This window comes from Photorhabdus namnaonensis, from assembly GCF_001684335.1.
GTDB classification, from domain to species: Bacteria; Pseudomonadota; Gammaproteobacteria; order Enterobacterales; family Enterobacteriaceae; genus Photorhabdus; species Photorhabdus namnaonensis.
Map to the genome: position 1 here is coordinate 1 of NZ_LOIC01000093.1, position 57,671 is coordinate 57,671.

Here is a 57,671-nt window from a genome sequence, read left to right on the forward strand (position 1 = left end):
CGCTTTTTCTCTGCCTGACCTCACAATGTTTATCAGCGTTGTGTCGGTCAGTGGTGGCGCATTATAGGGAGTTCTTTGACGCTGGCAAGTATTTATTTGAAAAAAATTTTTATTTGCAGATTTTTTCAACATAATGTTGATGTAAAGAACAAAAAGCCTATTTTTTGATGCCTTTAATTACTTTAGGTAAGTCTGCAAGACTATTTATTATCAAATCAGCTGCTTGTTCAGCTTCAGTGGTAACAGGTTTACCTGTGCGAACCAATACCTTAGTGCCAATTTTTGCCAGAGTCGCAGCTTGCATATCTTCGAGTTTGTCACCAATCATAAAAGAAGCCGTCATATCAATACCAAGTTCCCTCTGCGCGTCCAGCAACATACCCGGCTGTGGTTTGCGGCAGTCACAACTCTTCTTATATTGCCCTTCAGTTGCATCTGGATGATGAGGACAATAATAGATGCCATCCAAATCTACACCACGATCTGCTAGCGACCAATCCATCCATTCCGTCAGTTGCAAAAACTGCTCTTCATCGAAAATGCCACGGGCAATACCTGACTGGTTTGTAACTAATACCAGTGCATACCCCATCTTTTTCAATTCAATCATGGCTTCAATAACGCCATCGATAAATTGAAAATCATCTATTTCATGTACATAACCATGATCGATATTTATTGTTCCGTCACGATCTAAAAATACGGCAGGAATACCTTGTGTCACCCGATTGCTCCAAGAATGTAAGATGCCCTCAGTATCGCACGATTTAGCTATGAATGAGAATGCAGCAATTAATTTATTCACAGTTGACTTAGACGTCTAGACACCTTAACATCCGATTCAATAGGTGGTTTGCTTTCTCAAAAATGTTCAAGCCATCAATTTTCAAAATTTTTATAAAAACAAATAAGAATAAAAATGATAAAACTGTCTCATATCAATAAAATATTCCAGCAGGGTGCCCGTTCTATTAACGCGCTTTCAGATATCAGCCTACATGTTCCGCAAGGGCAAATTTACGGTGTCATTGGCTCATCTGGCGCAGGTAAAAGTACACTGATTCGCTGTGTAAATATGCTTGAGCGTCCAACTTCCGGGCAAGTACTGGTCGATGGTCAGGATTTAACTATCTTATCTGATAGTGATTTAACCCGTGCACGTCGTCGTATCGGCATGATTTTCCAGCATTTTAATTTGCTGTCTTCAAGAACAGTATTTGGCAACATAGCTTTACCTTTGGAATTAGATAACATTCCAAAGGCCGAAATCAAAAAGCGGGTAGACGAGTTATTGGAGCTTGTTGGTCTTGCAGATAAGCATGATGCTTATCCAGCAAATCTCTCTGGCGGACAGAAGCAACGTGTTGCTATTGCTCGTGCTCTGGCTAATTCACCTAAAGTACTTTTATGTGATGAAGCAACCAGCGCTCTGGATCCCGCAACAACACGTTCTATTCTGGAATTATTGAAAGACATTAATCGCCGTCTGGGACTAACCATTCTGTTGATTACACATGAAATGGATGTCGTCAAACGTATTTGTGATCAGGTAGCCGTTATTAGTGGTGGGCAATTGATTGAACAAGACATTGTTAGTGAAGTGTTCTCTCATCCCAAAACACCTATCGCTCAGGCATTTATTCAGTCAACTTTGCATCTGGATATCCCTGAAGATTATGTACAAAAAATGCAAAGCCACCCAGCACCAGATCTTAGTCCATTATTGAAATTAGAGTTCACCGGTCAGTCTGTAGATGCTCCACTGATTTCAATGGCGGTACGTCGTTTTGATATTGATATGAATATATTAAGTTCTCAAATCGACTATGCCGGTGGCGTAAAATTTGGTGTGATGCTAGCGGAATTACACGGTGAAAATGGCGGCGCTGAATCAACGATTAAGTTTTTACAAGATCATCATGTGAAAGTAGAGGTTCTCGGTTATGTCTGAAGGAATGATTTTATTACTGGCTAAAGGCGTCTGGGAAACCCTAGTAATGACTTTTGTTTCTGGTTTCTTTGGCTTCATTATCGGGTTGCCGATAGGTGTATTATTATATGTCACCCGTCCCGGTCAAATTATGGAAAATAGCAAGCTCTATCGTTTTCTTTCAGCGGTAGTCAATGTTTTTCGTTCTATTCCATTTATTATTTTACTGGTGTGGATGATTCCTTTTACCAGACTAATTGTGGGAACATCGATCGGTTTACAGGCTGCCATTGTCCCATTAACCATAGGTGCTGCACCATTTATCGCTCGTATGGTGGAAAATGCTTTATTAGAAATTCCATCGGGACTAATTGAAGCCGCTCGAGCAATGGGAGCAACCCCATTCCAGATTATAAAGAAAATTCTGTTACCTGAAGCATTACCCGGTTTGCTCAATGCAGCCACAATTACCCTCATTACTTTAGTCGGTTATTCGGCAATGGGAGGTGCTGTCGGTGCAGGAGGGTTAGGCCAGATTGGCTACCAATACGGTTATATCGGTTATAATGCAACAGTAATGAATACCGTATTAGTATTACTGGTTATTTTAGTTTATTTAATTCAATTAAGTGGTGACCGTTTAGTCAAGGCCACAACACATAAATAATAAGATCATTTTAATAGCAGTACCTGTGTCGGTACTAATAAATCAGTATTCTATAGGGGTAAAGTATGTCTGTTAAATTAAGAACAATCGCAACTATCAGCGCTCTTTTAGGTTCATTAATTTTGGCGGGTTGTGGGCAAGAAAAACAAGATCCAAACCATATTAAAGTCGGCGTTATCGTCGGTGCAGAGCAAGAAGTTGCTGAAATTGCGAAAAAAGTTGCTAAAGATAAATACGGTCTTGATGTAGAGTTGGTAACCTTTAATGATTTTGTATTACCAAACGAAGCGCTGAGTAAAGGTGATATTGATCTGAATGCATACCAGCACAAACCCTATATGGATCAACAAATCAAAGACCGTGGTTATAAGATGGTCATAGTTGGCAACTCTTTTGTTTATCCAATCGCGGGTTATTCCAAAAAAATTAAATCTTTGGATGAATTACAGGATGGTTCCCAAATTGCGTTACCAAACGATCCAACGAACTTAGGCCGTTCTTTATTACTGTTACAGAAACAAGGTCTAATTAAACTGAAAGATGGCATAGGTTTATTGCCAACAGTTTTAGACATTGTTGAAAACCCTAAGAATCTAAAACTAGTCGAACTGGAAGCTCCACAATTACCACGTTCACTGGATGATCAAAAAATCGCTCTGGCAATCATCAACACGACATATGCCAGCCAAATTGGCCTGACTCCAGCGAAAGATGGTTTATTCGTTGAAGATAAAGATTCTCCATATGTAAACCTACTGGTTAGTCGAGAAGATAATAAAGATGCTGAAAACGTTAAGAAATTCGTTAAGGCATATCAATCCGACGAAGTTGATGAAGCTGCCAATAAGATCTTTAATGGTGGCGCAGTGAAAGGTTGGTAATCTTTCATATTACGCTCATCGATATTAGAATAATCAGGCGGACAGATTGTCCGCCTGATTTATTATGGCATCATGTTTTCGGTATTTTTCGTTAACCTAAACTACTCGCTTAACTTTAGCAGTGAAAATTCGAGGATCTATAATGCGTAGGCTACTTGCCTCTTTGTTAGCACTGTCCATGACAGGATGTTCAATGCAACAAACAACATTTACTGACTCTTCCCAGTTATCAGATATGAGACTCACAAAACTATCAACTGGCGAAAAAAGACATTTTTCCTCATCCGTAAAGTTATATACCAAGAATGAAGAATTATTAGGTGCCTCATTTAAAGATTTAGGGATTGTTTCTGGTCAATCATGTCGCAGCTCCTTACAAGATCCACCAGCGAATATCACCGTGGCTCGCAACCAGATGATAACCAAAGCAGCTTATTTGGATGCTAACGCTGTTTTATTGCATCAATGCGAAATATTATCAGGCCAAGGATGCTACCAGATAGCGATATGTGAAGGTTCAGCCCTGCTTATCACCCAATGACCGATTTCCATTTCACGCAGATAGGGGTTATCCACTCCCCTTATAAAGAAAAATTTGCCGTTCCCCGCCAACCAGGTCTTATTGAAGATGGTGGTGGGAAATTGGTGCTTCTCCCTCCCTATAATCAACCGGATGCAGTTCGTGGTCTGGAACAATTTAGTCATCTGTGGGTTATTTTTATCTTCCATCAAACAATAGAAGGCGGTTGGAAGCCAATGGTGCGTCCTCCTCGTCTAGGCGGCAATGCAAAAATGGGCGTATTCGCAACCCGTTCGACTTTTCGACCAAACCCAATTGGTATGTCTCTGATTGAACTTAAAGGGATCGAATACAAGAAAGGTCAAGTTACTCTGGAACTGGGTAGCCTGGATTTAGTTGATGGCACGCCTGTTATTGATATTAAGCCTTATTTACCTTTTGCTGAATGTCAGCCACATGCAGTGGCAGGTTTTGCACAGCAAGCCCCTTCTACCGATATGGAAGTGATATTTTCGCCTGCCGCTGAGCAACAGCTCATTTCAGTTCAAAATATTTATCCGAACTTACGCCGTTTTATTAGTCAGGTTTTGGCTCAAGATCCTCGTCCTGCTTACCGGAGAGGAGAACAGGAAAATCGGGAATATGCAACTCATTTACTGGATTTTAATGTACGCTGGAGAATCTGTGACACATTAACCGAAGTGGTCTCCATAGATCCCCATTAAAAATCAGCATATACCCTTTTGGCATCTTAAACTCACTGGTAGACTAAAGGCTTATTTTCGTTTTCTTATTGGCTGGCAAATTTTTGCCAGTCAGAAGCAATTTGCTGCTCTAATGGAACCTAACAATGCGTACTAGCCAATATCTGCTCTCTACATTAAAAGAGACTCCTGCCGATGCGGAGGTTGTCAGCCATAAGCTGATGCTGCGTGCGGGCATGATCCGTAAACTCGCTTCAGGTCTGTATAATTGGATGCCTACAGGTATCCGTGTACTCAAAAAAGTCGAAAAAATTGTTCGAGAAGAGATGAACAATGCCGGAGCGATTGAAATATCTATGCCCGTCGTACAGCCGGCGGATCTATGGCAAGAAAGTGGCCGTTGGGAACAATATGGTCCAGAGTTACTGCGTTTTGTTGACCGAGGTGATCGTCCTTTTGTGCTAGGTCCAACTCATGAAGAGGTCATCACCGATTTGATCCGCAATGAAGTCAGCTCATATAAGCAGTTACCACTGACTTTATTCCAGATTCAGACTAAATTTCGCGATGAAGTTCGCCCTCGTTTCGGTGTGATGCGTTCCCGTGAATTCCTAATGAAAGACGCTTACTCTTTCCATGCTACCCAGGCATCATTACAAGAAACTTACGACAACATGTACGAAGCCTACAGCAAAATTTTTACTCGTATAGGTTTGGATTTTCGTGCTGTCCTAGCAGACACCGGTTCCATCGGTGGTAGTGCTTCCCATGAGTTTCAGGTTCTGGCAACCAGTGGAGAAGATGATATCGTTTTCTCAACTGAATCCAATTACGCAGCTAATATTGAATTAGCCGAAGCTGTCGCCCCAGTTCATGATCGCGCAGCACCAACAGAAGAAATGCATCTGGTAGAAACTCCAAATGCAAAAACAATTGCAGAACTGGTTGAGCAATTCAATCTGCCAATTGATAAAACCGTTAAAACCCTGATGGTTCACGCAACAAAAGACGCAGGTCATAAATTGATTGCCTTACTGGTTCGCGGCGACCACGAACTTAATGGAATCAAAGCAGAGAAATTATCTTTAGTTGCCAGCCCACTGACTTTTGCTACCGAAGAAGAGATTCGTTCAATTGTTGGTGCGGGCCCGGGTTCATTGGGACCTGTCAATCTGCCAATACCCGTTATTATCGACCGCAGTGTGGCAGTAATGAGTGACTTTGGCGCAGGCGCCAATATCGATGACAAACACTATTTCGGCATCAACTGGGAGCGTGATCTGCCGCTACCACAAATTGCTGATATCCGTAATGTTGTTGAAGGTGATGACAGCCCGGATGGTAAAGGGACATTACTCATCAAACGAGGTATTGAAGTTGGTCACATCTTCCAACTTGGCACCAAATATTCTGATGCCATGAAAGCGGCAGTTCAAGGCGAAGACGGTCACAATCAGATAGTCACTATGGGCTGTTATGGTATTGGTGTTACTCGTATTGTCGCCGCAGCGATTGAACAAAATCACGATGACCGCGGTATCATCTGGCCTGATGCAATTGCACCATTCCAAGTTGCTATTTTACCAATGAACATGCACAAGTCATACCGTGTTAAAGAAGTCGCAGAAAAACTGTATGCCGATCTACGCGCTAGCGACATTGATGTTATTTTTGATGATCGCAAGGAACGTCCAGGCGTGATGTTTGCCGATATGGAGCTTATCGGTGTACCACACACTATCGTCATTGGTGACCGTAATCTTGATAATGGCGAAGTAGAATATAAACATCGTCGCGGTGATGAAAAACAGATGCTAAAACTAGACGACGTTGTTGATTACTTGAAGCAACAACTTGGTTGTTAATTAGGATTATTGCAGTAATTTATTGAATAGTATGGTGATAATGGTCATGACGCAACAGAGCATTTTACACTTCTTAGCCCATTATCACCATTCATACTGAAGTTAGAATTATTTCTTCATATTACAAGATTTCGATTTATCGAAATGGATTTTACCTGTCTGAATCAAAGCGGAATCAAATTGCCCATCTTCCATTGAAGGACGGACGCTGTAATAACCTTCAACTTCAACATAAACCGGCGTTCCACCTTCCACACCGACTTGGTGATAGCCTTGCTCCACATCCAGACTTTCCGTTACAGCATACCGCTTACCTGTAGTACAATCTGTAAACAAAGCAGCATCAGCCATATAACTGTATTCACCCGCCAGTTTCTTCGGTTTTACCCGTTGCAGTTCATAATTGAATGATGATTCAATCTTATTGCCTTCAATATCGAGCATTACTAGGTTTTCACCTTTCGGCAGATAATAAGATTTCTGGTCGTCTGATTTTGTCAGGCGAATTTTCTCTCCATCTTTCGCCCATAGACCGGATTCAAAGAATGACTGGTCACCATCACGAGCACCAAGATAAGTTTGTTCCAGAATATAAGTACCGTCATTATCCAATAACAGTGTGGTATCAATACCAGAACAATCAGCGCAAGGAAGAGTACCATAAAAAGTTTGATCTACTGGCTGCGAACTCGTTTGCTGTGCTGAATTACCTTTACATCCCATCAAAGCAGATACGCCCACTGCAACTAACGCTGTCAAAAGTTTTTTATTCACATTTATCTCCACACAGTATGATGAGCTCTATAATTCTCATCTTATAAGTAACACAAGGAACATAGCGATTATTCAAGCCTAATAGCGTAAGTACTGTCCTTCTTAAGGATGTTACCCGATAATAGTAAAATAACGTGGGCCGATTTTAATACTTTTGTCAGGAACTTGCTGTGAAATAAGACTTTTATTTATTTACTGTTCAGAATGAATAACCAAAGTTATTCATTAATCACGATTGATTTCCTGTGCTATAGTCATTAACAGTGCTTTTGAGTTACAATTTTTAACAACCACGGGCGGCAATAACCGCCACTAACCATAGTGGTGAGCGAATATGTCTATAAATACTGAATATCAACCAATTAACTGTGACGACTACGACAATCTTGAGTCAACTTGCCAACATCAGCTCCATCTCCACATAAAGTTGCGGGGCGGGGAAGTTATTGAAGGAAAAGCCTGTGATTTGGTTTTAAGAAAAAAAGTTGAATACTTGATAATTGAAACAGAAGGTAAACCCCGTGAATTGCGGTTAGATCATATTGCCAGTTTCAGTCACCCTAAAATTGGCACTATTACTATTGAACACTCTGAATCTTGATAGAAAACAGCCGCCTTTGGCGGCTTAACGTTTTATTTTAACAGCGTTTTATGCCAGTTAATTGTTAACATCTCTCTTCCTTCTGCCGCTTCACTTCCCTTGGTAACAAAAACACCTAACGCCGCTATCAATTGTTCGTTGTAATAAAGCAATGGAATTCGTTCTCTAAACCACGGAGCGACCCCAAGCTCTTGCCACAATTTTTTACTATGCCGGGAGTGTTGACGCCCCACAATACTTATCATTCCCTGGACACCAAAGCGAATAGTCACTCGTTCATTATCAGCCGGGACCCTTACTTGAATACCACAATCAGAAATATTCAATTCTCCTAAGCGATCCGGTAATACCAAAGTATTGCAAATATCCCACTCAAGAATAGTCTCTCTCAACGATTGACACTGAGGAACCAGCCAGAGTTTTTGCTTATAACGGCGTACATCATATTTACCAAATTGTAACCGAGGCTCAGCATCAGTACGAGCAAGAGCCACCTCATGCCAAAGCCGGCTAAGCTGTTCTCGTGAAGGCATTTTCATCTCATGGTAACCAAACCAACGGCGTAACAAAGCATTTCGTTTGGCTTCTGAACATACAACCAAAGACGAAATACCCAAAGCACCATCTTGGGTTATCAGCTCTTTCAAAGACTCATTCAGTAATTCATCTAGAAGCTGTTCTTGTTCACCACATAAACTTGCACTACGAGCAGCCGACTGAGGGAAATGCGGCCAACGTTGATTCAGTAACGGCATGATATGTAAACGCAGAAAATTTCTGTCATAACGATCATCTTGATTACTGTCGTCTTCAATCCAATTCAGACGATGTTTACTGGCATACATTTCCAATTCATTCCGACTATAATCAAGTAACGGACGTAACAATAATGTATCAGCAAATACAGCGATTGAAGGCATAGAAGCAAGACCTGCCGGACCACTACCTCGCTTTAATGCCAGTAAAAAAGTCTCCGCCTGATCATCAAGATGTTGAGCTGTTACCAAAATTTCGTCTTTTTGTAATTCGCGCTTGAATACCTGATATCGAGCCTCGCGAGCCGCAGCCTCTATCCCTTTTTGACGAGCATCTATTGTGACTCTTGCAAAATGAAACGCCACTTGCCAGTCATCACAGATCTGCTGGCAATGCTCAACCCATTGATCTGCTTTTAGGTTTAAACCGTGGTGAATATGCATTGCTCTTAGTTGAATTTCCTGATTATGTTGATTACGCCAATTAACCAGCAAATGAAGCAAAACAGAGGAATCTAATCCACCACTGAATCCAACCAAGATTTTCTTATATTCACCAAGCTGTTTAGCCAAAGTGACAAATAGTCGCTCATTAATGTTTGTCATTACAAATTCAAACGTTCTCTAATGTGCAGTAATATGAATTCGCTATCGCCTATTTTATTCAGTTTAAGATCACTGCCCGTTAATAACGCTTTCCGTCACTTTCATTAAAAATACAAAATAAAGCAGAAACAGTAAAGGATGGAAATAGCTGAAATTTATCAGTTACAATCATTTCCACCCCTCATGCAAACAATGAGTTCAGATATCAACAATAACCATATTGCATTAAACGCTGATATCGGCGGTCGATTAACTCTTCAGATGTCAGATGATCAAGCTCTGCCAGATCAACCAACAACTGAGCTTTCAACGACGCGGATATTGCTTCATAGTCACGATGGGCGCCACCTAATGGCTCTGAGATCACTGTATCGATCAATTCCAATTCTTTCAAACGAGATGCGATAATCCCCATCGCTTCTGCCGCCAAAGGTGCTTTTTCCGCACTTTTCCACAAAATTGAAGCACAACCTTCTGGGGAGATAACAGAATAAGTGCTGTATTGCAGCATATTCACTTTATCACCAACACCAATCGCCAATGCGCCACCAGAGCCGCCTTCACCAATCACAGTACAAATAACAGGCACAGACAGGCGGGACATTTCACGCAAGTTGCGAGCAATCGCCTCAGATTGACCGCGCTCTTCTGCACCAACCCCTGGATATGCGCCAGGAGTATCAATGAAAGTAATAATTGGCAGTTTAAAGCGCTCGGCCATTTCCATCAGGCGCAAAGCCTTACGATACCCTTCTGGCGCCGGCATACCGAAATTACGGCGAATTTTTTCTTTGGTTTCACGGCCTTTTTGGTGACCAATAACCATCACTGGACGCCCATCAAGACGAGCCAGACCACCCACAATCGCTTTGTCATCAGCATAAGCACGATCACCAGCAAGCTCTTCAAAATCAGTAAAAATATGCTGAATATAGTCCAACGTATAAGGACGACGTGGGTGCCTGGCAAGTTGAGCAATTTGCCAGGCACCTAAATCTGAAAAGATTTTACGAGTCAATTCCAGACTTTTTTCCCGCAAACGTTGTACTTCTTCATCCAGATTTATATCTAATTTTTCACCTTGACGGCTAACTGCGGTTAGCGAATCAATTTTCGCTTCCAGCTCGGCAATCGGCTGTTCAAATTCAAGAAAATTCAGACTCATAACATTCCTATTTTAGTCAAATTCTAATTCTACCTGCTCATTACCCAGCAGAGTTCGCAAATCTGTCAGAAGGTTATCCGTTGGCGTTACCCTCCACGTCGCACCAAATCTTAAACGGGCACGGGCGTCTTCCCTCTGGTAATAAAGATGAACTGGTATCGTTCCCGAACGATGTGGTTCCAACACACTCCGAAGACGGTTCAACAATTGATCATCAATTTGCCTGTCTGACAGCGAGATAGCAAGCCCACGCGCATATTTTTCACGCGCTTCACTAATATCCATTAATTCACGAGCTGTCATTTTAAGACCGCCATTGAAGTCATCAAAGCTGACCTGCCCTGTAGCAATTAATATCCGGTCTTGTTCTAACAAATGCCGGTATTTCTCCAAGGCATCGGAAAATAACATAACTTCTAGACGTCCTGAACGGTCATCTAAGGTACAAATACCAATCCGGTTACCCCGTTTGGTTATAATCACTTTGGACGCTAACACCAACCCTATCACAGTCGTTACCTGACCGCGTGGTGTTGGATTCACATCTTTTAACCTCAATCCATTAGTATAGCGCTCAATTTCTTTTAAATAACGGGTAATAGGATGCCCAGTTAAATAGAGACCCAACGTTTCCCGTTCACCGTCAAGAACTATCTGTTCCGGCCATTGAGGAATATTGGCATAAGAACGTTCCACTTCTTCTGGCTCTTCTGCTAATACGCCAAACATATCAGTCTGACCAGTAGCTTCTGCTTTAGCATGTTGATCTGCCGCTTTTAGGGCATCTTCCAGCGTAGACATCAGAGCTGCACGGTGCGGCCCCAAACGGTCAAATGCCCCTGACATGATCAGCTTTTCCATCACTCGGCGACTTAACTTCTTGATGTCAACACGGGCACATAAATCAAACAATTCTCTAAAATAACCACCGTTCTGGCGAGCTTCGATGATCGCTTCAATCGGCCCTTCACCTACCCCTTTAATTGCACCGATACCATATACGATCTCCCCGTCATCATTAACGTGGAAATGATACAAGCCACTATTGATATCAGGTGGTAAGATTTTCAGCCCCATGCGCCAACATTCATCAATCAAACCAACAACTTTTTCTGTATTATCCATATCAGCAGTCATTACCGCAGCCATGAATTCAGCCGGGTAATGTGCTTTCAACCATAAGGTCTGATAAGAAACCAAAGCATACGCAGCAGAGTGAGATTTGTTAAATCCGTAACCAGCAAACTTCTCTACCAAGTCAAAGATTTTCATTGCCAGTTGGCCATCAATCCCCAGTTTTTTTGCGCCCTCTTCAAAGACAGAACGCTGTTTAGCCATCTCCTCCGGCTTTTTCTTGCCCATCGCTCGTCGGAGCATATCTGCACCACCGAGCGTATATCCCGCCAATACTTGGGCAATCTGCATCACTTGTTCTTGATAAAGGATAATGCCGTAAGTTGGCTCTAACACTGGCTGTAAAGATTCGTGCTGCCACTGTATATCCGGGTATGAGATCTCTTCCCGACCGTGTTTGCGGTCAATGAAGTTATCCACCATGCCTGATTGCAAAGGACCTGGACGGAATAAAGCAACAAGCGCGATCATATCTTCGAAGCAGTCGGGACGCAGACGTTTAATCAGATCCTTCATACCACGGGATTCAAGCTGAAATACCGCTGTTGTTTCAGCGCGTTGCAACATATCAAAGCTTTTAGCGTCACTCAGCGGAATCGCTGTAATATCAATCGGCTCTAGACCTTTCTTCGCTCTCCGCGCGTTGATCATCTCTAATGCCCAGTTGATAATGGTCAGTGTCCTCAGTCCGAGGAAATCAAATTTCACCAACCCTGCATATTCCACATCGTTCTTATCAAACTGAGTAACCGGGTTCAAACCTTCCGGGTCACAATAGAGAGGCGAAAAATCGGTGATCTTAGTTGGGGCGATAACCACCCCGCCCGCGTGTTTCCCGGCATTACGAGTGACACCTTCCAATTTACGCGCCATATCTATCAGCGCCTTAACTTCCTCATCCGCCTCATAGATTTCAGGAAGTTGAGGCTCCGCGGCAAATGCTTTCTCCAACGTCATACCTGGATCAAGCGGTATCAATTTGGAAATCCTATCAACAAATCCGTATGGATGCCCTAGCACTCGGCCAACATCCCGGATTACCGCTTTCGCTGCCATTGTACCGAATGTGATGATCTGAGATACGGCGTCACGGCCATATATATCAGCCACATGATCAATCACCAGATCGCGTTTTTCCATACAGAAATCGACGTCAAAATCGGGCATCGAAACACGTTCAGGGTTTAGGAATCGTTCAAATAGCAGGTCAAATTCCAAAGGATCGAGATCAGTTATTTTTAGGGCATAAGCCACCAAAGAACCTGCCCCCGAACCACGTCCAGGACCTACAGGAACACCGTTGTCTTTCGACCACTGAATGAATTCCATCACGATCAGGAAGTAGCCAGGAAATCCCATCTGGTTGATAACCCGAAGTTCAACATCGAGTCTCTCATCATATTCAAGACGTTTTTCTGCACGTACTTTAGGATCTGGATAGAGAAATGCCAAGCGTTCTTCCAACCCTTGTTTAGATCTATCTATCAGATAATCTTCGGTACTCATTTCTCCCGTAGGGAATTGCGGCAGGAAATATTCACCAAGGCGAATAGTGACATTACAGCGCTTAGCAATTTCTACACTGTTCTCCAGCGCTTCAGGAATATCAGCGAATAGTTCACACATTTCCTGTTCACTACGCAGATATTGCTGAGGACTGTAATTTTTCGGGCGTTTGGGGTCGGCCAAAGTATAGCCATCATGAATCGCTACGCGAATCTCATGTGCATCAAAATCTTCGCTATCAATGAAACAAACATCATTAGTTGCAACGACTGGCAGGTTTTTTTCCGTTGCCAGTGCAACCGCGGCATGAAGATAACTTTCTTCATCTGCACGCCCAGTGCGGCTCAACTCCAAATAATAACAGCCGGGAAAATGCTCCTGATAAAACTCAAGGCATTGGTCCACCATGACCTGATTACCACGTAGCAGGAATTTACCCACATCCCCCATACGGCCACCAGAGAGTAAGATTAGACCTTCTTTATGGTTTATCAGCCATGCTAGTTTAATTGTCGGACCAATCGCACCATATCCCTTCTGATAAGCCTCTGATATCAGCAACGTCAGGTTATGATAACCGGTATTATTGCGCGCAAGAATGGTGAGGCTAGCGTACTCATCACCAAGCAGTTCACTTTCTACATAGAAATCAGCACCAATAATCGGTTTTACTCCTGCTCCATGAGCACTGCCGTAAAATCTCACCAACCCACACAAATTAGTAAAATCAGTGATCGCAAAAGCCGGCATACCTAACTGCGCAACCTTTTTCACTAAAGGGCTAGTTTTGGCTAAGCCATCAATCATTGAATAGTCGCTGTGAACACGTAAGTGCACAAAACGGGGTTCGGCCATATATTTATCCAGATGATATCAATTTGAAGAATAGCGGTATTCAGTCAACCAGTTTACTTAAAAGCCAATTGCTCTCTTAACCGGCGCAAAGCTTTTACGATGATGTTCTGTCGCTCCCAACTGAGACAACTTTTCCAAATGAAATGCGGTCGGGTAGCCTTTATGCTTAGCAAATCCATATTCAGGAAACAGTTGATCCAGTTCAGCCATTTCCCGATCTCTGGTAACTTTCGCCACAATAGAAGCGGCACTGATTTCAGCAACCAGTCCATCGCCTTTTATCACCGCTTGTGCCGGCATGGGTAATTTAGGGCAACGGTTACCATCAATCAGCACATATTCAGGAGAAATAAGCAAATTAGCCACAGCCCTCTGCATCGCAAGCATAGTTGCATGCAGGATATTCAATTGATCAATTTCCGCCGGTTCTGCACGCCCTAAACTCCAGCACAACGCTTTTTCTGTGATCTCCAGGTACAGTGCCTCACGGCGTTTTTCACTAAGTTTTTTAGAATCAGCCAAACCAACTATCGGCCGTAACGGATCTAAAATCACAGCGGCAGTCACAACCGCCCCCACTAATGGACCTCGACCAACTTCATCAACCCCAGCAATCAGACTCGCCTGAGGATATATAAATTCCATCATTTTCCTGCCAATTCCAGCACGGCTTGTGCTGCTTGTTCGTCAGCATTACAACGAATGCTTTCATGCAAATGTAAAAATGTCTGTTTCAATACTTCAACTTTTTCATTGCCTTGTAGTAACGGCAACAACTTATCTGCAAGCTTTTGCGGCTGACATTCTTCCTGCAATAATTCTTTAACTAACTCTTCACCGGATAATAAGTTAGGCAATGAAACATAAGGCGTTTTTACCAGACGTTTTGCCAACCAGAAAGTCAATGACTTCATTCGGTAACCAACTACCATTGGACATTTTGCCAACATACATTCCAAGGCTGCGGTACCAGAGGCCAAAAGTGCGGCATCACTTGCGATCATGATTTCCCGCGCTTTGCCATCCACAAGATGAACATTCAGCTCTGGCGCAACTTCTTGCTTAATGCGCTCAAATTGTTCACGCCGTTTAGCATTCACCAACGGCACAAATACATGCAGATCAGGTATGCTTTGCTGCAATAACTGAGCTGTTTTAAGAAAATCCGCGCTCAGCATCTCAACCTCAGAATGACGACTCCCCGGCAATAAAGCCAAGCAAACAGCCTCTGGCGGAATACCTAATAGTTCACGCGCCGCTGCTTTATTTGGTTGCAATGGCATGGCATCCGCCATCGTATGTCCAATAAACCGGCACGGAACATTAAACTTATCGTAAAACGCTTTTTCAAAAGGTAAGAAAGCGAGAACCATATCTGTAGCTTTACCAATTTTGAAAACACGTTTTTGCCGCCAAGCCCATACCGACGGACTAACATAATGAATAGTGCGAATGCCTCGCTGTTTTAACCGACCTTCCAAGGTGATATTGAAATCCGGCGCATCAATACCCACAAATACATCAGGTTTCAATTCAGTGAAACGGGTTGTCAGATCCTTACGTATTTTCAGCAAACGAGGCAAACGTTCGAGAACTTCAACAACCCCCATTACTGCTAGCTCTTCCATCTCATACCAAGCCTCACAACCTTCAGCCTGCATAAGAGGACCCGCCACACCGACAAAACGGGCATTAGGTACTTTTGCTTTTAAAGCACGAATTAAACCTGCACCAAGGATATCACCGGAGGTTTCTCCGGCGATTAATCCAATAGTCAGCGGACGCAGACTATTAATAGAAGAAATGGTAGCCAAAGGAGTATCCTTCATCTACTTAACGGATAATGCCGCGAGTAGAATTTGCCAAAAAATCACTGAAAATTTTTACATGCTGATTATTTTCAGCCAGCTCAGCAATTTCTTGTTGTGCTTCTTCTAACGTTTTTCCGTTACGATACAAAATTTTGTACGCATTTCTAATTGCATGCAATGAATCTTTATCAAAACCACGGCGTTTCAGACCTTCGACGTTGGTGCCAAAAGGTGTTGCGTGATTCCCCTGAGCAATAACATATGGTGGAATATCCTGTACCACGCCGGAACACCCTCCCACCATAGCATGAGAGCCTATCTGACAGAACTGATGAATCGCACTCATACCACCAATGATGACATAATCCCCCAGGATAACATGCCCCCCTAAAGTACCATTATTCGCAATGACACAACGATCACCGACAATACAGTCATGAGCGATATGAGCATTAATCATCAACAAATTATCATTGCCGATTTTCGTTACACCACCACCCTGCACGGTACCACGATGAATGGTGACACTTTCGCGGATACGGTTACGATCACCAATTTCAACTCGAGTTGGTTCGCCGTGATATTTCAGGTCCTGATTCATTTCGCCAATAGAAGCAAACTGAAAAATCTGGTTATCACGGCCGATTTTGGTTATTCCATTGACAACAACATGGGACTTTAGCTCTGTACCTTCGCCAATTTCAACCTGAGAACCAATACAACAAAACGGTCCAATACGAACATTAGCACCGATAACCGCACCATCTTCTACAATAGCGCTAGGATGTATATAAGCGGTTTCATCAATCATAGACTAAACCTCACGACGGCGAGCACACATCATTTCTGCTTCGCAAGCTACTTCTCCATCGACTTTCGCTACGCCTCTACAACGCGCAACCCCTCGACGCTCCTTAATAAATTCTACTTCTAATATCATTTGATCCCCAGGCACTACCGGACGTTTAAAACGGGCGCCATCGATAGCAGCAAAATAATAGAGCTCATTTGGCTCTAGTTTACCCACACTCTTAAATGCCAGAATTCCGGTAGCCTGTGCCATAGCTTCAAGGATCAGAACGCCAGGGAAAATAGGTTTGCCGGGGAAATGTCCCTGAAAGAAGGGTTCGTTAAAAGATACATTTTTTACTGCACGTAAGAATTTACCTTCCTCAAAATCAAGAACGCGATCCACCAATAAAAACGGATAACGATGTGGAAGTAGATCTAAAATTTCTTCAATGTGCAGAGTATGATTATCACTCATCTAAATACTCTTCCTGTCAAAAAGGACTAATTGTATTAACGACACGGCCCGCTTAAACCCCAAATCCAGAGTTCCCAGGCAGGCCGCAAAATAAAACACAACCAAAAATAAAAATATAGTGCAATTAAATCTAGTACAATTAAATATAGTGCAATTACTCGTTTTCGCCTTCCAATTTACTCTCCATTGACTTAAGACGTTTATTCATTTCATTGATATTCATGACTAAAGCTGCCGTCTTACGCCAAACTTTATTTGGTTGCGCCGGAATGCCAGAGGAGTATACACCAGGTTCAGTGATAGGACGCATCACCATACTCATTCCCGTGACTGTTACCTTATCACAGATTTCCATATGTCCATTAATTACACTGGCGCCGCCAATCATACAGTAACAACCAATTTTCAGACTACCGGCCATGATCACACCGCCAGCAATCGCCGTATTGTCACCAATGATAACATTATGAGCAATCTGACACTGGTTATCGATAATGACGCCATTGCCAATAATAGTATTATCCAAAGCTCCCCGATCAATCGTCGTACAAGCGCCAATCTCAACCCTGTCACCAATAATGACTGACCCTAATTGAGGGATTTTAACCCATTTACCACGATCATTCGCATAGCCAAAACCATCAGACCCAATCACTGCTCCCGACTGAATCAAACACTGCTCACCCATTTCAACATTATGATAAACAGAAACATTCGCCCAAAGACGGCTTCCCGCGCCAATACGCGTATTTTTACCAATAAAGCAGCCTGCACCGATAACCACATTGTCATCAAGAACAACGCCAGATTCGATAACAGCATTAGCTCCAACAGCGACATTCTTACCCAAAGTTGCCAGAGGTGAAATCACCGCAGAAGGGTGAATATCCTGTGCGGGAACCGGTGTTGCATCCATAATCTGAGCCATATAGGCATATGCCAGATAAGGATTGTCGACAACCAACGCGGGAATATTGCAATAAGGAAGATCTGACGCCTGGAGAACGACAGCGGCAGCCTGACATTCAGCTAAACGCTCACGGTAACGACTGTCAGATAAAAAAGTGATCTGCTCGCTATTGGCAGAATGCATTGGTGCAATACTGGTGATAACAATATCGCCATCACCATGTAATTGTGCATTCAACTGCTGAGCTAAATCAGCCAATCGAATTGAAGACATCTATTATTTAACCTGTTTCAACACACTTGCAGTAATATTTTTGCCAGATACTGAATAAGCAACAGCATTCGCATCAATAACAACATCATAGCCTTCTTTGCCAGCAACTACTTTGATTGCGTCCTGAATACGACTTAGAATTTTGTTGCGCTCTTCCATCTCGCGACGACGGTGATCTTGTTCAAAAGCTTGAGCTTTTTTGGCAAATTCTTCACGCTTAGCCATCACATCTTTTTCCAGATTAGTACGCTCACTGGATTTCATAGTGGAACCATCACGCTGTAATTTCTGGATCTTGGATTGCAAGTCAGTTTCCATCCGTTGCAATTCAGATGCGCGGTTTTTAAACTCATTTTCCAACTGCCTGGCAACAGCTTCGCGGGCTGGCAACTGCTGGAAAATCTCGCCAACATTTACAACGGCAATTTTGTCTGCTGCCTGAACGCCAGCAGAGAAAGCTAATGCAATACCAAAGCTTGCTGCACACAACCATTTTTTCACTATAAACTCCTTAAACCACGCTATCTGTAACCTATTGGAAAACTTAGTCAATGCTCTGAAACCTACGATTTCAGAGCTTGCTCTATCAATAATAAGATAAAAACGCATTATCACCAGGTTTTGCCAATATTAAATTGGAATTGCTCTGATCTATCACCTTCGTAGTCTTTGATCGGCTTGGCATAAGAGAATACCAGCGGACCTAAAGGAGACATCCATTGCAATGCAATACCCGCCGAAACACGGATATTACCTGGTTTACTGTAATCAGGTATGCCTCTGCTCTTCATAGCAGCAGAATCATTCCAATAGGTATCCCAAACCGTACCTGAATCAATAAAGAATGAAGTTCGGACAGAGTTCGAATACTTACTATCAAGGAACGGCGTTGGAGTAATCAGCTCAAGGCTAGCTACCGCCATTGCATTCCCCCCCACAGCATCGCGAGATGGACTATCTTTCTTAGGATCATCTTTTCCATTCAGATAAATCGCTTTAGGCCCAATATTGTTAGAACGGAAACCGCGAACCGTACTGGAGCCACCTGCATAAAAGTTTTCATAGAATGGCAACTCTTTACCGCCTAATCCATCCCCATAACCTAAACGACCACGCCCCAAAATCACCCAAGTATGATCGTCATTAATCGGATAATACGCAGAAGTATCAAGAGTCACTTTATAGAATTCGTTATCCGAACCAGGAATAGTCACTTTACCATTCAGAGTCGATTTCACACCGGATGTTGGGAAGAAACCACGGTCAAGGTTGTTATATGTCCAACCTATATTCAAAGCAAAGTCATCCGCTTTGAACTCAGCTTTACTTTTATAATCTGGTTTCTCACCCATAGAATTCAGATAGCGCCACATAGCTGCCTGAGGAAGCATATCAGACAGTGAGTTATGCACATAATTTAACCCAAAACGCAGGGAGTTATTTTCATTAACCGGGAAACCGAGGAAACCATCTATACCATAACTTTGGTTGGTATAGCCGGATAATTCAGCATCATCGGCTCTGAAATCGTTGTAGAATACCCGGCCACCAAGACTCACTCCATTAACTGTGAAGTATGGATCAGTGAAGGAGAGCTCTGCATAGGTTGAATAATCGTTCTTACTAGCATTAATCCCCACAGCATTACCTGTACCTAACCAGTTATCTTGCTGAGCGCCAACCTGGAAGCTAACGCCGCTTTCTGTACCAAAACCAACACCAAAGTTCAAAGAGCCGGTATTACGTTCTTTCACTTTATAAACGACATCTACCTGATCAGGGCTACCTGGTACACGCTGAGTTTCAACATCTACCGTTTCGAAATACCCCAAACGGTTAAGACGCTCTTTACCCAATTCAACCAGATCACTCCCTAACCATGCACTCTCCATCTGACGCATTTCACGGCGCAGAACAGAATCTTTAGTGGTGTCATTACCAGAGAAACGAATTTTACGAACATAGAAACGGTTACCCGCATCAATATTGACATGCAGCTTTACTGTTTTATCCTGATCATTGATTTCAGGTTGCGTCATCACTCGTGGATAAGCATAACCATAGCGACCAAGCAAGTTCTTAATGTCATTTTCCATTTTAGTCACCTGAGTCCCGTTATACAGAGATCCAGGCTCAATGGCAGCCAACTTAGTAATTTCTGACTGATAACCCGCCATATTACCGTTTAAGTCAATACCTGATATTTTGTATTGATCCCCTTCAGTCATATTTATCGTGACATAAATACCTTTTTTATCTGGCGTCAAACTGACCTGAGTCGAATCAATGTTGAAACGGGCATAACCGCGATCAAGGTAAAAACTGCGCAATGCTTCAAGGTCACCAGTCAGTTTTTGTTTCTGATATTTCTGATCAGCAGTCAGATTCCACCACGGCACATCATCTCTAAGTTGGAAACGATTCAATAGCTCATCAGAAGAAAATGATTTATTACCGACAATGTTAATTTGCTGGATTTTTGCCGAAACACCCTCAGCGAAAACCAGTTTTAAATCGACACGGTTACGTGGAAGTGGCGTAACAACCGCTTTTACACTAGCGTTGTATTTCCCCACACTGTAATAGAAATCCTCTAATCCTCTTTCGATATTGGACAGCATCGTGCGGTCAAGGGCTTCTCCGACCCGAACATGAGATGCCTCAAGGTTTTGTTTCAACATGTCATCTTTCACCGATTTATTGCCGGAGAAAGTGATGCTGGCAATAGTCGGCCGTTCTTTTACCTGAACAATAAGTGTATTGCCATCACGCAGGACACGAACGTCTTCAAAGTTACCAGTAGCAAATAGTGCATGAATGGTACGACCGATATCTTCATCGCTGACCGTATCACCTACGCGAACTGGCATATTCAATAATGCTGCACCTACGGCGACGCGTTGAAGACCTTCAAAGTGAATGTCCTGAACTACGAATCCGTCTGCACCGTATGCAGTGGCGCTGCCGAACAGCAGCGACGCTATGAGTAACTTTTTCATCGCCATCGTTGTAATGCGTCTTCCTAACCAGTCTTCCGCTTTAAAAGCGGGAGAAATCATTGAAAAGTGCAAGCCCCATCAATAACACCAGTATCATGGCACCGATGCGATAGCTGAAGTCTTGTACACGCTCGGAAATCGGCCCACCCTTTATCTTTTCGATAAACAAGAAGAGCAGATGTCCACCATCTAACACAGGTAATGGGATTAGGTTAATAATCCCAAGATTGACGCTTATCAACGCCAAAAACATCAAATAATACACCAAGCCGGAATCAGCCGACACCCCCGCCCCTTTGGCGATAGAGATAGGCCCACTCAGGTTGTTAATTTTCACATCACCAACGATCAGCTTACCAATCATACTGACAGTTAATCGCATCAGTTGCCAAGTCTTATCTCCAGCCTGATACATGGCAGAGAAAGGCCCATATTGCTGAACGATTCTATATTCATCGGCTAATGGCACAACTCGCAGTTCCACACCGGCAAAACCAACTTTCCTGCCACCGGATTGTTGTTTTACTTCCGGCGTCATAGAGAGAGAAATAATATGACCAGCCCGATCCACGGAAAGTTCCAGCGGGGCATTCGGATTATTACTGACAAAAGATGTAAAAGTATGCCAAGCATCTATTTCCTGATCACCGACTTTAACTATCCTATCCCCCTTTTGCAAACCCGCCTTTTCCGCTGCGGAGCCAAGGATAACTTTTTCCACCAGAGAATCCAAATGAGGAGCGACAGGCATAATCCCTAGAGACAATACAGGGTCCTGCTTATCAGGATCAAAGCTCCATTGCCGCAAATCCAGAATTTTCTCTACCGGATATGATGAACCAGGAGAGATAACCTGAACGGTCATATTATCGTCACCTATCTTGCCCACCAGAGCAAAACGAACTGAATTCCAATCAGGCGTTTCGATACCATCTACGGATTTTAGTTCCATTCCCGATGAAATATTTGCTTGCGCAGCGATAGAATCTGGTTTGATATCCGCAACAACAGGACGTATTGCCGGCACACCAATAATAAAAACTAACCAATAAACCACAGCCGCCAATAAAAAGTTAGCAATTGGCCCGGCACTGACAACCGCAGCACGTTGACCAAGTGTTTTATTATTGAATGCCATATGACGGTGTTCAGGAGAAACAGGTGAAACACGCTCATCAAGCATTTTCACATATCCCCCCAGTGGAATAAGGGCTATAACATACTCCGTTCCCTGGCGATCCATACGCCGCCATAGCGCTTTACCAAAACCAATGGAGAAACGTTCAACGTGAATACCACACTTTCTGGCTACCCAAAAATGACCGAACTCATGCACAGTGATCAATATGCCTAGCGCAATAATAAAAGCCGCTAGATTCCAGAGAATTCCCATCATATTTTTTAAACGCCGTCAAACAGAGAGATCAAAACACCAGCAATATCATGCCGGCAAAGACAGGGATCGCAGCAGTCAGACTATCAATACGATCCATAATACCGCCATGCCCCGGAATTAGCTGGCTGCTATCCTTAATACCTGATTCACGTTTGAACATACTCTCAGTTAAATCACCAAATACAGAAGCGATAACAACAATAGCAGAACACAACATAAGTTTTTCAGGCATTGCAGGTACTGGAGCATATTTTCCAAACAACCATGAAATAATGGCCGCGGTCATTAATCCCCCGATTAATCCTTCCAGCGTTTTTCCTGGAGAAACTTTCGGCGCCATTTTACGTTTACCTAAAGTACGCCCAAAGAGATAAGCGCCAGAATCCGCCCCCCATACCAGCAACATGACATACAGTAACCACCATGCGCCATAATATGAATTATCACCATATCCCTGAGTTCGTAAGACCATCATTCCACAGTAAAACGGCACTAATGTCAGGATACCAAACAAAAGGCGCAATAAAATGGATTTCTTCCAAATTGCAGCGGAAGAAGGATAGGTAACAACCAGAAGCGTCGCGACAATCCACCAAATCATCCCCCCCCATAGGGCAAAAGTGATTTGCGGCTGTCCAATCAAATCAGTGAAATCTGGCAGAGTATACTGTAGAGCTAATAAACCAATAGCAAACAGAGCCGCCAGAATAGCTCGTTTCGTTTGGCTAAATAAGCCAGCGAATTGCCCCCATTCCCATGCGGCAAGGGCTGAAACAGCGATAATGACCAGCCCAAATGCTACTGGCGGCAGCAAAAACAGAGCGGCAATCACAAGAGGGATTAATATTACAGCCGTTATAAGGCGGTACTTCAGCAAGAGTTCCTCCTATGATCCCACATCGGCATCGTCTGATATTGTTCCGCCAAACCGGCGTTCTCTTTTAGCAAAGGCATTAATCGCACCTTCAAAAACGGTTTCATCAAAATCAGGCCAGAGTATATCGGTAAAATAGAATTCTGCATAAGCTATCTGCCATAATAGAAAATTACTGATACGATGCTCACCTCCAGTTCTGATGACTAAATCAACCTGAGGCTGCTGGCTTAGATTCATATAATTATTAACTAATTCTTCAGTAATATCCTGTGGCTCAAGGGAGTTATCTTTAATCTGCTGAGCAATTTTCTGAACATTTTGAACAATATCCCAACGACCACCATAATTTGCAGCAATATTAAGTCGCAGCCCCGTATTATTAGCAGTCAACTTAACTGAGCGACAGATACGATCCTGTAAACGCTCACTGAACCGGCTGATATCACCAATAACAGATAATCTAATATTATGCTTATGTAAACTTTTAACTTCGCTATCTAGTGCAAAAATAAATAGTTCCATTAAAGAACTGACTTCTTGCTCCGGTCGATTCCAGTTTTCACTACTGAAAGCGTATAGCGTCAGTGACTCTATTTTATGTTTAGCCGAGAAACTCACCGCACTCCGTACCGCTTTAATCCCCGCACGATGACCAAAGGCTCTTAATTTCCCTCGCTTCTTTGCCCAACGGCCGTTACCATCCATAATAATGGCAACATGTTTAGGTAATAATGACGATAAATCGTTCTGATGATGATTGCTGGATAATATCACTCAATTAATCCTTTACTGGTCAGGGTAATTCTCTTACAAGTTCAGGCATCCAAACATAAAAAAGCCGTGTCTGGTATCCACGGCCTGGGTAAAAGCCTAATTATCTGGAAGAGAACTTCCAAAATCTGGACCGTTAATTATATCAACCAACAGTTATACGCAAACTATACCATCAGGTAAAAATGCGGACAAATACCCATTTGCCAATCCAAGACTATCTGATAAATGAACGAATAGTCTTCATAGCCAAATCTCTTGCGAGATTATCAATCTGTAAGACCTCCTCAATGCTCTGAGGTTCCGGCAAATTTAATTTTTCTACAACCTGACGGTTTATAATTGCAATATCTGTGAAAGAGATTCCATTTTGTAAAAAAACCCTAACGATCTCTTCATTCGCTGCATTCAAGGCTGTCGTTGCGGCCTGACCTGCGTGACAAGCTTCAATAGCCAGTTTCAAACATGGATACCGTTCATAATCTGGTTTCGAGAACGTCAGTGCACCTAAAGAATAAAAATCAAGAGGTTCAACACCAGAAGCAATACGATTTGGGTACGCCATTGCATAGGCAATCGGTGTACACATATCCGGCGTTCCTAATTGAGCAATAACGCTGCCATCTTGATAACGGACCATAGAGTGAATAACCGATTGAGGATGGATGACCACTTCCATTTCCGCAGCAGATGCATTGAACAAGCAACACGCCTCAATATATTCCAACCCCTTATTCATCATTGTCGCAGAATCTACCGAAATCTTACGCCCCATCGACCAATTCGGATGAGCACAAGCCTGGTCCGGTGTAACAAAAGCCAATTGCTCCAGAGGAGTATGACGAAAAGGCCCGCCAGATCCTGTCAGAATGATATTAGCAATTCCGTGTTGTTTTAGATCTCCGCGTCCAAGGTTTCGCTGTATGACTTCAGGTAAGCTCTGGAAAATAGCATTATGTTCACTGTCAATGGGTAATAATTGAGCATTATGTTGCGCCACCGCATCCATAAAAAACCGACCGCTGGTAATCAGCGACTCTTTATTAGCAAGTAAAATCTGTTTACCCGCTCGGATGGCCGCCAGCGTTGGTAGTAAGCCAGCAACACCAACAATCCCAGACATCACCTGATCAACATCATTCAACGCAGCCAAATCACACGTAGCCTGTTCCCCGAAAAATACTTCGGTTTTACAGCCTTGTTCAATGAGCAACTGACGCAACTCTTTTGCGGAAACTTCGTCCGCCATTGCAGCACATTGAGGCCGAAATTCCAGACATTGTTCAGCCATAACCTGAATATTTTTTCCAGCGGCAAGCGCTGTTACTTTAAATTTATCCGGATGATTGCGAACTACAGTAAGTGTACTTTTGCCTACGGAACCTGTGGAACCAAGGATGGTCAACCTTTTCATACTGATGCTCTGAATTGTTTTATTTGGTGTGTATTGATACTTGTCTGATTTGCCTGGCTATGAGCGCTCATGACTTCAGAGAAATGCCGAATAAAAATAGCGCCACAAGATAGCAGCGCTGATGTATCTTATGAAAGAGATTAGAACTCCATCAGTTCTTCTTCTTTCTTCGTTAAAGCTTCATCAACTTTTTTGATGAAATTATCCGTCAGCTTTTGAATATCATCCTGCGCACGACGCTCATCATCTTCACTGATCTCTTTGTCTTTCAACAGCGCTTTGATTTTGTCGTTAGCATCACGACGAATATTACGCACAGAGACACGCCCCTGCTCAGCTTCGCCACGAACCACCTTAATCAAATCTTTACGGCGTTCTTCTGTCAACGGTGGCAAAGGAACGCGGATTGTTGTCCCCGCAGAAGATGGATTCAGCCCTAAATCAGAAGCCATGATTGCCTTTTCAATCGCCGGCGTTATAGTACGATCAAATACCGTGATAGCCAGGGTACGCGCATCCTCAGCAACAACGTTAGCAAGCTGACGCAAAGGCGTTGGCGCACCATAATACTCAACAGTGATACCATCCAGCAGACTAGGAGAAGCTCGGCCGGTACGAACCTTGCTAATTTGGTTTTTAAGTGCTTCGACGCTCTTTTCCATACGGTCTTGTGCGTCTTTTTTGATTTCATTAATCACGTTACAAACCCTTGGGAACTGGTTGTTTTCAAGCCATAAATCATTATGACCATGATTTGTTAAATTTGGCGTATCAGGCGACTCATCATACCGCCAAACATCTCTGGTGTCTTTGAACATTACTCATGAAAAATCAGGGTACCTTCATTTTCCCCCATCACCACACGACGTAACGCCCCCGGCTTATTCATGTTAAATACGCGAATGGGTAAGCTATGATCACGAGCCAACGTGAATGCCGCCAAATCCATAACTTTCAATTCACGCTCTAATACCTGCTGATATGAAAGCTTATCAAACAATACCGCTTCCGAATCTTTAGCCGGATCAGCCGAATAAACACCATCTACTTTAGTTGCTTTTAGCACAACATCGGCTTCAATCTCAATACCACGCAAACACGCTGCCGAATCTGTAGTAAAGAACGGATTGCCGGTACCCGCAGAGAAAATAACAACACGACCATGACGTAACAAACTAATTGCTTCTGCCCAACTATAGTTATCGCAAACGCCATTTAAAGGAATTGCAGACATTAGACGGGCGTTCACATAGGCGCGGTGTAATGCATCCCGCATTGCCAGACCATTCATTACTGTTGCCAACATGCCCATGTGGTCGCCGACTACACGGTTCATTCCTGCTTCTGCCAAGCCAGCACCACGAAACAGATTACCACCGCCAATGACGACACCGACCTGTACGCCTAACTCAACCAGTTCTTTAATCTCCTGAGCCATACGATCTAAAACGCTGGCATCTATACCAAAACCTTCTGCACCTTGCAGGGCTTCGCCACTGAGTTTAAGCAGGATACGCTGATATACGGGTTTTGCATTGGTTGCCATGATGTTCTGTCCTAAGCAGAAAAGTATATTGGGGATTTACATACATCCGGGTCATTCTGACCAGATGCAAAAACTCAACACCTACTGGAATAGGCGGTTTAGATTAGATAAAACAGAACCGCCATTTGGCGGCCCTGTTTGTAAAAATTAAGACTATTTACTCATTGCAGCAACTTCTGCTGCGAAATCAGTCTCAACTTTCTCAATACCTTCACCCACTTCATAACGGATGAAGCTGGTCACTTTAGCATTGTTTTCTTTCAGCAGATCGCCGACAGTTTTGCTCGGATCCATCACGAAATTCTGACCTGTCAGAGAGATCTCGCCGGTGAATTTATTCATACGGCCAGAAACCATTTTCTCTGCGATTTCACGTGGCTTACCAGACTGCATTGCGATATCCAGTTGGATTTGGTGCTCACGCTCAACAACGTCAGCAGGTACATCGCTTGGGTTAACATATTCTGGCTTGCTTGCAGCGATGTGCATAGCCACATGCTTAATCAGCTCTTCATTAGCGCCTTCAGCCGCAACCAGAACACCGATACGCGCACCATGCAGGTAAGTACCCAGTTGTTCGCCTTCTAATACAGAAACGCGACGAATGTTAATGTTTTCACCGATTTTAGCAACCAGTGCGGTACGCTGCTCTTCGAACTTAGCTTTCAGCGTTTCAATATCAGAGACTTTATCAGCCAATACTGCCGCCATAACTTCTTTACCGAAAGCGATGAAGCCAGCATCTTTAGCAACGAAGTCAGTTTCACAGTTCAGCTCAACCAAAGCGCCGAATTTGCCATCAGCAGCCACTTCTGCCAGGATGATACCTTCAGCAGCAACACGGCCAGCTTTCTTAGCCGCTTTCGCTTGACCTGATTTACGCATGTTGTCAATCGCTAACTCGATATCGCCATTAGCTTCAACCAGCGCTTTTTTACATTCCATCATACCTGCGCCAGTACGCTCACGCAGTTCTTTTACCAAAGCAGCGGTAATTCCAGACATTTGTTTTATTCCTCGATGTATCCCGCAGGAAGAGAGTATTCCGCATGGATAGTTCTTATATTAGATACGTAAAAGGGGGGCCATAACAGGCCCCCCTAACCAATATATTTCAATACCTGGTTAATAAGGGCTCAATAATGAGCTTGCCTTATTATTCAGCTTCTACAAAGCTTTCTTCTGCCTGAACAGCCAGATCTTGAGAACGACCTTCACGAACAGCAGTAGCAACAGCACCTAGATACAGTTTTACTGCACGGATTGCGTCATCGTTACCAGGGACGATGAAATCAACGCCATCTGGATCAGAGTTAGTATCAACAACCGCAAATACTGGGATACCCAGGTTGTTTGCTTCTTTGATAGCAATGTGTTCATGTTCAGCATCGATAACAAACAGAGCGTCAGGTAAGCCGCCCATATCTTTGATACCGCCCAAGCTATTTTCTAACTTACCAAGTTCACGAGAACGAATTAACGCTTCTTTCTTGGTCAGTTTGTCAAAAGTACCGTCCTGAGACTGTGCTTCTAAATCTTTCAAACGTTTGATGGACTGACGAACGGTTTTCCAGTTAGTCAACATGCCGCCTAACCAACGGTGATTAACGAAGTATTGATCACAGCCCTGAGCTGCTTCTTTAACCGCTTCGCTCGCAGCACGCTTAGTACCAACAAACAGAATTTTGCCTTTGCGTGAAGCAATTTTGTTCAGTTCAGCTAACGCGTCATTGAACATTGGAACAGTTTTTTCCAGGTTGATGATATGCACTTTGTTGCGAGCGCCAAAGATGAATGGTTTCATTTTTGGGTTCCAGTAACGAGTCTGGTGACCGAAGTGAACGCCCGCTTGCAGCATATCGCGCATGGAAACAGTTGCCATTGTAAACCTCTGTAAAATATTAAGTTGGGGTTATGCCTCCACGAGCCCCATAACACCGACTCCTTAGCTGCATGTTCTGCATGAGAGCACCCCGGTGTATGTGCCGACCCGTGTGTGTTATTACACAATGAGTATATTTAACGTCACTCTGTTTTACCTCAGTGGCAAATACAGAGAACGCCGGCGCGCTTTATATCATAAACCCGCCTAAGACACCAACTTTTGTTGCCACTTTCCGATAGCTCAATGTGAAAAGAAAGGTAGGGTTACGGAAGGTATTCTTGATAGGTAAAAAGGTAACGAGGGAAATAGGGCTGCCAACTGTTATTGGCAGATATTCTGTAGGCTGATACCATTAGTTCAATAATTTTTTCCTTGTTGAAAAACATACAACCAGCAGATTCGCTGGCATTGAATGGACAAGTTTCATGGCAATCTCAATTAAAACCTCTGAAGATATTGAAAAAATGCGCGTCGCTGGTCGACTGGCGGCAGAAGTGTTGGAAATTATTGAACCTTACGTCAAACCCGGTGTAACAACAGGTGAATTAGATCGTATCTGTCACGATCACATTACCAATAAACAACAAGCTATCTCCGCCTGTCTTGGTTATCACGGTTTCCCAAAATCCGTTTGTATTTCTGTTAATGACGTAGTGTGTCACGGTATCCCAAGTGATGATAAGGCATTGAAAGATGGCGATATTGTTAATATCGATGTAACTGTCATCAAAGAGGGCTTCCACGGTGATACATCAAAAATGTTCATTGTCGGTAAACCAACTATTCAAGGTGAGCGCCTATGCCGCATCACTCAGGAAAGTCTCTATCTGGCCTTAAAAATGGTGAAACCCGGCATTCGTCTACGCACTCTTGGTAGAGCCATCCAACAATTTGTTGAAGCCAACGATTTTTCTGTGGTCCGTGAATATTGCGGTCACGGCATCGGCGAAGGTTTCCATGAGGAACCACAAGTACTGCACTATGACGCCGATGATGGTGGCGTTGTTCTGCAAAAAGGTATGGCTTTCACTATTGAACCAATGGTTAACACCGGTGACTACCGCATCCGTACCATGAAAGATGGCTGGACAGTCAAAACGAAGGACCGCAGCCTGTCCGCACAATATGAACATACCATTGTTGTTACTGATAACGGCTGTGAAATCATGACATTGCGTAAAGAAGAAGAGCCAGAGCTTTCCGCAGTCTTGGTAAATGAATAATTAAAATAGCAAACTACGAAGCCTTGCTGAAATCATACAAGGCTTCTCATCTCTTCTCTGCAATATCCTCTTGTTTAACCCCCTACTTTCTCAGTAATCTGGCCTTATGATTCGCCCTTCTCATAGGTTTATGCTTATGTCAGCAGATATCGCCACAATTCGGGCCCCTATCCCGCCACTTTCTCCCGCTGATTTTTCTAGCGAAGAGCTTCACTACCCTATGTTGAAACATCACCTCGAAGAATTTCAACTTTGGCTAGAGCATGCATTTAAAGCGGGGATTTCCGCAGAAGCCTTGATTTCTGCACGCAGTGATTACATAGACCAATTATTACAACAATTATGGCATGCCTATGGATTTGATAAAATTTCATCACTTTCATTGATTGCCGTCGGCGGATATGGCCGACGGGAACTGCATCCGCTATCTGATATTGACGTGCTGATACTCAGCAAACAGTCGCTCACACCGCCTCAAGCTCAGAACGTTGGACAATTTATCACTTTACTATGGGATATCCGGCTGGAAGTCGGTCACAGTGTTCGCACACTTGAAGAGTGTTTGCTGGAAGGGCTGTCAGATCTAACTATTGCGACGAATTTAATCGAATCGCGGTTAATTTGTGGCGATCCAGCGATTTTTCTTCAGTTACAGCAACATACCTTCAGTGATGGTTTTTGGCCTTCTACTGACTTCTTTGATGCCAAAATTGTTGAACAACACGAACGCCACCAGCGCTATCACAGTACAAGTTATAATCTGGAACCTGATATCAAAAGCAGCCCCGGAGGGTTACGAGACATTCATACTCTACTGTGGGTTGCCCGTCGCCATTTTGGTGCAACCTCCATAGATGAAATGGTCGACTTTAGTTTCCTAACAGCGGAAGAACGTAATGAATTAAATGAATGCCAAAGCTTCCTTTGGCGTATCCGCTTTGCTCTTCATCTGGTAGTCAACCGTTATGATAATCGCTTGTTATTTGATCGCCAGTTCAGTATTGCTCAATTATTAGGTTATCAAGGGGAACGTAATCAACCGGTAGAACGCATGATGAAAGATTTCTATCGGATGACACGTCGCGTTAGCGAACTCAACAATATGCTACTGCAACTGTTTGATGAAGCTATTCTGGCACTGGAAACCAATGAAAAATCCCGCCCACTGGACAGTGAATTCCAGTTACGGGGGCAACTTATTGATCTAATCGACGAAACCCTGTTTATCAAAGAACCTGCGGCCATTATGCGGATGTTTTATCGCATGGCAGAATATGAGGAAGTTCAAGGCATTTATTCTACTACGTTACGCCACCTCCGTTATGCACGCCGCAACCTGTCTCAGCCATTGTGTGAATTGCCGGAGGCTCGCCAAATCTTTATGGATATTCTACGTCACCCTAGGGCGGTTGAAAGCGCATTTGTGCCCATGCATCGTCACAGTGTTCTTGGCGCTTATACACCGCTTTGGGGCAATATTGTCGGTCAGATGCAGTTTGATCTGTTTCACGCCTATACTGTCGATGAACATACCATCCGCGTACTGAGAAAATTGGAAAGTTTTGCCGATGAGAATAACCGTCCAGCCCATCCACTCTGTGTTGAGCTATACCCTCGTCTGCCTCAACCGGAGCTTCTACGTCTTGCTGCGCTATTTCATGACATCGCCAAAGGGCGTACCGGCGACCATTCTGAACTTGGCGCTGACGATGCGCTAGCGTTTTCACTGCAACACGGGCTTAACTCACTAGAAGCTGATTTGGTCGCCTGGCTGGTTCGTCATCATCTGTTAATGTCAGTCACAGCTCAACGGAGAGATATTCAGGACCCAGAAATCATCAAGCAATTTGCCCATCAAATCCTCAATGAAACCCGGTTACGCTACCTGATCTGCCTGACAGTCGCTGATATCTGCGCAACCAATATCAACCTATGGAATAGTTGGAAACAGAGCTTGTTACGGGAGCTCTATTTTTCTACAGAGCATCAATTACGCCAGGGAAATACACCAGATTTTCGTGAACGTATCCGCCACAACCGTTTTCAGGCACTTGCTCTGTTACGCCAAAATAATATTAACGAACAGAAACTTCATCGGCTCTGGAGTCGTTGTCATGCAGATTATTTCCTTCGCCATACGCCAAAACAACTTGCCTGGCACGCCCGTCATCTAGTGCAACATGATTCTCAAGAGTCACTGATACTGATAAGTACCAAGCCAACCCGCGGCGGTACAGAAATTTTTATCTGGAGCTTAGATCGCCCTTCCCTGTTTGCGGCAGTTGTCGGCGAACTGGATAGACGTAACCTGAGTGTTCATAATGCTCAAATATTTACCAATCGTGATGGTATGACAATGGATACCTTTGTGGTATTGGAACCCAATGGTCATCCTCTAGCATTGGATCGCCACGAAATAATACGTAACGCACTTTTACAAGTCGTTCTGGACCCTCATACCAAAACACCGAAAACGCGAAAATTACCAACTAAACTGCGCCACTTCAACGTACCAACAAAAGTGACCTTCTTACCTACCCATAACGAACGACGAACCTATATGGAACTATTTGCCCTGGATCAACCGGGATTACTGGCAAGAGTCGGTAATATTTTTGCTGAAATGGGGGTTTCACTACATGGCGCACATATCACCACCATCGGTGAACGTGTCGAAGATTTTTTTGTTCTGGCGGATAAAGACCACAAAGCATTAAATAAAAAAGTCAGAGAAGAATTATCAGAAAGGTTGACAGCAACCCTAAATCCAAAGGATAAAATATAACTCAATATAAGCCCATAAGCCCATGATTCGGACGATAACCAAGGAACCCGATGCAATGCAGCAATTACAATCCATTATCGAAAGTGCATTTGAAAACCGCGCAACGCTTACTCCAGCAACAGTCAACCATGAAATACGGGATGCAGTTACTCAAGTCATCAACCTGCTGGATAGTGGAAAACTTCGCGTTGCAGAGAAAATTGACGGTCAGTGGGTCACTCATCAATGGCTAAAAATGGCTGTACTGCTCTCTTTCCGTATTAATGAAAATCGGATCATCGATGGCACAGAAAGCCGTTATTTCGATAAAGTTCCGATGAAATTCTCTGGCTATGATCAGGCAAGATTTGAAAAAGAGGGCTTTCGCGTAGTGCCTCCTGCGGCAGCACGTCAAGGGGCCTTTATTGCCCGTAACTGCGTACTGATGCCTTCCTATGTCAACATCGGCGCTTATGTTGATGAAGGGACAATGGTAGATACCTGGGCGACTGTCGGCTCCTGCGCCCAAATTGGTAAAAACGTCCATTTATCCGGTGGCGTCGGCATCGGCGGCGTATTGGAACCATTGCAAGCCAACCCAACTATTATTGAAGACAACTGCTTTATTGGCGCTCGTTCTGAAATTGTGGAAGGTGTCATTGTCGAAGAGGGTTCAGTGATTTCAATGGGTGTCTATATCGGTCAAAGCACCAAAATTTATGATCGTGAAACAGGGGAAATCCATTATGGCCGCGTCCCTGCCGGTTCTGTTGTTGTCTCTGGCAACCTCCCATCAAAAGATGGTAGTTACAGCCTGTATTGTGCTGTCATTGTCAAAAAAGTGGATGCCAAAACACGAGGAAAAGTGGGCATTAATGAACTACTCAGAACGATAGATTAAACTTTAAAATAGCGGATAATAAATAAGTCCGCTATTTTTTTGCTTTTTATCATCATTACCGACCTCAGTTAGTGTTATTAATATAGGGAGTTTGAATGTGGACAACGTGCACAACCCGAAACGTACACAGAGTACGTAAGGCGTTTGGAGGCGATCCGGATTCAAGATGACACATAAAATAACCTACTGGGAAAATACCCTTAAGGTGGTGCTATGTACGATAACTTAAAGAGTCTGGGGATCACATATCCCGAAGAAATTGACCGCTATAGTCTGCGTCAGGAAGCTAACAACGATATTCTGAAAATCTATTTCCGCAAGGATAAAGGTGAATTCTTTGCTAAAAGCGTGAAATTCAAATATCCACGTCAACGCAAGACTGTAACGGCAAACAATACAGAGCAAGGATACAAAGAGATCAACGAAATCAACACTAACCTGCGTTATGTGATTGAAGAGTTAGATCAAATTTGCAAACGTGACCAAGCAGAAGTCGACTTGAAACACAAAATTCTTGATGATTTGCGTCATCTTGAGCACGTTGTCGCCAACAAAATTGCCGAGATTGAAGCCGATCTGGAAAAACTAACTCGTAAATAAAACGGTTCTATTAATTACACCGCCTATATCTTATTTGGTATAAGCGGTGTATTGAGATTATTCAATTAACTCTCCCCATTGCTTGATCCAAAACCGAGCAAAAACTTCCGGTTCAGCTTCTTCTACCGCATCCACCATCAAAACTTCACCGATTCTTATTGCCCCTTGTTCTTGTAGCAACTCATCAAAAGTGCGCCCACCACCACAAAAATTCTCATAACTGCTATCACCCAAGGCGATCACGCCATAGCGTAATTCAGGCTGATACCCCAGTTCATCTCGCAGGGAATAGTAAAGAGGCCGAATATTATCGGGTAAATCTCCTTGCCCGGTAGTTGAAGTGATAATTAAAACCATTTGATTAAGATAGGATTGCCACTGTTCCAGCTCCCCTTCTTCAAAGACTTCTACATCATGACCTTGTTGTTCAAGGATCTGCTGTGCTTCTTCTGCAACAGCAAGCGCATTACCATAAACAGTACCAACAAAAATACCTATCTTTGCCATAACTTATTATCTCTTTTTAAAGGAATTATTAGTTATCCTCGCTGGCAACAGCAGAAAACTCAACCCTTCCCAAATCAGGGATAATTACCTTTACCAGCTAAGTCGTCGTATCAAATCAAATATTGCCACTACTAAGTTCACTTTGTCATGTAAACAGTACTCCATCAGCACTAATGAATAATCATATATCTGTTAAGCTAATTACGAACAGACGTAGCGATCAATAACTGTGGTTATTCTACATAAAACGGTAACAGATAATCATCAAAAGCCTCGTTTTCTATGACAACCAAGATAAAGTAACAGAAATGATGCCGTCTTAGATCAAGTTATTTAACCAACAATAATTCAGGATTAAAATCATTTTTTTAAACAACTTTAACTGATATTATTGATATTAATATGAAAAATGACCATATACTTTATTTCAAGATGAGAAATAGTATTATGAGGTTAATAGAATAACGAAAATAAACACTAAATAAAGGAAAACCATCACTATGTTTAACAATAGAGCTGTTGTGCTGAGTATACTATTAAGTACCGAAAATATTACCGGCTCATCGGGTCTAATGATTTGGGTAGATACCGTGCTTAAAGATGGAGGCATGATTTTAAACGCTTACGTTCCTGTTTTCTCCTATTTATTGGGATTATCTCTGGGGTGTATGACCATATCCTTTTTTATTCGAAAAATGAATATTGTTTTTTTTGAAAGAAATATTTTTGGCTTCTTCTTATTACTAGCAACGATAAACTGTACTCTCTTTGCAAAAGAAATAACTCTTATTCCAGTTTGGTTGGATGCTCTGCATAGAATATTATGGGGAGTAATAAGTGGATTTATTGTCATAATGGGAAGAAATATCCTTATAACCGCAGGAAATGAAAAGAAAACTAATAGTGATTTTTCTATTTTAAGCCTGGCGTTATTAAGTCTACCATTTTTAACCCCCATTATTTTCTCTCTTTTAGGTTTAAATTCCCGTACATCAGCAAACTTTTTTGCTGCTTTTATTTACTCTATTGTTTCAATTATTTATTTCACTGAATTTAAAAATAACAATAATAAAAAACAAAAACACGATATTAAATACTTCGTAAAAACAACCAATAAATCAGTTGTTTTCTTTGCCTTTTCCAGTCTAGTTATCATCAATGTTTGCTTTTTCCTATCCTTAATGATTATGCCTGCAATGCGAACAAAATATTTTGAGCATATTGATATAATTCAAATGTATATCATATTAGTGGTTATATGGCTCCCCTGTGCAATTGGGATCATGAAAATCATTAAATCCGCACTTTTAACCAAAAGAATCATGATAGGTAATATCATGCAATTATTTTCTCTCGGATTCTGTTTACTTAGCATTATGACAAATTCCGGCATACTCTATTTGCTATTCACAATTATGGTATTTTTAGCTAATACCATTATGCAACCTGTTTTTTTCTCTTATCTAGGGTTATATTCAAAAAACTCTCTTTATACTTTGGGTATGCAATCAGGGATTTATGTATTTATTACTATGATCATTCTTTTTTATATTATTTATTTAGGTGTTGGCGTTGAAGAAATCATTGCTGGATTTACAGTATTATTAGTTTCTTCAATGATTATCTCGACTATTTTCCTTTCAAGAATAAATTCAAAAAAACAATAATATTGAGCAGTAAAAATTAACAAATTAACAAATTAACAAATTAACAAATTAACAAATTAATATATTAGCAACCTTTATTAATAATATCTAAATCTTGCCTTTATCTCTTAATCATCTCAACTAAGAGATAAAGGCAATGGGTATTCTTCAAAGATATCCTAATAGATGAAATTTTCTACCTTACTCACTCCATCATACTCTAAATCCGAGATAATACCTTGCCAGCCAAATTGTTGTATTAAATGCTGCCATGACGCATCCCATTTTGCCGTAAGCGATAATTTTTCACCCGTAACAGGGTGATCCAACTCAAGACAACTGGCATGAAGCATCAACCGACTGGTTTGATAATGAGCGGCAACCCCTCTGTTTTGCCGTAAATCACCATGTGTCGTATCACCAATAATTGGGTGACGAATATGTGCCATATGGCGTCTTAATTGATGTTTTCGGCCTGTTTTCGGTGTCAATTCCAACAAACTAAAACGTGATGTTGGATAACGACCTATTTCTACCGGACACTCTACCGTTGCCAGCGGCCGGTAATAAGTCACACTGGACTGAGCCTCTTTCTCACCCTGTGCAAATTTATCCGCGATCTTATCCAGTTCCTCAACCAGAGCGTAATCAATAATAGCGGATTCCAACACATAACCGCGCACGACGGCATGATAAGTTTTTTGTAACTGGTGATGTTCAAACTGTTGGGAAAGCTGACGGGCAACATCGCTGGAAAGCGCCATCAGCAATACGCCTGACGTTGGTCTATCCAGACGGTGTACCGGGAAAACATGCTGACCAATCTGATCACGTAATGTCTGCATGACAAAGAGAGTTTCGTGACGCGCCAACCAACTACGATGAACTAACCATCCCGCAGGCTTGTTAACTGCCACAATATAATCATCCTGATATAACACTTCCAACATATCAGACGTTATCCTGTATAAATAAGCGGTCCAACTCACGAAGATGTTCAAGCAGTCGCTGGTAACGCTCGGTAGTATCTTCTTTATAAGATTCCTCAAAGTAAGGCGCGATAGCAAATGCCGTAGGCAACGCCAATCCCTGCTCCAATAATGTATACATTCTCGGAATCAATACCCACTGTAACCACTCTTCAGCTAACATCGTATCAATGGAAAATGGCTCAACACTTTCGAAAGCTTTCGGTTTAGGCGGATGGCTCTGCCACAGGTCAATTTCCCTCATGGCTTCTTCAATTAACTGTAATTTATGCAGAATTTGTTTTTCAGTACTCATATTTTCAGCCTGACTCAGTTTTTACTCAAAACAACCAAGTTCGCAAGAATACCATCGATATCCCTTAAGCTGAAAATTTGCTTGCTCACCAAATAAGAGAAGGGAGCGAACAAGCGCTCCCCTTAAGTTGATTTTATAGCAGTCCCGCTAATAATATGCTCCCTGCTCACTCCTTGACAAATTGTCCCTGTTGGTTATCCCTTACCCATCATTTTATTTATGTTGCATACGATCCTGTTATGCATTGTGTCATCCTGACCATCATCACTTATCTATCCTTGAGAAATTGTGCGTAATGATTCCTTTCCTGCTGAGGACAGCATGAATTAATTTGTTCGATGAAACAAGCTACACATAATGGAACCAGTAAGTGAGGATAAGGAATAAAATCTGTGATTATTTATAGCCTATTGAAATAAAATGAAAATAATAAACTAATGTGAAACTCACAAAAGTAAACAATGATATCTCTTACATGAAGTGTAAGAGATATCTCACAAATGTAGAGTTAAAAATCCGGGCATTAATGTAGCAACCTGCATTTATCGTGTTTTTCAACCCACAATAACTGAAAATGAAATCTATAACCTGTTGTGGCCTCGCAGAAAATGAATCCCGTGTCAGAGCGTAAGTGAGGTGTGTTTACCGTTGTACAACTCCCCATACGCCATCCAGTAAGCCACTATTTTGTAGATAAAGAATCACGCTCATCACGATAGACCGTCAACCCGCAACACTGGGTCACTGGCAGTTTGATATGTCACCTTCCGATCTGAAACACATTGATGTACTGGAGTGGATTGATCCGGATAAAGGCTAACCTACCTTGATGCTGTTCAGTGGGATGGATGATCGGAGCGGCACGGCTTATCAGGAATACCTCTGCATTTACGGTGAGGATGCCGAGTCGGCCCTGCGTCTAATAAACCATCAATACTAAAATAATTCCAAGATTAATTGCGAATACACCTAAATATGACGATTGTTAGGATGGTTAATTCTATTAAAAATAATAATAATAAGCATGACATAATATTATCCTGTTTATATTTATTATCGATGTAAATAGAACAATGATTCACTAACTTTATTTTGAAAACCAAATAACTTTATTGGCTTTCCATATCTCAACATGAAGGTTAATAGGATGTTATTAAATAATCTTAAAATTTAGTGGAAATAAATAGATCTTTAGCTATACTTAATTAATGACATGACAGATAAAAATAGTAATATCTTTTTAAGAATTCAGGATAAAACTTATCATCAATAGTCAACTTAAAATTTAATTAGATGAGCAAAGGTTAGTTTATTGAATTTTTAAATAAAAATATTAATGTTATTAAAAATTTCATCGCAGCCTATTAATATAATAGGTAAATAAAATAATAGAAAAAACAATTGGCATTAATCATGTTGTAAGTCCCTAATAATTTAAAATCAAAATATATTTTACTCTGGTTAATTATTTTCCACCTTATACACAGAGGAAAAAATCCCAGTGCCCATTTTAAAGGACATTAATTCCCTAGAATAAGCATGCCTTAAAGTCGATTATTTTCGAGTCGATATAAGTTTTCATTTGTAGATATTGCGGGCCGGGAAAAAGGGCGGCAATAAACTATATGGTTTTCACTTAACAACATGGTTTTCACTTAACAACCATTCTGCCAAATGGTCGCCCGCTGTGCAGAAATAATTTCGATTAAGCTTTATATCCCGCCGGGGAGACGCTTTACCAGGCAGAGTCTGACACACAGATAAGACAACAGAGGTTATTATGACAGTAATGACGATTTATTTCTGCGGGACAGCAGCCACCAAGTTTGATGATTCAAACCCTAATTATTGGAACGGGGAATTGGTTTCCACTCTGGCGTCCCATAACTTGGGACGCGAGTTTGCCGAATGGTTAATCATCAATGGCCCAGGTAGCGGCAACCTTCAGGATGATGAACTTTGGGAAAAAAGCGGGGAACATTACGATTGGGCAGGCAAAACACTCGGCTACGGCTGGGAAGAAAATGTCAAGCATGCCGCCCATATTATGAAAGGTAGTTTCGGCTGGCAACGCGAAAAGTTAACTGAACAACAATATAATAAGCTCAGAGAATCGGGAGTTCCAATTCAGGATGTTGAAGTCACAGGTTCCTTTTTCTGGCGACACTATGACTATGGCAAACGAAAAGTTACTCAGCAACAACTACAGCAGCAAATTATTAAAACTTTTCGTAAGGACGGAATACTTCCAACACAGGTCAACCTTATAGGCTGGAGTCGGGGAGGAATAAGTTGCCATATGCTCGCCAATTCGATGCTTGAAGATCCTGACTTAGAAGCGATCCCGGTGAATATTTTTGTAATAGAACCAGTACCTGGCCTAGGGAATTTCCAACGAGAAAGGGTTTCTTTAGGAAAGAACGTCAGAGAATACGTGGCATTTTATGCAAGGGATGAACGTTCAAAAGGTTTTTCTTGCGTGATCCCGGAAACGGATAAATCAACGGCTGTACATATTTATCCAATGCCCGGCCGGCACGCCACACTTGTCGGTAACGCATCCCTTGATGGGATCAGCAGTGGTAAAGTTTTGTATGAGCCAGGAATGATTGTTCGTCATTTTGCCGAAGTATGCTTGACAAGATGGGGATGCAATCTGGATAAAAAGCTTAATTTGGATGATGCGCAGCTACTGGAGCTCCATAAAGCCATGGAAAGCAATGCAGACCTGTATACAAAAATGCATAGTAATTCTTATACTTTAATTACCGAAAGCAATAAAAGGGAGCGCCAGGTTTCTCATGGCACAAATAACGCCAACTTTTCTTCAGTAAAGGGGAGTCCATTTTCACCGGCTTCAGGACTGGCCTCCAATTTCCTGAATGAAAAATCGATCTACGACGTCCTTAAATAATCCAGGTTGGTCGGGATGGGATGCAGACTGAGGCAAATAATGTAGATTTATTGCCATTTATTCTGGGTTGGAGGCTCGGTGAGGGTCACTTAATGTGAACTGAAAACCGCTGTTGATTGCAGGTCGAGCGGTTTTCAATTACAAGTCGTTATACCCAACGAATAAAGACGGGCTCAATTGCACCAAGAAACCCAATTAAGTCGGTAAATAACCGCGTTCGTTTATGGCTGCCAAATTGTTCCAAGATCACTTCACCGGTCAAATTACACAGAGAAATCATCCCCATATCATCCGATTCCATCGTCGCAATAAACGCCGTTGGCGACAGTTTCAGCCGCTTCTGCGTCACCAAATGTCCTATCAGATTTTCCTGTAAACGGATAAAGTCGTCTTCACTCCAGACCTGAATCAAACTAAACCGCTGACCTTCAAACATGACCGTCATATCACCGGCCAATTGTGATGTATAAAAATCATGAATTGCCGGTTGTAATTGAATATCCAGTGCAACTTCGACGTTATTCAGCTTATCCTCTAAGGGAAAAGGCTGTGGAAGCCAATAAACCATGTCGTCACCAGTCTGGGTAATACAAGGTGATGGTACACCATAAAGTTCACGGCTGGCAGGAGGGGCTCCAGTTTCCTTTTGCCACAAATCAACATAACAACGGGTAAAATTAGACAACGCTTCTGTAACATTAGAAATCATATTATTTTCAACCGGTAACTGTTAGGGTGTACTTAGCAATTTTATAGTAAACCAAAGATAATGAACTGAGCGAACAAATAAAATTCAGACAAACGCCCTAACTTGCTAAACTTAAGCCATCACTACTATCAGATTTTGAGGAATAACATGTCGTTATATCGGGATCACCAAGCTCTTGAACAACTTACACTGGGTAAAACCACTTTATATCGTGACCAATATGATGCCAGCTTATTGCAAGCTGTACCGCGCAACATGAACCGTGAACCGCTGGAAATTTTCCCTGATAATTTGCCGTTTCATGGCGCTGATATCTGGACACTATATGAGCTGTCATGGCTGAATAGCCGTGGTTTGCCACAAGTTGCTGTCGGGCATGTTAGCTTAAATGCAACAAGTAAAAACCTGATTGAATCTAAAAGTTTTAAGCTCTATCTGAACAGTTTTAACCAAACTCGCTTTGAAAACTGGCAAGTCGTTGAAGAAACACTACAGCGCGATCTGTCTGCTTGTGCTGAAGGCAAGGTGGAAGTGACTCTTCATCATTTAGATCACTTCAATAACCAGCCAATCTCCGCTTTTACAGGTGAATGTATTGACGATCAGGATATTGAAGTGACTGAATATGATTTCAATCGTCATTATCTGCAAGACGCGGCACAAGGCCCGCTGGTAGAAGAAGTTTTGGTTAGCCATCTACTGAAATCTAATTGCCTGATCACCCATCAACCTGACTGGGGATCTGTCCAGATTCACTACAAAGGAGCAAAAATCAATCGGGAAGCATTGTTACGCTACCTAATATCATTCCGGCATCACAATGAGTTTCACGAACAATGTGTCGAGCGTATCTTCAACGATTTACAACAACTATGTGCACCAGAAAAGCTTTCAGTCTACGCTCGTTATACCCGTCGTGGGGGATTAGATATCAACCCGTGGCGCACAAATAGTGCAAGCTTTATTCCAGCTATAGGCAGACTGGCACGTCAATAAATCTGCTTCAAATCTGTTTTCCTAAGCGCAATTTCTGAAAAATAAGCTGAAATAGGGTATGTAATACATTCAGTTTAGTGCTATTGATATGTAATCCATACACGGTATACAAGGAGTCATTCTTGATCACACATATCAACCCACTCGGCTCAATGGATTTATTATCTCAACTTGAAGTAGATATGCTAAAGAGTACCGCAAAAAGTGATCTGTATCGCCTGTTCCGTAATTGCTCACTGGCCGTACTCAATTCAGGTAGCCAAACCGATAATAGTAAAGAGCTGCTCTCTAAATACACCGATTTTGAAATTAACGTACTGCGCCGTGAGCGTGGAGTAAAACTGGAACTGATAGATCCCCCAGAAGACGCATTCGTTGATGGAAAAATTATTCATTCACTACAAGCTAACCTATTCGCAGTGCTGCGGGATATCTTGTTTGTCCATACACAGATTACCGATCCAGAACAACAGGATTATTCCGATTCAGAGAATAGCGCGCATATCACCAACAGAATATTCTCTATTCTGCGCCATGCCAGAGCGCTGCATACCGATGAAGATCTCAACATGATCGTCTGTTGGGGTGGCCACTCAATTAGTAAGCAAGAGTATCAATATGGCCGTAAAGTCGGTAATCAACTTGGGTTACGTGGACTGAATATCTGTACTGGCTGTGGCCCCGGCGCAATGGAAGCACCGATGAAAGGCGCGGCTGTCGGTCATGCCCAACAGAATTATAAAAATAGTCGTTTTATTGGTATCACCGAACCTTCAATCATCGCGGCTGAACCACCAAATCCATTAGTGAATGAGCTAATTATCATGCCAGACATAGAAAAGCGTCTGGAAGCTTTTGTCCGTATCGCTCATGGTATCGTTATTTTCCCTGGTGGTGTCGGTACAGCGGAAGAATTACTTTATTTGCTAGGCATTCTAATGAACCCGGAAAATCAGGAGCAAGTACTGCCATTAATTCTTACTGGACCAAAGGAGAGTGAAGACTATTTCCAAGTTCTGGACGAATTTATTGTTCATACATTGGGCGAAGATATGCGACGCTACTATCACATCATCATTGATAATGCGCCCGAAGTTGCCAGAATAATGAAAGAAGCGATGCCATTAGTGAGAGATAGCCGCCACAGTACCGGTGACGCATATAGTTTTAATTGGTCAATGAAGATCAATTATGATTTGCAACAGCCGTTTGAGCCGTCCCATGAAAACATGGCTAATCTTAATCTCTATCCTGATCAACCGCCTGAAAAACTAGCCACATCACTGCGCCGGGCTTTTTCCGGGATTGTTGCCGGTAATGTGAAAGAGGTGGGTATTCAAGCGATTGAAAAACAGGGTCCATTCAAAATCCACGGGGATGCTAAAATAATGCGCCGTATGGATAAGCTACTGAAAGACTTTGTGGAACAGCATCGAATGAAACTACCGGGAGGTACTGCCTACGAACCTTGCTACGAAATTATCAAATAAAATTACCTGAAAAAAATATCCGCGCTCCACGGATGGAGCATTATGCCATTTAAAGTGATTCCATATGATACACCTTCTTATTGTTGACGCCCTTAACCTTATCCGACGCATTCATGCTGTGCAGGGCAGCCCATGCATTCCTGCCTGTGAACATGCGCTAAGGCAGCTTATCCAACATACTCATCCCACACATGCCGTAGCAGTATTCGATGAAGAGAATCGCAGTCACAGTTGGCGTCACCAAATATTACCGGACTACAAAGCCGGCCGTTCGCCCATGCCTGACAATCTGCAACAAGAAATGCCGCAAATCAGAGCATCATTTGAGCAACAAGGCGTCGCCTGCTGGCATGCCGAGGGACACGAAGCTGACGATCTGGCGGCGACACTGGCGGTAAAAGTGACTTCTGCCGGTCACAACGTGACGATTGTTTCTACTGATAAAGGCTATTGTCAGCTACTTTCACCCAATATCCGTATCCGTGACTACTTTCAAAAACGCTGGTTGGATATGCCATTTGTTCAGCAAGAATTTGGCGTTTTACCAGAGCAACTACCTGATTATTGGGGATTGGCAGGGATAAACAGCAGTAAAATTCCAGGGATTCAGGGGATCGGGCCTAAGACCGCCGCCACTTTACTGCAACAGGCCGGTACACTGGATAATCTGTTCCAGAACCTCGACCAACAACCCGATAAATGGCGCAATAAACTAGAATCCAATAAAGAAATGGCGTTTATCAGCCGGGAAGTCGCATCATTACGTACCGATCTGGCTTTAAATGGTAATCTGCAACAACTCCGGCTGACAACATTAACCTAACGAAAATACTTAGCTATCTTATCCAGGTGTTCGCCTTTTAATTCTCCGGCCTCATTAAGCAGGCCGATCCAAGATTTAATATAATTATATTTTGCTTGTGAGAGATCACGTCGAGCAGTATATAACTGCTGTTCAGCATTCAAGACATCCACATTGACCCGCTGCCCAAGCGCAACACTTTTACTGGTCGCGTCTACCTGCAAGCTAGCTGATTCAACCGCCATTTCATAAGCACTAATCCGTTTTTCACTATTTAAGTACTGATTATAATTGCGACGTAACGCATTGAGGATTTCTCCTGCCTGAGCGTCAAGATCATATTTAGTCCTGCCATAGTTGGCCGCCGCCTGACGTACAGAAGCAGACGTCGCGCCGCCATTATAGATATTCATGCTCATCCGCAAGCCAATGGTATCGGTTCGATATTTTTGATCTATGGTATTATCGCTACTGGATTCGTTTTCAGAATGGGAAGCGTAGAACTCCAGCTTAGGTAAATAACCTGCCCGGTTACGCTGTACCTCATGGTACGCGGCTTGCACTTCCTGACGAGAAGCAGCCAAAACCGGGTTGTTAGCCAATGCCAATTTTTCCCACGCCTCATAACGCTCAGGCAACAACCTCAATATCTGGAAACGCTTTTTATCTGATAGCCGTTGTACAGGCAAATCAACAGGGAGAGGAACGCCCACAATGAGCTGTAAACTTCGGATTGCCGCATCCAAATCATCTTTAGCCGCTATCTCATCGGCAATCGCCTGACTGTAACGGGATTGCGTTTCCACCACATCAGTACGTGTCCCTTCACCAGAAGTAAACAATTTCTTATTTAGTTCCAGTTGCTTTTCATAAGCCATTTTCTGCCTTATCACTAAATCTATCTGATCCTGTGCATAAGCCACATCCACGTAAGCATTCACGACCCGAACAGCCAGTTGCTGAAAATTTGCCCGGAAACGCTCATTGCTCATCAAAGTGTGAGCCTGGCTGGCTTTATAACGAGCCCATATCTCAAAATCGATCAATGGCTGTGTCAACACAATAGCCGCGTTATAACTGTTATATTGGCGATCCCGGCTGCTAGTTGTTTTCCTGCCCCAGAAGTCATAGCCAACAGACTCCATATGTTGCCAATTCCGTGGTGAATTCTGATAAGACATCATTACCTTAGGGAACAGTTCTGCCCTGCCGAGCTTTTCATACTCTTCACCGCCTTCCCGCTCTTTCACGGCAGCGAGAAAAGTGGGATCATTTTCTAACGCCAGCGCATAGGCTTCAGTCAAACTCAATGCCCATGTAGGAAAAGAGAACAAACTGACGCTAAAAAGAATCAGCAAACCAATGGATAAAGAAGCATTATTCAATTTCATAATCACTCCTCTATCAACGATGTTGAAGCCCGATCCCACAATGGCTTAAACAGATAACTTAACAGAGAGCGGGAACCCGTTTTGACAAACACCTCAACCGGCATCCCTGGCCTGATATCCAACCCTTTTAATTTTTCCATTCCCTCAGGAGAGACGACCACTCTCATCTGATAATAAGGTTGACTGGTGACTGGATCGACCAACCTATCCGCGGAAATCACGGCAACTTTTCCTTCAACTTTTGGCGTCCGATTCTGGTTAAAAGCGGTGAACATCAGATCCACATTCAACCCTTTACTAATTTTATCCGCCAAATTAACCGCGACACGAGCGTCTACTTCAAGCGCCACTTGGGTCGGCAGAATTTCCATCAGTTTTTCGCCGGGAGCAACAACCCCACCCTGGGTAAAAACATTCAACCCCACAACAGTACCGTCAACCGGCGCGACAATTGAAGTATGAGTCAGTTCAAACTGTGCGGTATCCAACTTATTTCTATATTCACTGGCGGAAACCTGCACCTCCGCTAATTGCGTGCGCACTTCCCGCTGATAGTCTGCTTTACGCTGAATAATACGCTGCTGTGTTTCCTGTAACTGTTTTTCAAGCTGACCAGCTCGTCCTGCCATTTCCGCCGTGCTGCTGTTGAGTTCAGCCTGTTCACGCAAAAGTTCCAGATAACGATTACGCGGAAAATAGCCCTCATCCGCTAAAGATTTTAGATTTGTTATCTGCTCCTTAAGCGCCGCCTGCTGCATGCTCTTACTGAGAAGAGAAGATTTCAGCCCTTTAATTTGGAAATTTATTCCTTCGACAGACTGTTCAAGCCCTTCCAAGTCGCTTCTCAATACTTCACGACGTGATTTAAAAAGTTGTTTTTGCAGTTCGATTATCTCATTCACCCGCGGTTCAGATTGTAATTGCTGTAATATGTCCGGGAAAATTAACACTTCATCACCATGCTGCTCGGCTAACAAACGGGCTTCCGTCGCCAGCGTGGTATACAGTTGATCCTGAATCGCATCGACCTGTGCTTTTGCCTGTACCTGACTGAGCTGGACGAGTGTCTGACCCGCTTTTATTGTTTCTCCCTCAACAACCTTAATCTGGTTGATAATACCGCTTGCCGGGGCCTGAACTGTTTTACGATTACCATCCACAACCACCACACCCGAAGACGCCACCCCTTTATCCAACGGCGCTAATGCTGCCCAAATGAGAAATCCCAAGATCCCCACACCAATCACTAACCATCCTAGTCGTAAAAAATGCCTTTCTTCCAAAGGCAATAATCCTTTTTCATCTCTTACCGGCGTAATCTGATCAGACATATCCACTCCCGGACAGAAATCTCCGTCTCAGCTATTTGATATTATTATAATTAAATGCACATTTACCTATGATGCCTGCGCGACTGCCTTGGTCGCAGAATGTTCCTGACTATTATTTCTTTGTGATAAAGCGGCCATCACCTGCTGAGATGGACCGAACATCTTCATTTTCCCCTGAACCAGTAACAGTATTTTGTTTGTCTGTGATAGCAATGAGGTGCGGTGAGTAATGACAATCACCGTTTTTCCTTGTGCTTTAAGCTGAGAAATCGCCTCATTCAATGCTCTTTCTCCTGCCTCATCCAAGCTGGAATTAGGTTCATCCAACACCACCAATGACGGATCGTCATATAGTGCGCGAGCAAGGCCAATTCGCTGTTTCTGCCCGCCAGATAATCCAACGCCGCCGGCGCCAATTACGGTGTCATAACCCTTATCAAGGGCCAATATCAGTTCATGAACGCCCGCTTTCTTTGCCGCTTGCACCACCTTCTCTGGTTCTACCTCATTAAAACGAGCAATATTCTCAGCAATGGTGCCGCCAAATAGCTCAATATCTTGCGGTAAATAGCCGATTGAGGAACCCAATTCATCTTTGTTCCACTGATAAATATCTGCATTATCCAGACGAACGACGCCTTCTTGTGCGGGCCATATCCCCACCAGCAACCGGGCAAGAGTCGATTTGCCAGACGCACTGGGGCCAATTAATCCCATCACATCACCGGCATCCAACGAAAAGCTAATATCCTCTAACACAACCTTACTGTTTCTTCCCGGAGGCGCAGCGGAAACCTTATCCACAGCCAAATTTCCTTTTGGCGCAGGCAATGACATGCCCGGTTTGCGTTCCGGTTGTTGTTCCAACAAATTGGTTAACCGTTGCCATGACAAACGAGCACCACTCCAGCCTTTCCAGGCTTGGATCAGTTGTTCTATCGGTGAAAGCGCGCGTCCCATCAAAATTGAAGCCGCAATCATCATGCCCGGCGTAATATGCCCACCAATCGCTAACCAGCCTCCTAATCCGAGGATCAGTGACTGCAAGGCCAAACGCACTGTTTTAGTGACTGAATTAATCACCGAAGCCCGCTCACTGGCAATGCGCTGGAAATCCAGGAAACGCTCATGTAATCCAAACCATCTCCGGCGGAGCACCGGTAACATACCTAACGCTTCTATGACTTCGGCATTACGTAAATTGGTGCTGGCAAGACTCGCTGAACGTAGAGAGAGTTTACTGGCTTCGGATAACGGCTGACTTGATAGCCACTGATTCAGCACAGCCAAGACAATCAATACCAGCGCGCCTCCCAGTGATAACAGACCAAGCCAAGGGTTAAAAAGGAAAATGACCAGCAGATAGATTGGAAACCAAGGGGCATCAAAGAAGGCAAACAAGGCGTTACCCGTCAGAAACTGGCGGATATTTGCCAAGTCATTGAGCATCTGACCGGCATCAGTGGTGCCATTTTTCAGATTTGATTCATAAGATGCGGTGTAAACTCGATTATTCAGCTTCATATCAAGCTGACTACCAATACGGATGACAATCATGCTACGGATATATTCCAGCATTCCCATCATGGCAAACATGCCGAGGGTAATCAGAGTTAACATCAGCAAAGTGATTTCATTGCCCGACGGCAATACTCTGTCATAAACCTGCAACATATAAACAGACGGAACTAACATCAGCAGGTTAATAAAGGCAGTGAACAACCCGATAGCCCAAAATACCCGGCTACGAGCACGAATGACATCAGTAATTTCATCCTTCGGGAGCAGTAATTTCACACTATTTCCTTATTTTTATTTTTTTAAAAATATAACTATCTGATGTTAATGTTTTCCTCTTTATTCATTTTTCTTATTAGTCTTATTGGGCTTCATCATTAATTCCCGACCACTGGCAAAGCGGGCAAACCAGCCATCCGGCTCATTAGCAAAGAAAGCCAAACCACTACCCTGTTCATCAGTAATTGTGAGGCCATCAGGAGTCGGCCGCCAACCGGCAGGCACTTCACCAAACATATAAGCCAAACAATCGTCATCACCATTAAGTGACCAAATTGATCCCTCCGGTAAGGGTTGGTCAGTCAATGACACATCACATTGTTGACGTTTATCCGACAGTCGCCATACGCCTTTCAATTCACTGGCGTGTGGGAGAACAAGACTACTTGCCATACTTCCTCCGATAATGCTGAATGCAAGAGCAACAATGAATGCAAATTTCAGATACCAAGCTGCAAAAACCATGCCGCCTCCAAACAAATAACCGCATCCAAATCAGATGCGGTTGTGTTGTTGTGTTATGCAAGAATGAAATCAGACTCTAATATTGGCTCTCCGACAATCTTCACCCAAAAATCATCGTAGGAAAATTCACCGCCCAAATTAATGGCGAAATCATTCACCTTATCAACCGTGTTATAACGAAGCACCGCTTCTCCGACTTCACCCGTGAATTCCCTTACAAACTTGACGCCCCCCTTCCCGGCTTCACCCAGATCGAACAATGACACATCAATCTTGTCTTCACCTGAAACAAAGTCATGAATCCAATCACGCTCAAGCGGCGGTGATTCCTTGGCGCTCAGGTAGACAAAGGTATCTTTGCCTTCCCCGCCCCAAAGATTATCTGCTCCCAAGCCACCGTAAATGATGTCATCACCCGCTCCACCTTTCAGAGTATTGGCGGCATCATTCCCGATCAAAACATCATTACCACTGCCGCCAATCGCATTTTCAATCGTGACCCCACGGGCAATAGAGACGTTACCTTTCAGTCCACCGACATCAGAGAAAGAGGCTTCATTCAGATTGATGCGTTGATCCTGAGTAAAACCAGAGAAATCAAACGTATCATTGCCGCCTGTATCCCAAGCGGTGAACAACAGTTTGCTGTTCTCATCTTTTGCGGTATAGAAGTCACGATCTGTGTTGGAATTAAAGCCATATACGGTGTCATCAGCACGGATTGTATTATTCGCGCCATATACCGCCTGAATGGCAGAAATATCGTTAAGTAATGGCGCAGAAGAATAAATACCTTTAAAGTCCTGACCCGTATTTTTCTCACTGAAATAACTCATGACGGTATAAGCACGGCTATCTTCAAAATAAGTAGCGCTGTTCTTATAAGTTGGGCTTACCTTATCAGACGCGTTATAATCAGCCGGATGTTGTAACCCCAGAGTATGTCCAATTTCATGAGTAAACGTTTGACGGCCATAGCCATTCACATCAATATCATTGTTTGAGAAAGTACGGCTTTTGGCGTTATACCAAGTCCCTAACTGCGTCTTCTCTGGCTTTGGCAGATAAGCAAACGCATAACTCCCCGTCAAACTAACATCAAAGAACCCGAAGGTGATATTTGCCTCTTTGGCATCAGTGGTTTCAACGAAATTGATATTAGCCACATCTGCCCAAGATTGTATTGACAGTTTCGCAGCAGCTCTTTGTTCTTCATTAAATGCTGAAAATTTAGAAATATGCCACGGCATATCATCCGGCTCACTCTCCAGAAAAGTATACTTTAATTGGAAAGCTTTAGATTTATCGTCGTCCTTATGCCCCCAACGATAATCACCCCGGATTAATTCTTTAGCAGCATCTTTACTGGGCTCATGTTCAACAACAATATTAGAATCTTTACCTGGTATATAAGCCTGTAACCATTTCAGCAACTCATTTGCTTTCTCTGAACCGCTAACGTCTTTGTCTTCCGAGTATGAAATTTTCTTCTTTAAAGACATATATTTCTCCATAAATTCAGGACTTAGATATAAAAATCTTTTTATTTTATTAAATACAAGTCAATAAAACCTGAAAACCACAGACCGCCCTTGGTCATACAAATTAACAACTAAAATCCCTTTCACATAAACGTAACATTAAAGTTAATTATGTAAAAAGCAATTAACATATTTTTTTAATATAAACGTGATAAAAATAACATAAAACAAATAAGCGATTGTTTTATATAACATAACTATTTAAGACGAAAAAAATACCGCTAATTTCTTAATGGTATTTTATTATGAATTAATTATCTATTTATTTAACTATCTATGAAGTAAACTTTAAAAAATTTATATCATTATTATTGATAATTTTAATCAGAAATTATCCCAAACCGTTATATGAATAGACAAAACCAGAATAATCGACCGCCTTCGAATGAAATATTGAACGATATGGCGCATATGAAAAGGCTCTAAACCAGTAAACAGCTATATATTATTAAAAAAATTAATAGCAACTTAATTAAATCAATAAAAATATATATCATAGAGCAGTTAATATCTACTTTATTCTAAAACATTTCTCTCCAATATAATTAAATTACATTTGTAGTTTTTTAACACACAAAATAATAATATCAACATAAATAATTAACTAAAAAACACATTAAGCCTAAAACGGCAATTTAATTTCATATAATGAAAACATTATTTCAACTTAATATGAAAATTAAACTCCACACTTAAAACATTAATTAAAAGACAATCCACTCCATTATTTTCCATTTTACAATATTATTTTATTAAATTACTTAACATTAATTTATGATTTAACAAAATGATTATAACAATATATTTATTTTACTATTTAACTTAAGTAGAATAAAAAAATCAAAAATTTTAAGATATAAATCATACAATATTCATTGTCATATTAAACCATCACCACCTCATAATAGCGTATTATGTGATACTCTCTTAGCTGAAAAAATAGATTAAATCCTGCTAATACATTCACTTTACTCCAAACAGTCATGAGAGATAAAATGCAACAATGTCATTCAATATTGGAAAAAACGCCTCAGAATATAACCGAGGCGTTTTAGGAATTCTTATGTTATCGATTTATCCCAGAATGATGATCAACAACCGTGAATTAGTAATCATTCCGGCTAGCTGCATAAGCAGACCAAATACGACGAACATGCACAGTTATTTCTTCTCTGTCATGATAAAGGTGTTTTGCCTGAATTTGTGCATTTATTCCCCCCTCTTTTAATTGCAAGTTCATTTTTTGCAAATTATGAGCAACTTCTTCATAACGCTTTTTCATCGGTAATTTAAGATTAAAAATAGCCTCCCGGCACCAACCATTAACCAACCAATCCGCCATTAGCCCCGTCACTTTTGCTGGTTTTTCCACCATGTCGCATACCAGCCAATAAATATTTTTTGCCGAAGGCTCAAACTTAAAACCATCAACTTTGTGGTGTTTAACCTGCCCCGTATCCATCAAACTTTGCGACATTGAACCATTATCTACCGCATGCACCATCATACTACGTTTCACCAGTTGGTAAGTCCAACCACCTGGACATGCACCTAAATCAACCGCATATAAACCGCTAGCTAATCGCTCTTCCCATTCGTCATATGGGATAAAAACATGAAACGCTTCTTCCAGTTTTAATGTTGAACGACTTGGCGCATCCGAAGGAAATTTCAACCGAGGAATACCCATATAAAATGGCGAGTTATTGTTACTGTAAGAATAACCCACATAACAGCAACCCGGAGCAATAAAGAAAACGTGTATTACCGGGCGGTTAACATTTTCCCGAATCAGCAAGATCTTTTCCTGCCGCATAACATTACGCAACGGAACAGTAAATTTTCGGCAGAATTTTAATAACTCTTTACTTTCATTAGTATCAGGTACCTCAACCCGGAGATCGCCCGCACGTTCAATGACGCCATGCAGCATACCGATAATCGGGCTTATCCGATCTTCAGGAGGCAAATCTCGCAACAATTCACCCACAACCAGCATCTGACGGGCAAAAATCAGCTCGCGAAATGGGATCTCACGAATCAGCCGATCAGCATCTTCATGTTGATAACACTCAAACAGGACATAGCCGCTGTTATCTTTCACCCGGGCAAAACCGTAAATCTCTTTTTGTCCCGCTTTATCAGTGATTTCTGCCGCACACTCTTTTTCAAAACCAGGGCGGCAATATAAAGCAATTTTATTCATGGCGAAGCGCCGATTTCCTTAGACGCAAAGCGCCAATTAATACTAAAAACCAGCCGATAAGAAAGCTAAATCCTCCAACTGGCGTAATGTAAGTGAAAAATTTAACCTGCAATAAGGCCATACAATAGAGACTGCCGCTAAACAACAAAATACCTACTGCAAAAAAGACGCCGCTCCAGTAAAACCAGAGCACAACTTTACGCATTAGCATGGCAGACATCGCCATCATTGCCAGAGTGTGAATCCCCTGATATTGCAGACCGAGATCAATCCAACTTATCTGATATTTTTCCATCATCGGAGATAATAAATGTGACCCTACAGCACCAAACGCCACATAGAAAAAACCACTGAAACCAGCAAAGATAAGCATTAGACGACTATTCACTGTTATCTCCCTTTCTCATATTCTCTTTGAGAGCTATTACAGCTCGAATGCCTTATTCCGTTCTTACTCATTGGTAATAAAGCCCAATTTCTCCTGCTCACTGGCTGCCTGCGCCAAAACCCATTGTCTGAATGCGGCAATTTTCCCCAATTCAGCCTGACTATCATGACAAACAAGGTAAAATGCATTCTTACTCACTAACACATCATTAAATGGGCAAACTAAGCGCCCCGCATCAATTTCAGTCCGAGCCATGACATTATTTGCCAGTGCGATACCCTGCCCATGAACAGCGGCTTGGATCACCATTGCACTGTGGCTAAATATTGGCCCTTGCTGAACGTTTATCTGCTGCTGCATATCAAGCTGACGCACATACGCTTGCCAGTCACGACGAGAAGAGTCATGTAACAACGTATGACGCGCCAAATCTGCGGGGGTTTTCAAAGGATTATCTCCAGTCAGTAACGAAGGAGAACAAACGGGAAGCAAATATTCTGCGTAAAGACGATCAGTACGTAACCCCGGCCAATTTCCACGGCCATAAAATATGGCAACATCAACATCATCAGCAAGCTTATCTTCTTCTCTGTCTACCGCCTGTATTCTGACATCAATGCCCGGATAAGCTAAATTAAAGCTGGATAGCCTTGGAACCAACCACTGGATAGCAAAGCTAGGTGAGAGGCTAACCGTCAAAGCCCCTTTGGCACTTCTGGCTTGAAGTTTACGTGTTGCTTCATTTATCGCCGTGAATATCTCTTTAATGTCCAAATAGTAACTTTGACCTTCTTCAGTCAACAATAGTGAGCGATTGCGACGACGAAACAATTTCAACCCAAGAAAATCCTCCAGACTTTTCATCTGATGGCTAACTGCGGCCTGCGTCACAAATAATTCTTCTGCCGCCTTAGTAAAACTTAAATGACGCGCCGCGGCATCAAAAACCCGCAACGCATTAAGTGGTGGTAAACGTTTGGACATGTGAGCCCTTATGTAATGTTGGCGATACCGGTAACTCTTTATATTTAGTTATTAGTTTTTGTAATCCGAATCATTATAAATTGTCCATTGAGGATACTCCAGTAAATCCCTATAGTGGCGCCACTTCCTGAGCCGGAACGAAAAGTGAATCAGCTCAACGCTATGAAACTTTTGGCTTTGTGGTTGTGATGTTGTGTTTGCAAGTTGTCTGGGAGACCAGACCCTGTAGCTTAAGCTACTGTTTTTTTTCACTTCCTGTACATTTACCCTGTCTGTCCATAGTGATTTTTTAATGCACCGCCGTTGCGGTGCTTTTTTTTGGCATAAAGACCAGAACATGGCAATATTATTCAATGTAATAACCTATACCCTATGGATTTCAAGATGCATCGCGGCGGCAAGGGAGCGAATCCCCGGGAGCATAGATAACTATGTGACCGGGGTGAGTGAGTGCAGCCAACAAAGAGGCAACTTGAAAGATGACAGGTATATCCATTTTCAGCCAGAAACAAATGGTTAAGCACCATCACCACCAAAACAAAATTAATATATCTATGAAAAAGTTCGAACCAGAACAGTTCCGCCAGCAATTTCCAGCGCTACAACAACTTCCATCACAACAATTTTCTACACAAAAACAGACGGTATTTCTGGATAGCGCAGCCACCGCACTCAAACCACAAGCCATGATACAGGCGACACAAAATTATTATCAGAACAGTAGCGCTACCGTACATCGTAGCCAACACCAAACAGCGCTGGAAATCACATCCCACTATGAACAAGCCCGACAACAAGTCGCTGAACTCATCAACGCTCCACAAGCTGAGAATATTATCTGGACAAAAGGAACAACGGAATCCCTCAATCTAGTTGCTCAAAGCTATTTTCGTAATTATCTCCAGCCAGGTGATGAAATTATAGTAAGTGAGCAAGAGCACCATTCCAATCTGATCCCTTGGTTAATGTTGGCAGAACAAATCGGCGCCAAGGTTATTAAATGGCCTCTAGGCAATAGCAAATTGCCTGATATCAACACCCTGCCTGAACTGCTAAACAAACATAGTCGACTGATAGCAATCAGCCAAATGTCCAATGTGACTGGCGGAACAGTTGATCTCGCTGCAATAACAGAAATAGCACACCGACACGGTTGTCTGGTCGTTGTCGATGGCGCACAAGGCGTTGTTCACAATCCCATTGATGTCCAACAATTAGATATCGATTTCTACGCATTCTCCGCTCACAAACTCTACAGCGCGAACGGCGTTGGTGTACTTTATGGCAAAAGTGAGTTACTTAATGCCATGTCTCCCTGGCAAGGCGGCGGGAAAATGCTCTCCCACACTTCATTCAGCAGTTTTATACCAGAAGCGGTACCTTTCCGGTTTGAAGCAGGCACACCGAATGTCGCAGGTATTCTCGGTTTTTCTGCCACGCTGGAATGGTTGAAAGATATTGATATTGCCAAAGCCGAAACCCATGCGGTCACACTTGCCGATTATACCGAAGAACAACTCTCCGCTTTACCCGGATTTATCAGCTATCGTATTGCCGGTTCTAGCTTATTGGCTTTTAATTTTACCGACATTCATCACAGTGATCTGGCAGCTATTCTGGCAGAACAAAATATTGCCTTACGCTCCGGTCAGCACTGCGCTCAACCCCTGATCGAAGCTTTAGGTATCAACGGCTGTTTGCGCGCCTCTTTTATGCCTTACAACAACCGGCAGGACGCCGATGCTTTAATTCAAGCAGTAAAATTTGGCCTTTCTCTATTACAGGATGAATGAATTACAGGATGAATGACATTATGACTCAAACCGCTAAAAACCGGATTGCACCACACCCATTTGGCCGGGAAATCAGTCAACAACAGCTCATTGAAACCTTTAACCAATGTCGCCAATGGGAAGATCGTTATCGCCAGTTAATCTTACTGGCAAAGAAACTGCCCGCACTGCCTGAAAACTTAAAACAGCAAGATACCGAAATGTCCGGCTGTGAAAACCGGGTTTGGTTAGGGCACCAATTACTGCCAGATAGCCATTTGCATTTTTATGGCGACAGCGAAGGCCGCATTGTAAAAGGTCTGCTAGCAGTGATCCTGACTGCCGTAGAAGGAAAAACACCGGAACAAGTTTTGGCAACCAACCTGTTGGCGCTATTCCATCAACTTGGACTGGAACAACAGATAAGCGGCTCACGGTTGAATGGCGTCAAGTCGCTGATTAATACCGTGCAAAACGCCGCAAAATCTTATATCAAAGATCACCTTGACGTTGCGCCTTAGCAACCATCTTTTTTAGGGCATGGGAAACCGCAACAAACCCAAATGTCGCCGTGACCATCGTTGCGGCGCCAAAACCAGAAGCACAATCCATACGCTTAGTGCCTTCCGCGGTACTTTTCGCGGCGCAAACAGAGCCATCACTCTGCGGATAAACCAATTGCTCAGTTGAAAACACGCAATCAATGCCCAATTTACCTTTACCATTCTTCACAACACGATAATCGGATTTCAGCCTTTCGCGCAGTTTAGCCGCTAAAGGGTCCTGAACCGTTTTCGCCAAATCAACAACTTGAATCTGTGTCGGATCAAGTTGCCCACCTGCGCCTC

51 protein-coding genes and 1 pseudogene (1 of these 52 running past the window's edge) are annotated in these 57,671 nt (G+C 42.6%); 19 read left to right on the plus strand and 33 right to left on the minus strand.

Annotation, left to right across the window (positions count from 1 at the left end; translation table 11 throughout):
* Positions 1–157 precede the first annotated feature (157 nt).
* Complete coding sequence (gmhB, locus tag Phpb_RS20740) at positions 158–724, minus strand: D-glycero-beta-D-manno-heptose 1,7-bisphosphate 7-phosphatase (RefSeq protein WP_065392028.1); 567 nt, start codon at positions 722–724, stop codon at positions 158–160.
* A 195-nt stretch (positions 725–919) separates the two neighbouring features.
* Between gmhB and metN the strand changes: the two genes are divergently transcribed.
* The 6 genes from metN to proS all read left to right on the plus strand — a co-directional run bounded on the left by metN (position 920) and on the right by proS (position 6,567).
* Positions 920–1,951: a methionine ABC transporter ATP-binding protein MetN gene (metN, locus tag Phpb_RS20745; protein WP_065392029.1), complete on the plus strand. Its 1,032-nt coding sequence runs from the start codon at positions 920–922 to the stop codon at positions 1,949–1,951.
* Positions 1,944–2,597, plus strand: coding sequence for a methionine ABC transporter permease MetI (locus Phpb_RS20750; RefSeq protein WP_040154155.1), 654 nt, complete (start codon positions 1,944–1,946; stop codon positions 2,595–2,597). The genes metN and Phpb_RS20750 overlap by 8 nt, the downstream gene beginning before the upstream one ends.
* 65 nt (positions 2,598–2,662) lie before the next feature.
* The gene (locus Phpb_RS20755) at positions 2,663–3,478 is read left to right on the plus strand and encodes a MetQ/NlpA family lipoprotein (protein ID WP_036812082.1); all 816 of its coding nucleotides are present in this window, start codon (positions 2,663–2,665) and stop codon (positions 3,476–3,478) included.
* Positions 3,479–3,620: 142 nt separating this feature from the next.
* Positions 3,621–4,019 carry an Rcs stress response system protein RcsF gene (gene rcsF / locus Phpb_RS20760; RefSeq protein WP_065392030.1) on the plus strand — a complete coding sequence of 133 codons (399 nt, stop codon included), beginning with the start codon at positions 3,621–3,623 and terminating at the stop codon, positions 4,017–4,019.
* Positions 4,016–4,723, plus strand: coding sequence for a tRNA (N6-threonylcarbamoyladenosine(37)-N6)-methyltransferase TrmO (gene tsaA, locus Phpb_RS20765; RefSeq protein ID WP_065392031.1), 708 nt, complete (start codon positions 4,016–4,018; stop codon positions 4,721–4,723). The genes rcsF and tsaA overlap by 4 nt, the downstream gene beginning before the upstream one ends.
* 125 nt (positions 4,724–4,848) lie before the next feature.
* Entirely contained in the window at positions 4,849–6,567 is a 1,719-nt protein-coding gene (gene proS / locus Phpb_RS20770; RefSeq protein WP_065392032.1) for a proline--tRNA ligase, read from the plus strand.
* A 108-nt stretch (positions 6,568–6,675) separates the two neighbouring features.
* Here proS and nlpE read toward each other — a convergent pair whose 3' ends face one another.
* A complete protein-coding gene (gene nlpE / locus Phpb_RS20775; RefSeq protein WP_065392033.1) occupies positions 6,676–7,341 on the minus strand; it encodes an envelope stress response activation lipoprotein NlpE in 666 nt (221 codons plus the stop codon).
* A gap of 334 nt (positions 7,342–7,675) precedes the next feature.
* Here nlpE and rof point away from each other — a divergent pair, with 334 nt between their 5' ends.
* Positions 7,676–7,942 carry a Rho-binding antiterminator gene (gene rof / locus Phpb_RS20780; RefSeq protein ID WP_036781226.1) on the plus strand — a complete coding sequence of 89 codons (267 nt, stop codon included), beginning with the start codon at positions 7,676–7,678 and terminating at the stop codon, positions 7,940–7,942.
* Between the two features lie 32 nt (positions 7,943–7,974).
* Here the strand turns inward: rof and tilS are convergent, their stop codons facing one another.
* The 18 genes from tilS to rpsB form a co-directional block, all read right to left on the minus strand.
* A complete protein-coding gene (gene tilS, locus Phpb_RS20785) occupies positions 7,975–9,303 on the minus strand; it encodes a tRNA lysidine(34) synthetase TilS (protein ID WP_065392034.1) in 1,329 nt (442 codons plus the stop codon).
* Between the two features lie 205 nt (positions 9,304–9,508).
* A complete protein-coding gene (gene accA / locus Phpb_RS20790; RefSeq protein ID WP_065392035.1) occupies positions 9,509–10,468 on the minus strand; it encodes an acetyl-CoA carboxylase carboxyl transferase subunit alpha in 960 nt (319 codons plus the stop codon).
* Between the two features lie 12 nt (positions 10,469–10,480).
* On the minus strand, positions 10,481–13,963 hold the full coding sequence (dnaE, locus tag Phpb_RS20795; protein WP_065392036.1) for a DNA polymerase III subunit alpha: 3,483 nt from the start codon (positions 13,961–13,963) through the stop codon (positions 10,481–10,483).
* 57 nt (positions 13,964–14,020) lie between these two features.
* Positions 14,021–14,611, minus strand: a complete 591-nt coding sequence (gene rnhB / locus Phpb_RS20800; RefSeq protein ID WP_065392037.1) for a ribonuclease HII — start codon at positions 14,609–14,611, stop codon at positions 14,021–14,023.
* On the minus strand, positions 14,608–15,792 hold the full coding sequence (gene lpxB / locus Phpb_RS20805; protein ID WP_065392038.1) for a lipid-A-disaccharide synthase: 1,185 nt from the start codon (positions 15,790–15,792) through the stop codon (positions 14,608–14,610). Before lpxB ends, rnhB begins: the two co-directional genes overlap by 4 nt.
* A 4-nt stretch (positions 15,793–15,796) precedes the next feature.
* On the minus strand, positions 15,797–16,585 hold the full coding sequence (lpxA, locus tag Phpb_RS20810; RefSeq protein WP_065392039.1) for an acyl-ACP--UDP-N-acetylglucosamine O-acyltransferase: 789 nt from the start codon (positions 16,583–16,585) through the stop codon (positions 15,797–15,799).
* Between the two features lie 3 nt (positions 16,586–16,588).
* Positions 16,589–17,041, minus strand: a complete 453-nt coding sequence (gene fabZ, locus Phpb_RS20815) for a 3-hydroxyacyl-ACP dehydratase FabZ (protein ID WP_036781244.1) — start codon at positions 17,039–17,041, stop codon at positions 16,589–16,591.
* A 154-nt stretch (positions 17,042–17,195) separates the two neighbouring features.
* Positions 17,196–18,224: a UDP-3-O-(3-hydroxymyristoyl)glucosamine N-acyltransferase gene (gene lpxD / locus Phpb_RS20820; RefSeq protein WP_065392040.1), complete on the minus strand. Its 1,029-nt coding sequence runs from the start codon at positions 18,222–18,224 to the stop codon at positions 17,196–17,198.
* A gap of 3 nt (positions 18,225–18,227) precedes the next feature.
* Positions 18,228–18,725, minus strand: coding sequence for a molecular chaperone Skp (gene skp, locus Phpb_RS20825; RefSeq protein ID WP_065392041.1), 498 nt, complete (start codon positions 18,723–18,725; stop codon positions 18,228–18,230).
* A gap of 110 nt (positions 18,726–18,835) precedes the next feature.
* Entirely contained in the window at positions 18,836–21,229 is a 2,394-nt protein-coding gene (bamA, locus tag Phpb_RS20830; RefSeq protein ID WP_065392069.1) for an outer membrane protein assembly factor BamA, read from the minus strand.
* 34 nt (positions 21,230–21,263) lie between these two features.
* Positions 21,264–22,619, minus strand: coding sequence for a sigma E protease regulator RseP (gene rseP, locus Phpb_RS20835; protein WP_082302653.1), 1,356 nt, complete (start codon positions 22,617–22,619; stop codon positions 21,264–21,266).
* Between the two features lie 28 nt (positions 22,620–22,647).
* Positions 22,648–23,496 carry a phosphatidate cytidylyltransferase gene (gene cdsA / locus Phpb_RS20840; protein ID WP_065392042.1) on the minus strand — a complete coding sequence of 283 codons (849 nt, stop codon included), beginning with the start codon at positions 23,494–23,496 and terminating at the stop codon, positions 22,648–22,650.
* 9 nt (positions 23,497–23,505) lie between these two features.
* Complete coding sequence (gene ispU / locus Phpb_RS20845; protein ID WP_240492637.1) at positions 23,506–24,201, minus strand: (2E,6E)-farnesyl-diphosphate-specific ditrans,polycis-undecaprenyl-diphosphate synthase; 696 nt, start codon at positions 24,199–24,201, stop codon at positions 23,506–23,508.
* 283 nt (positions 24,202–24,484) lie between these two features.
* Positions 24,485–25,681 carry a 1-deoxy-D-xylulose-5-phosphate reductoisomerase gene (gene ispC, locus Phpb_RS20850; RefSeq protein WP_065392043.1) on the minus strand — a complete coding sequence of 399 codons (1,197 nt, stop codon included), beginning with the start codon at positions 25,679–25,681 and terminating at the stop codon, positions 24,485–24,487.
* A gap of 140 nt (positions 25,682–25,821) precedes the next feature.
* On the minus strand, positions 25,822–26,379 hold the full coding sequence (frr, locus tag Phpb_RS20855; RefSeq protein ID WP_036781275.1) for a ribosome recycling factor: 558 nt from the start codon (positions 26,377–26,379) through the stop codon (positions 25,822–25,824).
* A 119-nt stretch (positions 26,380–26,498) separates the two neighbouring features.
* Entirely contained in the window at positions 26,499–27,227 is a 729-nt protein-coding gene (gene pyrH / locus Phpb_RS20860; RefSeq protein WP_065392044.1) for a UMP kinase, read from the minus strand.
* 153 nt (positions 27,228–27,380) lie between these two features.
* Entirely contained in the window at positions 27,381–28,232 is an 852-nt protein-coding gene (gene tsf / locus Phpb_RS20865) for a translation elongation factor Ts (protein WP_065392045.1), read from the minus strand.
* Positions 28,233–28,383: 151 nt separating this feature from the next.
* Positions 28,384–29,109, minus strand: coding sequence for a 30S ribosomal protein S2 (gene rpsB, locus Phpb_RS20870; RefSeq protein WP_065392046.1), 726 nt, complete (start codon positions 29,107–29,109; stop codon positions 28,384–28,386).
* A 428-nt stretch (positions 29,110–29,537) separates the two neighbouring features.
* On the opposite strand from rpsB, the gene map reads away from it, so the two are divergent.
* The 4 genes from map (at position 29,538) to Phpb_RS20890 (ending at position 34,600) form a co-directional block, all read left to right on the plus strand.
* Positions 29,538–30,335 carry a type I methionyl aminopeptidase gene (gene map / locus Phpb_RS20875; protein WP_065392047.1) on the plus strand — a complete coding sequence of 266 codons (798 nt, stop codon included), beginning with the start codon at positions 29,538–29,540 and terminating at the stop codon, positions 30,333–30,335.
* A gap of 136 nt (positions 30,336–30,471) precedes the next feature.
* Positions 30,472–33,120 (plus strand): bifunctional uridylyltransferase/uridylyl-removing protein GlnD, encoded by a 2,649-nt coding sequence (gene glnD, locus Phpb_RS20880; protein ID WP_065392048.1) that lies wholly within the window; start codon positions 30,472–30,474, stop codon positions 33,118–33,120.
* A gap of 55 nt (positions 33,121–33,175) precedes the next feature.
* On the plus strand, positions 33,176–34,000 hold the full coding sequence (gene dapD, locus Phpb_RS20885) for a 2,3,4,5-tetrahydropyridine-2,6-dicarboxylate N-succinyltransferase (RefSeq protein WP_065392049.1): 825 nt from the start codon (positions 33,176–33,178) through the stop codon (positions 33,998–34,000).
* A 213-nt stretch (positions 34,001–34,213) separates the two neighbouring features.
* A complete protein-coding gene (locus tag Phpb_RS20890; RefSeq protein WP_036781518.1) occupies positions 34,214–34,600 on the plus strand; it encodes a DUF3461 family protein in 387 nt (128 codons plus the stop codon).
* A 57-nt stretch (positions 34,601–34,657) separates the two neighbouring features.
* On the opposite strand, the gene Phpb_RS20895 is transcribed toward Phpb_RS20890, so the two are convergent.
* Positions 34,658–35,107 carry a flavodoxin gene (locus tag Phpb_RS20895; RefSeq protein WP_065392050.1) on the minus strand — a complete coding sequence of 150 codons (450 nt, stop codon included), beginning with the start codon at positions 35,105–35,107 and terminating at the stop codon, positions 34,658–34,660.
* A gap of 500 nt (positions 35,108–35,607) precedes the next feature.
* Here Phpb_RS20895 and Phpb_RS20900 point away from each other — a divergent pair, with 500 nt between their 5' ends.
* A complete protein-coding gene (locus Phpb_RS20900) occupies positions 35,608–36,774 on the plus strand; it encodes a hypothetical protein (RefSeq protein ID WP_065392051.1) in 1,167 nt (388 codons plus the stop codon).
* 158 nt (positions 36,775–36,932) lie between these two features.
* On the opposite strand, the gene truC is transcribed toward Phpb_RS20900, so the two are convergent.
* A complete protein-coding gene (truC, locus tag Phpb_RS20905) occupies positions 36,933–37,703 on the minus strand; it encodes a tRNA pseudouridine(65) synthase TruC (RefSeq protein ID WP_065392052.1) in 771 nt (256 codons plus the stop codon).
* 1 nt (position 37,704) lies between these two features.
* Positions 37,705–38,037 carry a YqcC family protein gene (locus Phpb_RS20910; protein ID WP_065392053.1) on the minus strand — a complete coding sequence of 111 codons (333 nt, stop codon included), beginning with the start codon at positions 38,035–38,037 and terminating at the stop codon, positions 37,705–37,707.
* 745 nt (positions 38,038–38,782) lie between these two features.
* On the opposite strand from Phpb_RS20910, the pseudogene Phpb_RS24190 reads away from it, so the two are divergent.
* Both Phpb_RS24190 and Phpb_RS20915 read left to right on the plus strand, forming a co-directional pair.
* Positions 38,783–38,962, plus strand: a pseudogene (locus Phpb_RS24190) (IS481 family transposase); the annotation flags it as partial.
* Positions 38,963–39,817: 855 nt separating this feature from the next.
* A complete protein-coding gene (locus Phpb_RS20915) occupies positions 39,818–40,951 on the plus strand; it encodes a hypothetical protein (RefSeq protein WP_065392054.1) in 1,134 nt (377 codons plus the stop codon).
* Positions 40,952–41,099: 148 nt separating this feature from the next.
* Here Phpb_RS20915 and syd read toward each other — a convergent pair whose 3' ends face one another.
* Complete coding sequence (gene syd, locus Phpb_RS20920) at positions 41,100–41,660, minus strand: SecY-interacting protein (protein WP_065392055.1); 561 nt, start codon at positions 41,658–41,660, stop codon at positions 41,100–41,102.
* 147 nt (positions 41,661–41,807) lie between these two features.
* On the opposite strand from syd, the gene queF reads away from it, so the two are divergent.
* The 3 genes from queF (at position 41,808) to xni (ending at position 44,969) form a co-directional block, all read left to right on the plus strand.
* Positions 41,808–42,656, plus strand: coding sequence for an NADPH-dependent 7-cyano-7-deazaguanine reductase QueF (gene queF / locus Phpb_RS20925; RefSeq protein ID WP_065392056.1), 849 nt, complete (start codon positions 41,808–41,810; stop codon positions 42,654–42,656).
* A gap of 122 nt (positions 42,657–42,778) precedes the next feature.
* Positions 42,779–44,146 carry a nucleotide 5'-monophosphate nucleosidase PpnN gene (ppnN, locus tag Phpb_RS20930; protein WP_065392057.1) on the plus strand — a complete coding sequence of 456 codons (1,368 nt, stop codon included), beginning with the start codon at positions 42,779–42,781 and terminating at the stop codon, positions 44,144–44,146.
* Positions 44,147–44,210: 64 nt separating this feature from the next.
* Positions 44,211–44,969 carry a flap endonuclease Xni gene (xni, locus tag Phpb_RS20935; protein WP_065392058.1) on the plus strand — a complete coding sequence of 253 codons (759 nt, stop codon included), beginning with the start codon at positions 44,211–44,213 and terminating at the stop codon, positions 44,967–44,969.
* Here the strand turns inward: xni and Phpb_RS20940 are convergent.
* The 8 genes from Phpb_RS20940 to Phpb_RS20975 form a co-directional block, all read right to left on the minus strand.
* Positions 44,966–46,339 (minus strand): TolC family outer membrane protein, encoded by a 1,374-nt coding sequence (locus tag Phpb_RS20940; protein WP_065392059.1) that lies wholly within the window; start codon positions 46,337–46,339, stop codon positions 44,966–44,968. The two genes, xni and Phpb_RS20940, sit on opposite strands and share 4 nt — an antisense overlap.
* Before the next feature lie 2 nt (positions 46,340–46,341).
* Positions 46,342–47,670 carry an HlyD family type I secretion periplasmic adaptor subunit gene (locus tag Phpb_RS20945; RefSeq protein WP_065392060.1) on the minus strand — a complete coding sequence of 443 codons (1,329 nt, stop codon included), beginning with the start codon at positions 47,668–47,670 and terminating at the stop codon, positions 46,342–46,344.
* Between the two features lie 66 nt (positions 47,671–47,736).
* Entirely contained in the window at positions 47,737–49,467 is a 1,731-nt protein-coding gene (locus tag Phpb_RS20950) for a type I secretion system permease/ATPase (RefSeq protein WP_065392061.1), read from the minus strand.
* Positions 49,468–49,527: 60 nt separating this feature from the next.
* Entirely contained in the window at positions 49,528–49,932 is a 405-nt protein-coding gene (locus tag Phpb_RS20955) for a protease inhibitor Inh/omp19 family protein (RefSeq protein WP_082302655.1), read from the minus strand.
* 53 nt (positions 49,933–49,985) lie between these two features.
* Complete coding sequence (gene prtA, locus Phpb_RS20960) at positions 49,986–51,446, minus strand: serralysin (RefSeq protein ID WP_276204285.1); 1,461 nt, start codon at positions 51,444–51,446, stop codon at positions 49,986–49,988.
* Between the two features lie 1,132 nt (positions 51,447–52,578).
* The gene (gene rlmM / locus Phpb_RS20965) at positions 52,579–53,679 is read right to left on the minus strand and encodes a 23S rRNA (cytidine(2498)-2'-O)-methyltransferase RlmM (RefSeq protein ID WP_065392063.1); all 1,101 of its coding nucleotides are present in this window, start codon (positions 53,677–53,679) and stop codon (positions 52,579–52,581) included.
* Positions 53,672–54,067: a DUF423 domain-containing protein gene (locus tag Phpb_RS20970; RefSeq protein ID WP_036781562.1), complete on the minus strand. Its 396-nt coding sequence runs from the start codon at positions 54,065–54,067 to the stop codon at positions 53,672–53,674. The genes rlmM and Phpb_RS20970 overlap by 8 nt, the downstream gene beginning before the upstream one ends.
* Positions 54,068–54,130: 63 nt before the next feature.
* Positions 54,131–55,051, minus strand: a complete 921-nt coding sequence (locus Phpb_RS20975) for a transcriptional regulator GcvA (RefSeq protein WP_046394375.1) — start codon at positions 55,049–55,051, stop codon at positions 54,131–54,133.
* A gap of 554 nt (positions 55,052–55,605) precedes the next feature.
* On the opposite strand from Phpb_RS20975, the gene csdA reads away from it, so the two are divergent.
* Together csdA and csdE are read left to right on the plus strand one after the other, a co-directional pair.
* A complete protein-coding gene (gene csdA, locus Phpb_RS20980; RefSeq protein ID WP_065392072.1) occupies positions 55,606–56,844 on the plus strand; it encodes a cysteine desulfurase CsdA in 1,239 nt (412 codons plus the stop codon).
* 20 nt (positions 56,845–56,864) lie between these two features.
* Positions 56,865–57,344, plus strand: a complete 480-nt coding sequence (gene csdE, locus Phpb_RS20985) for a cysteine desulfurase sulfur acceptor subunit CsdE (RefSeq protein ID WP_065392073.1) — start codon at positions 56,865–56,867, stop codon at positions 57,342–57,344.
* Here the strand turns inward: csdE and tcdA are convergent.
* Positions 57,316–57,671, minus strand: the 3' portion of a protein-coding gene (gene tcdA, locus Phpb_RS20990; RefSeq protein WP_065392064.1) for a tRNA cyclic N6-threonylcarbamoyladenosine(37) synthase TcdA. Its footprint extends 457 nt past the window's final position; the window shows 356 of its 813 coding nt (coding positions 458–813); the start codon falls outside the window, past its right edge — the gene reads right to left on this strand; it ends in the stop codon at positions 57,316–57,318. The two genes, csdE and tcdA, sit on opposite strands and share 29 nt — an antisense overlap.

Excerpts from the sequence above, each read along its gene's own strand:
- proS (WP_065392032.1), top strand. The coding sequence starts at position 4,849 with ATGCGTACTAGCCAATATCTGCTCTCTACATTAAAAGAGACTCCTGCC.
- rnhB (WP_065392037.1), bottom strand. The coding sequence starts at position 14,611 with ATGATGGAATTTATATATCCTCAGGCGAGTCTGATTGCTGGGGTTGAT.
- rof (WP_036781226.1), top strand. The coding sequence starts at position 7,676 with ATGTCTATAAATACTGAATATCAACCAATTAACTGTGACGACTACGAC.
- Phpb_RS20900 (WP_065392051.1), top strand. The coding sequence starts at position 35,608 with ATGTTTAACAATAGAGCTGTTGTGCTGAGTATACTATTAAGTACCGAA.
- xni (WP_065392058.1), top strand. The coding sequence starts at position 44,211 with ATGATACACCTTCTTATTGTTGACGCCCTTAACCTTATCCGACGCATT.
- Phpb_RS20750 (WP_040154155.1), top strand. The coding sequence starts at position 1,944 with ATGTCTGAAGGAATGATTTTATTACTGGCTAAAGGCGTCTGGGAAACC.
- tilS (WP_065392034.1), bottom strand. The coding sequence starts at position 9,303 with ATGACAAACATTAATGAGCGACTATTTGTCACTTTGGCTAAACAGCTT.
- tsaA (WP_065392031.1), top strand. The coding sequence starts at position 4,016 with ATGACCGATTTCCATTTCACGCAGATAGGGGTTATCCACTCCCCTTAT.
- ispU (WP_240492637.1), bottom strand. The coding sequence starts at position 24,201 with ATGGATGGTAACGGCCGTTGGGCAAAGAAGCGAGGGAAATTAAGAGCC.
- dnaE (WP_065392036.1), bottom strand. The coding sequence starts at position 13,963 with ATGGCCGAACCCCGTTTTGTGCACTTACGTGTTCACAGCGACTATTCA.
- tsf (WP_065392045.1), bottom strand. The coding sequence starts at position 28,232 with ATGTCTGGAATTACCGCTGCTTTGGTAAAAGAACTGCGTGAGCGTACT.
- Phpb_RS20755 (WP_036812082.1), top strand. The coding sequence starts at position 2,663 with ATGTCTGTTAAATTAAGAACAATCGCAACTATCAGCGCTCTTTTAGGT.
- accA (WP_065392035.1), bottom strand. The coding sequence starts at position 10,468 with ATGAGTCTGAATTTTCTTGAATTTGAACAGCCGATTGCCGAGCTGGAA.
- map (WP_065392047.1), top strand. The coding sequence starts at position 29,538 with ATGGCAATCTCAATTAAAACCTCTGAAGATATTGAAAAAATGCGCGTC.
- syd (WP_065392055.1), bottom strand. The coding sequence starts at position 41,660 with ATGATTTCTAATGTTACAGAAGCGTTGTCTAATTTTACCCGTTGTTAT.
- prtA (WP_276204285.1), bottom strand. The coding sequence starts at position 51,446 with ATGGAGAAATATATGTCTTTAAAGAAGAAAATTTCATACTCGGAAGAC.
- truC (WP_065392052.1), bottom strand. The coding sequence starts at position 37,703 with ATGTTGGAAGTGTTATATCAGGATGATTATATTGTGGCAGTTAACAAG.
- Phpb_RS20890 (WP_036781518.1), top strand. The coding sequence starts at position 34,214 with ATGTACGATAACTTAAAGAGTCTGGGGATCACATATCCCGAAGAAATT.
- dapD (WP_065392049.1), top strand. The coding sequence starts at position 33,176 with ATGCAGCAATTACAATCCATTATCGAAAGTGCATTTGAAAACCGCGCA.
- lpxD (WP_065392040.1), bottom strand. The coding sequence starts at position 18,224 with ATGTCTTCAATTCGATTGGCTGATTTAGCTCAGCAGTTGAATGCACAA.
- Phpb_RS20975 (WP_046394375.1), bottom strand. The coding sequence starts at position 55,051 with ATGTCCAAACGTTTACCACCACTTAATGCGTTGCGGGTTTTTGATGCC.
- Phpb_RS20955 (WP_082302655.1), bottom strand. The coding sequence starts at position 49,932 with ATGGTTTTTGCAGCTTGGTATCTGAAATTTGCATTCATTGTTGCTCTT.
- rlmM (WP_065392063.1), bottom strand. The coding sequence starts at position 53,679 with ATGAATAAAATTGCTTTATATTGCCGCCCTGGTTTTGAAAAAGAGTGT.
- Phpb_RS20940 (WP_065392059.1), bottom strand. The coding sequence starts at position 46,339 with ATGAAATTGAATAATGCTTCTTTATCCATTGGTTTGCTGATTCTTTTT.
- queF (WP_065392056.1), top strand. The coding sequence starts at position 41,808 with ATGTCGTTATATCGGGATCACCAAGCTCTTGAACAACTTACACTGGGT.
- ispC (WP_065392043.1), bottom strand. The coding sequence starts at position 25,681 with ATGAAAAGGTTGACCATCCTTGGTTCCACAGGTTCCGTAGGCAAAAGT.
- csdA (WP_065392072.1), top strand. The coding sequence starts at position 55,606 with ATGAAAAAGTTCGAACCAGAACAGTTCCGCCAGCAATTTCCAGCGCTA.
- pyrH (WP_065392044.1), bottom strand. The coding sequence starts at position 27,227 with ATGGCAACCAATGCAAAACCCGTATATCAGCGTATCCTGCTTAAACTC.
- glnD (WP_065392048.1), top strand. The coding sequence starts at position 30,472 with ATGTCAGCAGATATCGCCACAATTCGGGCCCCTATCCCGCCACTTTCT.
- Phpb_RS20910 (WP_065392053.1), bottom strand. The coding sequence starts at position 38,037 with ATGAGTACTGAAAAACAAATTCTGCATAAATTACAGTTAATTGAAGAA.
- rseP (WP_082302653.1), bottom strand. The coding sequence starts at position 22,619 with ATGATGGGAATTCTCTGGAATCTAGCGGCTTTTATTATTGCGCTAGGC.
- rpsB (WP_065392046.1), bottom strand. The coding sequence starts at position 29,109 with ATGGCAACTGTTTCCATGCGCGATATGCTGCAAGCGGGCGTTCACTTC.
- Phpb_RS20915 (WP_065392054.1), top strand. The coding sequence starts at position 39,818 with ATGACAGTAATGACGATTTATTTCTGCGGGACAGCAGCCACCAAGTTT.
- Phpb_RS20895 (WP_065392050.1), bottom strand. The coding sequence starts at position 35,107 with ATGGCAAAGATAGGTATTTTTGTTGGTACTGTTTATGGTAATGCGCTT.
- bamA (WP_065392069.1), bottom strand. The coding sequence starts at position 21,229 with ATGGCGATGAAAAAGTTACTCATAGCGTCGCTGCTGTTCGGCAGCGCC.
- lpxA (WP_065392039.1), bottom strand. The coding sequence starts at position 16,585 with ATGATTGATGAAACCGCTTATATACATCCTAGCGCTATTGTAGAAGAT.
- csdE (WP_065392073.1), top strand. The coding sequence starts at position 56,865 with ATGACTCAAACCGCTAAAAACCGGATTGCACCACACCCATTTGGCCGG.
- Phpb_RS20945 (WP_065392060.1), bottom strand. The coding sequence starts at position 47,670 with ATGTCTGATCAGATTACGCCGGTAAGAGATGAAAAAGGATTATTGCCT.
- lpxB (WP_065392038.1), bottom strand. The coding sequence starts at position 15,792 with ATGAAGGATACTCCTTTGGCTACCATTTCTTCTATTAATAGTCTGCGT.
- fabZ (WP_036781244.1), bottom strand. The coding sequence starts at position 17,041 with ATGAGTGATAATCATACTCTGCACATTGAAGAAATTTTAGATCTACTT.
- metN (WP_065392029.1), top strand. The coding sequence starts at position 920 with ATGATAAAACTGTCTCATATCAATAAAATATTCCAGCAGGGTGCCCGT.
- rcsF (WP_065392030.1), top strand. The coding sequence starts at position 3,621 with ATGCGTAGGCTACTTGCCTCTTTGTTAGCACTGTCCATGACAGGATGT.